Annotated in this window: 56 protein-coding genes and 2 pseudogenes (2 of these 58 running past the window's edge); 22 read left to right on the forward strand and 36 right to left on the reverse strand. The window is 74.1% G+C overall.

Annotation, left to right across the window (positions count from 1 at the left end; all coding sequences use genetic code 11):
• A protein-coding gene (locus ACZ66Z_RS20655) for a M4 family metallopeptidase (protein ID WP_469935903.1) crosses the window boundary here: on the forward strand, positions 1-51 show its end. 2,025 nt of this gene lie to the left of the window's left edge; 51 of the gene's 2,076 nt are visible here — the last part of the coding sequence; its start codon lies beyond the left edge, outside the window; it ends in the stop codon at positions 49-51.
• 144 nt (positions 52-195) lie between these two features.
• On the opposite strand, the gene ACZ66Z_RS20660 is transcribed toward ACZ66Z_RS20655, so the two are convergent.
• From ACZ66Z_RS20660 to ACZ66Z_RS20695, 8 genes are all read right to left on the reverse strand, one after another.
• Complete coding sequence (locus ACZ66Z_RS20660) at positions 196-699, reverse strand: hypothetical protein (protein ID WP_469935905.1); 504 nt, start codon at positions 697-699, stop codon at positions 196-198.
• 179 nt (positions 700-878) lie between these two features.
• A complete protein-coding gene (locus ACZ66Z_RS20665; RefSeq protein WP_469935907.1) occupies positions 879-1,145 on the reverse strand; it encodes a DUF4235 domain-containing protein in 267 nt (88 codons plus the stop codon).
• Positions 1,142-1,540, reverse strand: a complete 399-nt coding sequence (locus ACZ66Z_RS20670; protein WP_469935909.1) for a DUF3618 domain-containing protein — start codon at positions 1,538-1,540, stop codon at positions 1,142-1,144. The genes ACZ66Z_RS20665 and ACZ66Z_RS20670 overlap by 4 nt, the downstream gene beginning before the upstream one ends.
• Before the next feature lie 154 nt (positions 1,541-1,694).
• Positions 1,695-2,735, reverse strand: coding sequence for a YihY/virulence factor BrkB family protein (locus ACZ66Z_RS20675; protein ID WP_469935911.1), 1,041 nt, complete (start codon positions 2,733-2,735; stop codon positions 1,695-1,697).
• Positions 2,736-2,794: 59 nt separating this feature from the next.
• Positions 2,795-3,601 carry a phosphatase PAP2 family protein gene (locus ACZ66Z_RS20680; protein ID WP_469935913.1) on the reverse strand — a complete coding sequence of 269 codons (807 nt, stop codon included), beginning with the start codon at positions 3,599-3,601 and terminating at the stop codon, positions 2,795-2,797.
• 47 nt (positions 3,602-3,648) lie between these two features.
• Positions 3,649-4,626: a YihY/virulence factor BrkB family protein gene (locus tag ACZ66Z_RS20685; RefSeq protein WP_469935915.1), complete on the reverse strand. Its 978-nt coding sequence runs from the start codon at positions 4,624-4,626 to the stop codon at positions 3,649-3,651.
• Positions 4,592-6,538, reverse strand: a complete 1,947-nt coding sequence (locus tag ACZ66Z_RS20690; RefSeq protein ID WP_469935917.1) for a bifunctional phosphatase PAP2/diacylglycerol kinase family protein — start codon at positions 6,536-6,538, stop codon at positions 4,592-4,594. The genes ACZ66Z_RS20685 and ACZ66Z_RS20690 overlap by 35 nt, the downstream gene beginning before the upstream one ends.
• A gap of 131 nt (positions 6,539-6,669) precedes the next feature.
• Positions 6,670-6,906 carry a hypothetical protein gene (locus tag ACZ66Z_RS20695; protein ID WP_469935919.1) on the reverse strand — a complete coding sequence of 79 codons (237 nt, stop codon included), beginning with the start codon at positions 6,904-6,906 and terminating at the stop codon, positions 6,670-6,672.
• A 189-nt stretch (positions 6,907-7,095) separates the two neighbouring features.
• On the opposite strand from ACZ66Z_RS20695, the gene ACZ66Z_RS20700 reads away from it, so the two are divergent.
• A complete protein-coding gene (locus ACZ66Z_RS20700) occupies positions 7,096-8,022 on the forward strand; it encodes a YihY/virulence factor BrkB family protein (RefSeq protein WP_469935921.1) in 927 nt (308 codons plus the stop codon).
• Between the two features lie 30 nt (positions 8,023-8,052).
• Here the strand turns inward: ACZ66Z_RS20700 and ACZ66Z_RS20705 are convergent, their stop codons facing one another.
• Together ACZ66Z_RS20705 and ACZ66Z_RS20710 are read right to left on the reverse strand one after the other, a co-directional pair.
• Entirely contained in the window at positions 8,053-9,270 is a 1,218-nt protein-coding gene (locus ACZ66Z_RS20705; RefSeq protein WP_469935923.1) for a phospholipase D-like domain-containing protein, read from the reverse strand.
• Positions 9,271-9,656: 386 nt separating this feature from the next.
• Positions 9,657-9,845, reverse strand: a pseudogene (locus ACZ66Z_RS20710) (dihydrofolate reductase family protein); the annotation flags it as partial.
• A 328-nt stretch (positions 9,846-10,173) separates the two neighbouring features.
• Between ACZ66Z_RS20710 and ACZ66Z_RS20715 the strand changes: the two are divergent.
• From ACZ66Z_RS20715 to ACZ66Z_RS20725, 3 genes and pseudogenes are all read left to right on the forward strand, one after another.
• Positions 10,174-10,647: pseudogene (locus ACZ66Z_RS20715) on the forward strand (SigE family RNA polymerase sigma factor); the annotation flags it as partial.
• Between the two features lie 142 nt (positions 10,648-10,789).
• The gene (locus tag ACZ66Z_RS20720; RefSeq protein WP_469935925.1) at positions 10,790-11,203 is read left to right on the forward strand and encodes a hypothetical protein; all 414 of its coding nucleotides are present in this window, start codon (positions 10,790-10,792) and stop codon (positions 11,201-11,203) included.
• Positions 11,204-11,289: 86 nt separating this feature from the next.
• Positions 11,290-12,522: a mannosyltransferase family protein gene (locus ACZ66Z_RS20725; protein WP_469935927.1), complete on the forward strand. Its 1,233-nt coding sequence runs from the start codon at positions 11,290-11,292 to the stop codon at positions 12,520-12,522.
• 270 nt (positions 12,523-12,792) lie between these two features.
• On the opposite strand, the gene ACZ66Z_RS20730 is transcribed toward ACZ66Z_RS20725, so the two are convergent.
• Positions 12,793-13,137, reverse strand: a complete 345-nt coding sequence (locus ACZ66Z_RS20730; protein ID WP_469935929.1) for a hypothetical protein — start codon at positions 13,135-13,137, stop codon at positions 12,793-12,795.
• A 102-nt stretch (positions 13,138-13,239) separates the two neighbouring features.
• Here ACZ66Z_RS20730 and ACZ66Z_RS20735 point away from each other — a divergent pair, with 102 nt between their 5' ends.
• The gene (locus ACZ66Z_RS20735) at positions 13,240-13,620 is read left to right on the forward strand and encodes a thiol-disulfide oxidoreductase DCC family protein (RefSeq protein ID WP_469935931.1); all 381 of its coding nucleotides are present in this window, start codon (positions 13,240-13,242) and stop codon (positions 13,618-13,620) included.
• A 62-nt stretch (positions 13,621-13,682) separates the two neighbouring features.
• Here the strand turns inward: ACZ66Z_RS20735 and ACZ66Z_RS20740 are convergent, their stop codons facing one another.
• On the reverse strand, positions 13,683-14,312 hold the full coding sequence (locus tag ACZ66Z_RS20740; RefSeq protein ID WP_469935933.1) for an SMI1/KNR4 family protein: 630 nt from the start codon (positions 14,310-14,312) through the stop codon (positions 13,683-13,685).
• A gap of 234 nt (positions 14,313-14,546) precedes the next feature.
• On the opposite strand from ACZ66Z_RS20740, the gene ACZ66Z_RS20745 reads away from it, so the two are divergent.
• On the forward strand, positions 14,547-15,722 hold the full coding sequence (locus ACZ66Z_RS20745; protein WP_469935935.1) for a lycopene cyclase family protein: 1,176 nt from the start codon (positions 14,547-14,549) through the stop codon (positions 15,720-15,722).
• 23 nt (positions 15,723-15,745) lie between these two features.
• On the forward strand, positions 15,746-17,305 hold the full coding sequence (locus ACZ66Z_RS20750) for an FAD-dependent oxidoreductase (RefSeq protein WP_469935937.1): 1,560 nt from the start codon (positions 15,746-15,748) through the stop codon (positions 17,303-17,305).
• 215 nt (positions 17,306-17,520) lie between these two features.
• On the opposite strand, the gene ACZ66Z_RS20755 is transcribed toward ACZ66Z_RS20750, so the two are convergent.
• From ACZ66Z_RS20755 to ACZ66Z_RS20770, 4 genes are all read right to left on the reverse strand, one after another.
• Complete coding sequence (locus tag ACZ66Z_RS20755; RefSeq protein WP_469936246.1) at positions 17,521-18,495, reverse strand: DUF5914 domain-containing protein; 975 nt, start codon at positions 18,493-18,495, stop codon at positions 17,521-17,523.
• 326 nt (positions 18,496-18,821) lie between these two features.
• Complete coding sequence (locus ACZ66Z_RS20760; protein ID WP_469935939.1) at positions 18,822-19,895, reverse strand: phytoene/squalene synthase family protein; 1,074 nt, start codon at positions 19,893-19,895, stop codon at positions 18,822-18,824.
• Positions 19,892-21,382: a phytoene desaturase family protein gene (crtI, locus tag ACZ66Z_RS20765; protein ID WP_469935941.1), complete on the reverse strand. Its 1,491-nt coding sequence runs from the start codon at positions 21,380-21,382 to the stop codon at positions 19,892-19,894. The genes ACZ66Z_RS20760 and crtI overlap by 4 nt, the downstream gene beginning before the upstream one ends.
• A complete protein-coding gene (locus ACZ66Z_RS20770) occupies positions 21,379-22,689 on the reverse strand; it encodes a polyprenyl synthetase family protein (RefSeq protein ID WP_469935943.1) in 1,311 nt (436 codons plus the stop codon). The genes crtI and ACZ66Z_RS20770 overlap by 4 nt, the downstream gene beginning before the upstream one ends.
• A 206-nt stretch (positions 22,690-22,895) precedes the next feature.
• Here ACZ66Z_RS20770 and ACZ66Z_RS20775 point away from each other — a divergent pair, with 206 nt between their 5' ends.
• On the forward strand, positions 22,896-23,603 hold the full coding sequence (locus tag ACZ66Z_RS20775; protein WP_469935945.1) for a methyltransferase domain-containing protein: 708 nt from the start codon (positions 22,896-22,898) through the stop codon (positions 23,601-23,603).
• A gap of 13 nt (positions 23,604-23,616) precedes the next feature.
• Here the strand turns inward: ACZ66Z_RS20775 and ACZ66Z_RS20780 are convergent, their stop codons facing one another.
• The gene (locus tag ACZ66Z_RS20780) at positions 23,617-23,964 is read right to left on the reverse strand and encodes a DUF3140 domain-containing protein (protein WP_469935947.1); all 348 of its coding nucleotides are present in this window, start codon (positions 23,962-23,964) and stop codon (positions 23,617-23,619) included.
• Positions 23,961-24,212, reverse strand: a complete 252-nt coding sequence (locus tag ACZ66Z_RS20785) for a hypervirulence associated TUDOR domain-containing protein (RefSeq protein ID WP_469935949.1) — start codon at positions 24,210-24,212, stop codon at positions 23,961-23,963. Before ACZ66Z_RS20785 ends, ACZ66Z_RS20780 begins: the two co-directional genes overlap by 4 nt.
• A 184-nt stretch (positions 24,213-24,396) precedes the next feature.
• Here ACZ66Z_RS20785 and ACZ66Z_RS20790 point away from each other — a divergent pair, with 184 nt between their 5' ends.
• The gene (locus tag ACZ66Z_RS20790) at positions 24,397-24,828 is read left to right on the forward strand and encodes a hypothetical protein (protein ID WP_469935951.1); all 432 of its coding nucleotides are present in this window, start codon (positions 24,397-24,399) and stop codon (positions 24,826-24,828) included.
• 113 nt (positions 24,829-24,941) lie between these two features.
• Here the strand turns inward: ACZ66Z_RS20790 and ACZ66Z_RS20795 are convergent, their stop codons facing one another.
• Complete coding sequence (locus ACZ66Z_RS20795) at positions 24,942-25,760, reverse strand: SDR family NAD(P)-dependent oxidoreductase (protein ID WP_469935953.1); 819 nt, start codon at positions 25,758-25,760, stop codon at positions 24,942-24,944.
• Positions 25,761-26,112: 352 nt separating this feature from the next.
• Here ACZ66Z_RS20795 and ACZ66Z_RS20800 point away from each other — a divergent pair, with 352 nt between their 5' ends.
• The gene (locus ACZ66Z_RS20800) at positions 26,113-27,171 is read left to right on the forward strand and encodes a LacI family DNA-binding transcriptional regulator (protein ID WP_469935955.1); all 1,059 of its coding nucleotides are present in this window, start codon (positions 26,113-26,115) and stop codon (positions 27,169-27,171) included.
• A gap of 61 nt (positions 27,172-27,232) precedes the next feature.
• Here ACZ66Z_RS20800 and ACZ66Z_RS20805 read toward each other — a convergent pair whose 3' ends face one another.
• From ACZ66Z_RS20805 to ACZ66Z_RS20815, 3 genes are read right to left on the reverse strand one after another with little or no spacing between them, the layout of a single operon-like run.
• The gene (locus ACZ66Z_RS20805) at positions 27,233-27,943 is read right to left on the reverse strand and encodes a sulfite exporter TauE/SafE family protein (RefSeq protein WP_469935957.1); all 711 of its coding nucleotides are present in this window, start codon (positions 27,941-27,943) and stop codon (positions 27,233-27,235) included.
• Complete coding sequence (locus ACZ66Z_RS20810; RefSeq protein WP_469935959.1) at positions 27,940-29,361, reverse strand: amidohydrolase family protein; 1,422 nt, start codon at positions 29,359-29,361, stop codon at positions 27,940-27,942. Before ACZ66Z_RS20810 ends, ACZ66Z_RS20805 begins: the two co-directional genes overlap by 4 nt.
• Entirely contained in the window at positions 29,358-30,686 is a 1,329-nt protein-coding gene (locus ACZ66Z_RS20815) for a uracil-xanthine permease family protein (RefSeq protein WP_469936247.1), read from the reverse strand. Before ACZ66Z_RS20815 ends, ACZ66Z_RS20810 begins: the two co-directional genes overlap by 4 nt.
• A 397-nt stretch (positions 30,687-31,083) precedes the next feature.
• Here ACZ66Z_RS20815 and ACZ66Z_RS20820 point away from each other — a divergent pair, with 397 nt between their 5' ends.
• Positions 31,084-32,214, forward strand: a complete 1,131-nt coding sequence (locus ACZ66Z_RS20820; protein ID WP_469935961.1) for a glutamate--cysteine ligase — start codon at positions 31,084-31,086, stop codon at positions 32,212-32,214.
• Positions 32,215-32,833: 619 nt separating this feature from the next.
• On the opposite strand, the gene ACZ66Z_RS20825 is transcribed toward ACZ66Z_RS20820, so the two are convergent.
• The 3 genes from ACZ66Z_RS20825 to ACZ66Z_RS20835 form a co-directional block, all read right to left on the reverse strand.
• The gene (locus ACZ66Z_RS20825) at positions 32,834-33,019 is read right to left on the reverse strand and encodes a hypothetical protein (RefSeq protein WP_469935963.1); all 186 of its coding nucleotides are present in this window, start codon (positions 33,017-33,019) and stop codon (positions 32,834-32,836) included.
• A 199-nt stretch (positions 33,020-33,218) separates the two neighbouring features.
• Positions 33,219-33,527, reverse strand: coding sequence for a hypothetical protein (locus tag ACZ66Z_RS20830; protein ID WP_469935965.1), 309 nt, complete (start codon positions 33,525-33,527; stop codon positions 33,219-33,221).
• A gap of 199 nt (positions 33,528-33,726) precedes the next feature.
• The gene (locus tag ACZ66Z_RS20835) at positions 33,727-34,014 is read right to left on the reverse strand and encodes a hypothetical protein (RefSeq protein ID WP_469935967.1); all 288 of its coding nucleotides are present in this window, start codon (positions 34,012-34,014) and stop codon (positions 33,727-33,729) included.
• 504 nt (positions 34,015-34,518) lie between these two features.
• On the opposite strand from ACZ66Z_RS20835, the gene ACZ66Z_RS20840 reads away from it, so the two are divergent.
• Both ACZ66Z_RS20840 and ACZ66Z_RS20845 read left to right on the forward strand, forming a co-directional pair.
• Positions 34,519-35,046 (forward strand): HAD domain-containing protein, encoded by a 528-nt coding sequence (locus ACZ66Z_RS20840; protein WP_469935969.1) that lies wholly within the window; start codon positions 34,519-34,521, stop codon positions 35,044-35,046.
• 200 nt (positions 35,047-35,246) lie between these two features.
• Positions 35,247-35,420 (forward strand): CsbD family protein, encoded by a 174-nt coding sequence (locus tag ACZ66Z_RS20845; protein ID WP_469935970.1) that lies wholly within the window; start codon positions 35,247-35,249, stop codon positions 35,418-35,420.
• A gap of 187 nt (positions 35,421-35,607) precedes the next feature.
• On the opposite strand, the gene ACZ66Z_RS20850 is transcribed toward ACZ66Z_RS20845, so the two are convergent.
• The 4 genes from ACZ66Z_RS20850 to ACZ66Z_RS20865 all read right to left on the reverse strand — a co-directional run bounded on the left by ACZ66Z_RS20850 (position 35,608) and on the right by ACZ66Z_RS20865 (position 39,932).
• A complete protein-coding gene (locus ACZ66Z_RS20850) occupies positions 35,608-36,066 on the reverse strand; it encodes a group II truncated hemoglobin (protein WP_469935971.1) in 459 nt (152 codons plus the stop codon).
• Between the two features lie 301 nt (positions 36,067-36,367).
• On the reverse strand, positions 36,368-36,622 hold the full coding sequence (locus ACZ66Z_RS20855; RefSeq protein WP_469935972.1) for a hypothetical protein: 255 nt from the start codon (positions 36,620-36,622) through the stop codon (positions 36,368-36,370).
• A gap of 90 nt (positions 36,623-36,712) precedes the next feature.
• Positions 36,713-37,114: a VOC family protein gene (locus ACZ66Z_RS20860; protein ID WP_469935973.1), complete on the reverse strand. Its 402-nt coding sequence runs from the start codon at positions 37,112-37,114 to the stop codon at positions 36,713-36,715.
• 346 nt (positions 37,115-37,460) lie between these two features.
• Positions 37,461-39,932 carry a tetratricopeptide repeat protein gene (locus ACZ66Z_RS20865; RefSeq protein WP_469935974.1) on the reverse strand — a complete coding sequence of 824 codons (2,472 nt, stop codon included), beginning with the start codon at positions 39,930-39,932 and terminating at the stop codon, positions 37,461-37,463.
• A 212-nt stretch (positions 39,933-40,144) separates the two neighbouring features.
• Between ACZ66Z_RS20865 and ACZ66Z_RS20870 the strand changes: the two genes are divergently transcribed.
• Both ACZ66Z_RS20870 and ACZ66Z_RS20875 read left to right on the forward strand, forming a co-directional pair.
• Complete coding sequence (locus tag ACZ66Z_RS20870) at positions 40,145-40,474, forward strand: hypothetical protein (protein ID WP_469935975.1); 330 nt, start codon at positions 40,145-40,147, stop codon at positions 40,472-40,474.
• A gap of 212 nt (positions 40,475-40,686) precedes the next feature.
• Positions 40,687-40,884: a hypothetical protein gene (locus tag ACZ66Z_RS20875; protein ID WP_469935976.1), complete on the forward strand. Its 198-nt coding sequence runs from the start codon at positions 40,687-40,689 to the stop codon at positions 40,882-40,884.
• 135 nt (positions 40,885-41,019) lie between these two features.
• On the opposite strand, the gene ACZ66Z_RS20880 is transcribed toward ACZ66Z_RS20875, so the two are convergent.
• The gene (locus tag ACZ66Z_RS20880; protein ID WP_469935978.1) at positions 41,020-41,244 is read right to left on the reverse strand and encodes a DUF6458 family protein; all 225 of its coding nucleotides are present in this window, start codon (positions 41,242-41,244) and stop codon (positions 41,020-41,022) included.
• 183 nt (positions 41,245-41,427) lie between these two features.
• Here ACZ66Z_RS20880 and ACZ66Z_RS20885 point away from each other — a divergent pair, with 183 nt between their 5' ends.
• Together ACZ66Z_RS20885 and ACZ66Z_RS20890 are read left to right on the forward strand one after the other, a co-directional pair.
• On the forward strand, positions 41,428-42,477 hold the full coding sequence (locus ACZ66Z_RS20885) for a mechanosensitive ion channel family protein (RefSeq protein WP_469935980.1): 1,050 nt from the start codon (positions 41,428-41,430) through the stop codon (positions 42,475-42,477).
• Positions 42,478-42,606: 129 nt separating this feature from the next.
• Positions 42,607-42,987 carry a nuclear transport factor 2 family protein gene (locus ACZ66Z_RS20890; RefSeq protein WP_469935982.1) on the forward strand — a complete coding sequence of 127 codons (381 nt, stop codon included), beginning with the start codon at positions 42,607-42,609 and terminating at the stop codon, positions 42,985-42,987.
• A 91-nt stretch (positions 42,988-43,078) separates the two neighbouring features.
• Here the strand turns inward: ACZ66Z_RS20890 and ACZ66Z_RS20895 are convergent, their stop codons facing one another.
• Together ACZ66Z_RS20895 and ACZ66Z_RS20900 are read right to left on the reverse strand one after the other, a co-directional pair.
• Positions 43,079-43,456: a fic family toxin-antitoxin system, toxin component gene (locus ACZ66Z_RS20895; protein WP_469935984.1), complete on the reverse strand. Its 378-nt coding sequence runs from the start codon at positions 43,454-43,456 to the stop codon at positions 43,079-43,081.
• Positions 43,456-43,695, reverse strand: coding sequence for a hypothetical protein (locus ACZ66Z_RS20900; protein WP_469935986.1), 240 nt, complete (start codon positions 43,693-43,695; stop codon positions 43,456-43,458). Before ACZ66Z_RS20900 ends, ACZ66Z_RS20895 begins: the two co-directional genes overlap by 1 nt.
• A 516-nt stretch (positions 43,696-44,211) precedes the next feature.
• Between ACZ66Z_RS20900 and ACZ66Z_RS20905 the strand changes: the two genes are divergently transcribed.
• On the forward strand, positions 44,212-44,979 hold the full coding sequence (locus tag ACZ66Z_RS20905; RefSeq protein ID WP_469935988.1) for an SDR family NAD(P)-dependent oxidoreductase: 768 nt from the start codon (positions 44,212-44,214) through the stop codon (positions 44,977-44,979).
• Between the two features lie 80 nt (positions 44,980-45,059).
• On the opposite strand, the gene ACZ66Z_RS20910 is transcribed toward ACZ66Z_RS20905, so the two are convergent.
• Positions 45,060-46,712 (reverse strand): PP2C family protein-serine/threonine phosphatase, encoded by a 1,653-nt coding sequence (locus ACZ66Z_RS20910; protein WP_469935990.1) that lies wholly within the window; start codon positions 46,710-46,712, stop codon positions 45,060-45,062.
• 487 nt (positions 46,713-47,199) lie between these two features.
• Here ACZ66Z_RS20910 and ACZ66Z_RS20915 point away from each other — a divergent pair, with 487 nt between their 5' ends.
• A complete protein-coding gene (locus tag ACZ66Z_RS20915; protein ID WP_469935992.1) occupies positions 47,200-48,849 on the forward strand; it encodes an amidase family protein in 1,650 nt (549 codons plus the stop codon).
• 120 nt (positions 48,850-48,969) lie between these two features.
• Here the strand turns inward: ACZ66Z_RS20915 and ACZ66Z_RS20920 are convergent, their stop codons facing one another.
• On the reverse strand, positions 48,970-49,500 hold the full coding sequence (locus tag ACZ66Z_RS20920; RefSeq protein ID WP_469935994.1) for a hypothetical protein: 531 nt from the start codon (positions 49,498-49,500) through the stop codon (positions 48,970-48,972).
• Positions 49,501-49,544: 44 nt separating this feature from the next.
• Here ACZ66Z_RS20920 and ACZ66Z_RS20925 point away from each other — a divergent pair, with 44 nt between their 5' ends.
• Positions 49,545-49,910: a hypothetical protein gene (locus tag ACZ66Z_RS20925; RefSeq protein WP_469935996.1), complete on the forward strand. Its 366-nt coding sequence runs from the start codon at positions 49,545-49,547 to the stop codon at positions 49,908-49,910.
• 90 nt (positions 49,911-50,000) lie between these two features.
• The gene (locus ACZ66Z_RS20930; protein ID WP_469935998.1) at positions 50,001-50,339 is read left to right on the forward strand and encodes a thioredoxin family protein; all 339 of its coding nucleotides are present in this window, start codon (positions 50,001-50,003) and stop codon (positions 50,337-50,339) included.
• 91 nt (positions 50,340-50,430) lie between these two features.
• On the opposite strand, the gene ACZ66Z_RS20935 is transcribed toward ACZ66Z_RS20930, so the two are convergent.
• Both ACZ66Z_RS20935 and ACZ66Z_RS20940 read right to left on the reverse strand, forming a co-directional pair.
• On the reverse strand, positions 50,431-50,976 hold the full coding sequence (locus ACZ66Z_RS20935) for an EF-hand domain-containing protein (RefSeq protein WP_469936000.1): 546 nt from the start codon (positions 50,974-50,976) through the stop codon (positions 50,431-50,433).
• A 314-nt stretch (positions 50,977-51,290) separates the two neighbouring features.
• Positions 51,291-52,713, reverse strand: partial view of a glutamate-cysteine ligase family protein gene (locus ACZ66Z_RS20940; protein ID WP_469936002.1) — the 3' portion only. 56 nt of this gene lie beyond the right edge of the window; only the last 1,423 of its 1,479 coding nucleotides appear in the window; its start codon lies beyond the right edge, outside the window; it ends in the stop codon at positions 51,291-51,293.

The raw sequence follows: 52,713 nt of genomic DNA on the forward strand, positions 1-52,713 counted from the left end.
TCCCTGGCCACCGGCTTCCTGATCGACGACACCGCGGTCACCACCGGCTGAGCCTCCCCACGGGCTTCGCGGGTGCGTCGGTGGGCCCGGCCGGTGAGAACCGGTCGGGCCCGCCGTGCGTTTCGCCGCGGCGGACGCGTCCGGTTCGACGCGCGACGGGTCTGCCCGGGAGCGGTGCCCGCCGGGGGGCCGTTCTCAGCCGTCGGTGGGGGTCGGGTCGGGCAGGGGGCGGTCCGTGTGGGGGCAGCGCGTGTCGGGCGTGAGCGTGGGGACGCGCATCCGGCGCAGGAGGTCGCGTGTGGTGCGCCCGCCCAGCGTGCTGCGCCACGCGACACCGGGATGGCGGGAACGCAGGTGGGAGAGCGCCCGGGTCCCCAGCCCGCTGCCGAGGAAGCGTTCGTCGATGGTGAGGGCGGTGATGACGCCCTGGGCGCAGTCGGTGCAGATCCGGTAGTGGACCTGGCCGACGACCTGGCGGACGTGGACGAGCAACAGGCGTTCCTCACCCGGTCCGGAGTGGTCCGGGAGGTAGGTCGACAGGAATTCGATCGCCCGGTACGCGAGGATCCGGCGGTGCAGGCGGCCGGTGGCACGGCCGCGGCGCGAGTGCTTGGCACCGCCTCGGACGGGGGTCGATGCCCCGGACGTGGGGGCCGGGCCGAACAGGGTGCTCGTGGGGCGCGCGTGTTGTCCGTGCATGGGGTCCGTGTGCCCGGGGCGGTCGGCGATATCCGTTCGGAGACGTCGGCACGCTGCCGTTCGGCCCGTTTCCTGGCGGGGTCGGGGCGCTGCCGGTCGACGCGGCTCCACGTCGGACCGCGGGGTCCGGTTCCTGGCCGTGGCCGCGTTCGCCGGGGCCCGGTGCCGCCCTGGACGGTTCAGCCGGGCCAGGTCCCGGTCAGGCGACGGACGCCGGTGGCTCCCGCCCGGTCGACGGCCGCCTTGACGACCGCGAAGATCACGCCTTGCAGGGCGGCGGAGACGAGGACCTCCCGCCAGGTGCGGTTCTCGTCGGTGGCGTCCGGGGCGTCGTCTTCGTGGCCGATCACCTTCCAGGTCTGCTTGAAGGCCGCGCCGGCGATGGCGCCGCTCGCGGCGCCGAGTGCCAGGCCGACCGGCTTGTAGGCGATCTTGGACGGTTTCACCGTCGCCTCCGGTTGCGACGCAGGAGCAGGAGGACGGCCGACGCGGCGGCCGCGGCGAGCAGGGGGGTGCGTTTGTCCTTGGCCGTGGTCGCGGCGGATCCGGCCTTCTCACGGACCGCCTTCGGGGTCCTGGCCTTGACCGACCGTGCGGAGTGCGCGGTCCTCTCCCGGATCCGGTCGGTGACGGCGGCGGCCCTCTGGGCGGCCCGCTCCTTGTGCTCGGTCGCCTTTTCCTCGTACTCGGCCGTCTTTTCCTCGGCCTGCGCCTTGACGTCGGCCTTGGCCGCCAGTGCCTCCACGGTCATGCCGAGCTCGTCCCGGGTGCGTTCGACCCGCTCGCGCAGTTCTTCGGGGGTGGGTGCGGCTTCCTCGCCGCCCTCGGCGGAAGTGCTCATCGGTGTGTCGTCTCCTCGGTCTCGGTCGTGTCGGTGTTGATGCGGTCGATGGTCCGGTCCGGCAGGGGGGCCGGCCTCGGCGGTCCGCTCCTCGCCCGTGGTGGCCGCCCGCCCGGCCGAGGTGTCGCCCGCCCGTGGGCGTCCCGCGCGCTGCTCACTCCAGGCGGCGGCGGTCCTCCTCGCTCCAGGCCCGGGTGTCCCGCGGTTCGACGTACGGCTCCTCGTCCTCCGGATGGCCGCCGGCGACCGCCCGCTGGCGGGACATCTCGGCGTCGAACTCGAGGCCGAGGAGGATGGCCAGGTTGGTGATCCACAGCCAGATCAGGAAGATGATCACGCCGGCGAGGGTGCCGTACGTCTTGTTGTAGGAGCCGAAGTTCGCGACGTAGAACGCGAAGCCGGCCGAGGCGACCATCCAGATCAGCAGTGCCAGGACGCTTCCGGGGGTGACCCACTTGAAGCCGCGGCCCTTCGCGTTGGGAGCCGCCCAGTACAGGATCGCGATCATGATCGTCACGAGCAGGACCAGGACCGGCCACTTCGCGATCGACCACACCGTCAGCGCGCTGTCACCGATGCCGAGGGCGGCACCCGCCTGGCGGGCCAGGCCGCCGGTGAAGACGACGATCAGGGCGCTGGCGACGGCCAGGACCATCAAGGTGACGGTCAGTGCCAGTCGCAGCGGCAGGACCTTCCACACCGGGCGGCCCTCGGGCACGTCGTAGACGGCGTTCGAGGTGCGGATGAACGCCGCGACGTATCCGGAGGCCGACCAGATCGCGACGACCAGACCCACGACCGCCAGCAGCGAGCCGACGCCCGCGTTGCCCTGGAGTTGTCGGACCGCGTTGCCGATCACGTCGCGGGCCGAGCCGGGGGTGAGCTTCTGGAGGTTGTCCAGGACCTGCTGGGTCGCCGACTCGCCCGCGACGCCGAGGAGCGACACGAGCACCAGGAGGGCCGGGAAGAGGGCCAGCACGCCGTAGTACGTCAGCGCGGCGGCCCGGTCGGTGAGCTCGTCGTCCTTGAACTCCTTCAGCGTGCCGCGCAGGACCGCCTTCCACGACTGCTTCGGCATCTCCGAGAGCCGGTCCGGGGCCCGCTCCTCGACCTGCTCGTCGGGACCCACGCCCGCGGGCCCGCTCGTGGTGGGCCCGCGGTCGTCACCGTGCTCTGGTTTCGGCGTACGTGTCATGACCGGCTGCTTTCCACTCGCGCCCTTCCCATGCGTCCGTCCGGTGGGCCGGTCCCGTGTCATCGGGGGCCGGGTCCGCTCACCGGCTCCGGGGAGTCCGTCACGATCTCGGGCTCCAGGCCCTCGGCGGGGGTGGTGCGGGAGCGGCCGATGTCGCCGCGCCACGCCTCGAAGGCGAGCGTGGTCGCGGTCACCACCGCCAGTCCCAGCAGCCAGCCCCCGACCACGTCGCTCACCCAGTGCACCCCGAGCGCGACCCGTGTGTAGCTCACGCCGAGCACCGTCACCACCGCCAGGACCCACGGCAGCGGCCTCCAGGCGCGCGGGACCAGGGGGAGCAGGACCAGCAGCAGGACGGCGCAGGAGGTGGTGGCCGTCATGGCGTGCCCGGAGGGGAAGGAGAAGCCGGGCGCGTGGGCGACGGGGTCCGGCAGGTGCGGCCGGGCGCGCTCCACCACGTTCTTGACCAGGAGCCCCACGAGTCCGCCGGTCGTCGCGGTGACGGCCGCCCAGGCGGCGAGGCGGAACGCCCGCCGTCGCAGGAGCCACACCACGACGCCGGTCACCAGGAGCCGCATGGTCAGCGGCCCCCACGCGACGTGCGTGAGGAAGTCGAGCACCCGCACCCAGGCCGGGCTGCCGAGTGCGGAACGGTGCAGCCGCTCGGCCACGTCCTGGTCGAGACGGTGCAGCGGAACCCAGTGCGACTCCACCAGCACCAGGGTGAGGGAGAACGGGACGGCCGCCAGGGCGGTGAGGGCCGCGCCCGCCACCAACCGCGCGCCGAACCGCGTGTCGGGCCCGCCGTGGCCGGTGGCGAGCCGTCCGAGACGGTGCCGCAGGGTCCGGGGGGAACGCTCGGTCATGGTCGGTACGGTTCCTTTCCGTCGGGGAGGTCGGGGTGTCGGTCGGTTCAGACTCCGGGGTCCTCGGTGATCGGCGTCGCCACCCCCGCCCGTACGGCCTCCAGCTGGGCGGCGAAGGAAAGGCCCAGGAACAGCGCGAGCGAGGTGAGGTACGACCACAGCAGCAGCGCCACGAACGCGCTCAGCGGTCCGTACACGGTGGTGAAGGAGCCTTCGGAGCCGACGTACAGGCTCAGGGCCCATGTCGCGCCCAGCCACAGCAGCAGATGGACGGTTGCCCCGAAGGCGAGCCAGGTGTAGCCCGGTTGGGCGCGCCGGGGCGAGCGGCGGAAGACGGCGCTGGTGGCGATCACCGCCAGCAGGATCCCCACGGGCCAGCGCAGGACGTCCCACGCGCGGGACGTGGCCGGCTCCAGGTGGTAGACCTCGATCAGGGCCCGGTTCAGGTCGGATCCGAGGACGGTGACGCAGAAGCTCAGTCCGAGGGGTATCCCGGCCAGCACCGCCATCACCAGTCCGCGGGCGTACTTGTGGAGGAACGGCCGGTCGCGTTCCACGCCGTAGATGCGGTTCGCGCCGCGCTCCACCTGGCACATGCCCGTGGTGACGTTCGCTATGGAGAACAGCAGGCCGAGCCAGAGGGCCGCCGCGCCGCCCTCTCCGGCGTGGCGTCGGCTCTCCCGCAGGGCGTCGTCCACGACGTCCTGGCTCGGGCCGCTGATCCGGCGGATCGTCAGTTCGGCGATCCGTCCGATGTCCTCGGTGTGCAGCACTCCGGACAGTCCGATGACGGCGATGCCCAGGGGAAGGATCGCCAGGACGGTCTGCAGGGCGAGGGCCCGGGAGTGGCTGAACCCGTCGGCGTAGCGGAACCGCACGAAGGAGTCGCGTACGAGGTCCCAGCCTCCGTAGTGGCGGAGCGCGGCCCATGCCTCCTCGCCCGACAGGGTGTCCCCCCGCAGGCGCAGTTCGGCCTCCACGGCCTCGACCTCACTGCGCTGCGGTACGCGCGTCGCGGTGCCCATGGGCTCCTCCTTCCTCTTCGGCCGGTGCCGGGACGTCCGACCCCGTCGGGGTGCCCGTCCGTGTCGGGGTGCCTGCCCGGACCGGGGTGTACGTCCGTGTCGGAGCGACCGTCCGGCCCGGGGTGTCCGCCCGCGCCGGGGTGTCTGCTCCTGCCGGGGTGTCTGCTCCTGCCGGGGTGTCTGCTCCTGCCGGGGTGTCTGCTCCTGCCGGGGGGCTCGCTTGTGCCGGGACGCCGGCCCGTGTCGGGACGCCGGCCCGTGCCGGGGCGTCCGCCCGCGTCGGGGCCGGCAGGCACATCCTCAGTGCTCCCGGCTCGACCTCCGCGGTCAGCCAGGTGCCCGCGGGGAAGACGTCGCCGTCGAGCTCGCGCGGCTGGGGTCGGGTGAAGCGGAGGTCGATCCGAGTCGCTCCGAAGTACTCCAGTGCGCCGTGCGCGAGGGGCCGTTCCCCCGTGCCGGAAGCGCGCTGCCGCCGTCCGCCCGGTACGCGCGAGGCGAGGTACCCGGCGGCGGCGAGCCAGCCGGTCACCCCGCGCGGGTCGAGCAGGACGACCTCCAGTCTGCCGCTGTCGGGCCGGGCCTCCGGCAGCAGCGGCAGCCCGCCCTGGAGGGTTCCGACGTTGCCGATGACGACCATGCGGGCCCGCCGCTCCAACGGGGCGCCCCCGTCCAGCCGGATCGACAGCCGCATCCGGTCGTCCCCCAGATGCCGTACGGCCGAGATCACGTACGCGGCCCAGCCCAGGCGCTCCTTGAGCCGTGCCGGGGCGTCCCGGACCATGGCGGCGTCGAACCCGGCGCCCGCCATGACCGCGAACCGGGTCGGCGCGATCCCGTCGCCCCGTATCCGCCCCACGTCGAGTCCGACGGCCTGTCCGCGGACGGCCTCCCGCAGAGCGGCCACGGGATCGGTCGGCAGCCCCAGGTTGCGGGCGAGGAGGTTCCCGGTGCCGCAGGGCACGACGGCCAGGGGGACCCCGGTCCCGGCCACCACGTCCGCGCAGGCCCGGACGGTGCCGTCCCCGCCGCAGACGACGACCAGGTCGGTGTCCTTCCCGTCGAGGCACGGGGCGAGGGCGCCGGACGGGTCCCCGGCCGTCGTCTCCGTCCACTGCTGCTCCGCGTAACCGTGGTCGCGCAGCAGGGCCCGTACCCGGGCGGCGGTCCCGTCGCCGCACGCGCGCGGGTGGCGCACCACCACGGCCCGCCGCGCGCCGTGGGCGGCCGGGGCCGGGGCGGGCGGTGCCTCCTCCTCCCGGGGGCGCGGCAGCAGGGCGGCCGCCACGAGGGCCAGGGTGCAGGCGCCGTTCAGCAGCCCCACCACCACGTCGGAGGTGTGGTGCATGCCGCGGTACACCCGGGAGACCGCCACCAGCAGCGGGATCACGAGGAGCAGCCCCACCGCGAGGTGTCGCCGAACGCCGTGCAGACGCCGGGACGCGAGGACGGCCAGTCCCCCGAAGAGGGCGACGGAGGCCCCGACGTGGCCGGAGGGGAAGCTGGACGTCGGCGGTGCCGGGTCCAGGTGGGGCACGTCGGGGCGTTCGCGGTTCACGACGAGGGTGACGAGCAGGAAGACGGTGGACTGCGCTGCCACCGCCACGGCGAGGAACGCCGCTTCCCGCCACCGGGGTGCGTGGGGCACCAGGAGCAGGGCGATCGTGCACAGGAAGGTGAGGGTGATCACGCTCCCGGTGCTGGCCAGCAGGGACGCCCCGTCGGTGAGCGCGGTGGCGAAAGAGGTGCGGTGGGCGGCGAGGACACGGTTGACGCCGTCCTCCGCCGACAGCGGCCAGCGGTGCGCGAGGGGCCCGGTCACCAGCAGCCCCAGCACGGCGATCACGGCCGTCTGCACGGGCAGCAACAGGAGCGGGCGGCCCGGCCCGCCTCCCGCCTCGTGTGAGTTCGTCATTGGGGCCGTGTTACCTGCCGGGCGCGGGTCATGCGCCCGGCGGGCCGTTCCGACCGTGACCAGGGCTCCACGCCGTCGTGGAGCCCTGGTCACGGTCGCGGCCGTCCTCCCTCCGTCCGGCCGGTCGGGTCCTAGTCGGTCTGTTCCTGGGGGGCCGGAGTGCCCGGGCCGGCGGCCGGGCGGTCCCCGCCCTGTTCGGTGGTGTCCTGCCGCTCGCCGTCCTCGTCGGCCTCGTCGGTCCGGGGGCGTTCGCCTCCGACGCTGCGGATGTCCGGTGCGCCCGGTCCCGGCGCGGGCAGGTCCGGCGTGACGGCGTCGCGCGTCGCCGGGACGGGGTCGGGAAGCTCCGGCTCGGGGGTGCTCTGCATCGGGTTCTCCTCGTTCGGTTCCACAGGGGTTCTGCATGTCGGCTGCCCCTCCCCGCGGTCCTGATTCATCCCCGGTGCCCCGGCGTCGGCCGGGTGGGCTCGGCCGGGTGGGGCGAACGCCGCCGACGGCGGTCGAAGGGAGGGGGAGAGTGCGGGGGTGAGAGCGGGGACGCCGGGCAGGAGGGCACCGTGACCTCGAACACTCTCCGCACGCACCGGAGCACTCCGGAGAACCGGGCCGCCGAGTTGGTGAGACGCGCCCGCGCGAACCTGCGGAACACCGCCGTACGCCTCTGGGACGACAACATCGCCGATTACGCGGCGGCCCTCACCTACTACGCGGTGCTGGCGCTCGTGCCCGCCCTGCTCGTCTCGGTCTCCCTGGTGGGTCTGGCCGGGGCCGGCATCCGCGAGCGCCTGATCCGCGACCTCACCTCGTACGCCCCTCCCCAGTCGGCCCAGGTGCTCCGAGAGGCCCTGGAGGGCCTCACCTCGGCGCCCTCCTCCCTGTGGGCGCTGCTCGTCAGCGGCGTCCTGAGCGCACTGTGGTCGGCCTCCAGCTACCTGGCGGTCTTCCGTCGCGCCCTGCACACGATGCACCGGCTGCCCGACACCCGGCCGCCGCTGCGTGCGGCGCACGTCCTCGTCCTCACCGCGGGCGTCCTGCTGGCCCTGCTCGTCACGGGCGCCGCGAGCCTCGTCGCGACCGGCCCCGTGGCCCGTCGGCTCGCGGCGGCCCTCGGCCACTCGGGCACGGGCGCCATGGCCGCCCTGCGGTGGCCGGTGCTCCTGGTGATCGTCACGGCACTGATCCTGATCCTCTACCGGACCGGGCCCGCCCAAGCCCGCGGCGCGCGGCGCGGGTTCCCGGGCGGCGTCCTGGCGGCGTTGCTGTGGCTCGGCGCTTCGGCGCTCTTCACCCTCTACACGCAGTTCGGGACCTACAGCCGCCTCTACGGTTCGCTGGCGGGGGTCGTCGTCTTCCTGGTGTGGCTGTGGTTCAGCAACCTGGCCCTGCTCGCCGGCGCGCAGTTCAACGCGGTGCTCGCAGGGACCGGTGAACGAACCGGCGAGGCGCCGGCGGACGCCGGGACCGCCGCCTCCTCCTCCAGGTAGCGGAGGACTCCCCCGGGCGGTGGCGGGCTCCTACAGGTAGCGGCGGATGGGGAGCACCGCGGTCTCCCGGGCGCGCTGCAGCAGTGAGCGCCGCTTCCAGCGGTCCGGGTGGATCAGTTCGCTGACCTCCAGGTCCTCGTCGTAGTGCGCGTCGAGGGCGGCGGTGAACTCGGCGTCCATGACGGCGAGCATGACCTCCTCGTCGTGGTCGAGGGAGCGGCGGTTGAAGTTCGTGGAACCGATGAGGGACACGACGCCGTCCATGGTGATGACCTTCGCGTGCATCATGGTCGGCTGGTACTGGTGGATGCGCACGCCGCAGGCGGTCAGCGCCTCGTAGCGGTGCTGTCCCGCCAGCTGGCACACCCGTTTGTCCGTGTAGGGGCCGGGCAGCAGGATCTCGACCTCCACGCCGCGGCGGGCCGTGGCGCAGAGCAGGTCGATGAAGTAGTCGTCGGGGGCGAAGTAGGCGGTCGCCAGACGGACCCGTTCCTCGGCCGATTCGAGGATCACGCGCATCAGGGTCTGCATGTCCTGCCAGCCGAAGCTGGCCGAGCCGCGGACCACCTGCACGATGGCGTTCCCGCTCGGGCGGTGGCTCACGAACCGGTCGCGTTCGTCGAAGAGTTCCTCGTGGCACTCGGCCCAGTTCTGGGCGAAGGCGGCGGCGATGCCGTCCACGGCGGGGCCCTGGACCTCGACGTGCGTGTCCCGCCACTCGTCGGGGTTGCGCGCGTCGCCGCACCACTCCTCGGCGATCCCGACGCCTCCGGTGAAAGCGGTCTGTTCGTCGACCACGAGGACCTTGCGGTGGCAGCGGTGGTTCTGCTTGAGCGGCGAGAGGTAGAGGGGCCTGCGGAACCAGGCGATCTCGACTCCGGCCCCGCTCATCCGGTCCAGCAGGTCCCGCTCTATCAGGCGGCTGCCGAAGCCGTCCAGCAGCAGCCTCACCCGTACGCCCGCACGCGCCCGGTCGGCCAGGGCCACGGCGAAACGCCGCGCGATGTCGCCCCGCCAGTAGACGAAGGTCATCATGTCGACGGTGTGACGGGCGCCGTCGATCGCGTCCAGCATCGCGGCGAAGATCTCGTCCCCGTTGCGCAGGGGACGTAGGGAGTTTCCCTCGGTCGCCGCGACGCCGATGAGTCTCTCCAGGCGCCGGCGTATGCGGTGGATCCGTTCGTCCGCCAGGGCGCTGTCGGCGATCGCGGTCGTTTCACCGCCGAGCGGCGGTTCTCTGTCAGACATACCGGTACTCCTCGGTCGGCTCATCGGCGATCAGGACCATATCCGACGGCGTCCGGGGTTCCGGAGCCGGATTCCGAGGTCGCGCGGGAGGGGCCGTGCCCCGCCCGGAGGGGCGCGTGCTTCGGTGCGGTCCTGAGCCGAGTCTTGCTTCCCGCCGCACCCGTGGTGTCCGTTCCGGGCGTCCGTGAAGGCGTTCCGGTACGCGCTCGCGCGGATGTCCACCGTCAGGGGCCGTGGCCGCGGGCGATCTACGACCGGGGACGCCGGTCCGTCAGAGGTTCTGCGGATCCGGGCCCGGGCCCGGGCCCGGATGTCGGGCTCGGCGTGGAGGGCCGTGTCACGGGCCGGATCGCGACTGGAACCAGGAGACCCCCTTCGCGCTCCGCGTCGTCGAGCGAGGGATCCCGGTCGGCGGTCTCCCAGTACGTCATCGTCTCGTACAGCCGTCGTCCCAGCAGGTGGACGCCGACCTCCCGGATCTCGTCGATCCAGAAGCGGAAGACCTCCCCTTCGGGCACCGCCCAGTCGAAGCCGCCGTTCGGCCCGACGGCGTAGCCGTCGAGCGAGCCGCTCATCGAACAGGTCACCTTGCGCCTCAGCGATCCTCCTCGGTACCGGTTCCGACGGTACGACCGCCGGACGCCGCAGGACTCGTCGCGGCGCGCGGGACCCCCCGGGCCACGCCGTTTCCTTCCGGGCGGGTCGGCGCGGTCCGCCGGAGCGCGCCGAATCCCGCGGGCCGCGGCACTCGCCTGACGGTCGAGCGCGCGTCCCCGCGCGGACGCGTGTCGTCGTCGCGCGGTTGCGTGATCACGATCACCTTGGTTCGCGGGATCCCGTGTCAACCGGGAGACCTGCGGCAGGCGTATGCGGGGTGTAGTCGGAGATCCGGGAGTGTGTTCGTTGACCGTCGACGAGTTCGAAGAGTTCTACGCCCATGCGGTGGCGCGGCTCACGGGCCAGCTGTACGTCATGCTCGGCGACCTGCACGAGGCGCAGGACGTCGTGCAGGAAGCCTTCGTCAAGGGCTGGAACCGACGGCGGCAGCTGGACCGCGACGGGCAGCCGGAGGCGTGGATCCGTACCGTCGCCTGGCGGCTCGCCGTGAGCCGGTGGCGGTTTCGCCGGCGCACCTCCGAGGCGTGGCGGCGTGGCGGGGCGCCCCCGGTGGTCGAAGGACCGGAGCCGGACCACCTCGTGCTCGTCGAGGCGCTGCGCGGACTCCCGCCGCAGCAGCGGCGCACCCTCGCCCTCCACTACCTGTGCGATCTGAGCGTCGACCAGGTCGCCGCCGAGACCGGTCTCTCGACCGGCACGGTCAAGACCCACCTCTCCCGGGGCCGCTCGGCCCTCGCCCACCGCATCGAGGACCCTCGCGCGCCCGGCGCGGAGACGGACCGGGATGCGGACCCGCCCGCTCCACGCCCCCGCCCCGGGGGCCCGCGCGCAGGCCGGCCCCCTGCGCGCGGTCGCGCCGACCGGCCCCGTACCGACCGTCAGACCGGCGAGGAGGCACCCGGTGAATGAGTTCCACGACCCGCTGAAGCCGCTCTTCGAGGAGGCCGCCGCAGCGGCCCGCGCCCGCGCGCGCTACGCGTCGGCCGCCGAGATCGGCGCGCGCGGCCGACGTCTGCACCGGCGGCGCCTCGCCGTGCTCGCCGCGAGCGCCTGCCTCGTCGTGGGCGGCGCGGGCGCCGCGCTCGCCACCCTGCTGCCCGGCCCGTCACAGCCCGTCATGCCCGCCACCTCCCCCTCGATGAGCGGACCCGCACCGATGCGTACGCGCACCACCCTGCCGCCCACGTCCGAGGCGCCCCCCGTCGGCACCCGGACCTCTCCGCCCGCCGGCACCCGTACCTCTTCCGTACCGCCGTCGGGAACGGCCACCAGCACGTCGGTGACGACGTCGCCGCCGGGCGGCTCCGCCCGCTGAACCGCCGCCCTCCGCACCCGGGACCGCCACCCCACCACCGGCCGCCCCGCGCTCCGCCACGCCCTGAACGAGAACTCGGACGCCCGATGACCTTGACCGACCCCGCCTCCGCCTCCGCCTCCATACGTCCCGCTGCGCCGGACGACCCCTCCGGCGGCTCTGCGCCTCCGCCCCTCCGGCGCCGTCTCCCGCGCCTCGACGCGGTCGACCGCGACGTCCTGGCGCTGTACCTGCTCACCCGCGTCGCGCTCGCGCTCGTCGCGTACTGCACGGCGTGGCTCTTCCCCCGCGACCCCGAGGCCCACTCCCCCGGTCCGCTCGCGGACGTGGTCGGGCAGTGGGACTGGAACCACTACCTGCACATCGCCCGTGACGGTTACTTCCCCGACGATCCCGCCGCCCGGCCCGAGGAGTGGGACAACCGGGAGGCCTTCTTCCCCGGTTTCCCGCTCGTCCTGCGGGCGGTGCACCTCGTCGTACCGGAGTGGACCGCAGCGGGCCTCCTCGTCTCGCTCGTCGCCGGTGCCGTCGCCGTCCTGGCGCTCGCCCGCACAGCCCGCCTCCATCTGCCCCGCGCCGCCGATGCCCGGCGCGCCGTCCTCCTGCTGCTCGTCTCGCCCTGCGCCGTCTTCCTCGCCGTCGGCTACACCGAGTCGCTCTTCCTCGCCCTCGCCCTCCCCGCCTGGCTCGCCGCCGGGCGCCACGACTGGCGGTCCGCCGCGCTCCTCTCGGCCGGTGCCGCCACCGTGCGTGTCAGCGGCCTCTTCCTCGTCGCCGCGCTCCTCGTCCACTTCGCCCTGACGGCCCGCGCTCACGGCGCGCTGCGCCGCCTGCCGTGGCTGGCCGTGCCCGTGCTCCCACCGCTGCTCTACTCCTGCTACCTGTACGCGCGCACCGGCGACTGGATGGCCTGGAAGCACGCCCAGGAACGCGGCTGGTACCGCGCGTTCCATCCGCCGTGGGAGGCCTGGGGCACCACGTGGGACGCCGCGTTCGGGCACGGCTACACCACGCCGTACGCCCTCGTGTGGCAGGCGGAGCTGGTCGCCATGGCCGTCGGCCTCGTGACGGTGTTCCTCCTGGCCCGCGCCCGGCGCTGGCCGGAGACCTGCTACGTCGCGCTCAACCTGTGGGCCCTCGGCACCTCGTACTGGTACACGTCCGTTCCCCGCGCCACCCTCCTGTGGTGGCCCCTGTGGATCGGGATCGCCTGCTGGACGCTGCACAGGCCCCGGTGGCTCGTCGCCTGGCTCTGCGTCTCGGGACCCCTCTCCGTCGTTCTCGCCGTCACCTTCTTCTCCGGACGCTGGGCGGGCTGAGCCACCACCCCACGGGCGCACGGCCGTTCGCGCGCTCCTGGCGAACCGCGCCGCCCCGGGCGCCGGGACCGCGTGGAAACTCGCCCGAAGGCCGTGGAAGACGGCCGGGTGCAGGGCGGGAAGCCGCATGGCGGTGCGGTGCGTCGGCTCCTTCACCTCCCAGCGCACGGGTCCCGAACGCTCCGGAACCCGGCAGGCTCTGCGGAGCGGGGGCTCCGAGCGCTCGGTCACCGCTTCGAGCACCCCCGCACGCCGGCCGGAGGGTTCGGCTCATCCTCCGGCGGCGTCCTCCGCGCCGGTGCCCTCGTCGAGGGCCGCCAGCCCCTCGCTCCAGCGGGCTCGGCGCTCCGTCTCCTGCTGGTCCCACCACGGTGTGCCGCGCTCCCCGAGGGCGACCTTCGCCGTGTGCACCCGGGTCCGGGCGACGCGTTCGGCCTCCGCGTCCCGGGCGCGCCGGGCCGCGGCCACGGCGCGGCGTGCGGCCATGAGGTGGGAACGCAGCCGTGCGGCGACGTCCGGGGGCAGATCGGGGTCCATGGCCCGCCAGCGTCTGCCGTCGACGATCACGTACCGTCCGTCGGGGGTGCGGGCGGGCCTCCGCGCATCAGCCGTCATCTGTCCAAGCCTGGCAGACGGGCGGCGGCACGCGACTTCGGCCGACGGTGCCGGGGGGGGTGGGCGGTCGCTCCGGCGCCGCGGTGCAGCATGATGGGGGGTATGCGTTCTCGGCCTGTGCTCGTCTACGACGGAGACTGCGGCTTCTGCACGACGTCGGCGCGTTTCGCCGAACGACGTGTACGGCCCCGCTGCGACATCGTCCCGTGGCAGTTCGCGGACCTCGACGCCCTCGGCGTCACCCGGGAGCGTGCCCAGTACGAGGTGCTGTGGGTGACACCGGCCGGAGCGGTGGAGGGAGGGGCCCGCGCCGTCGCGAAGGCACTCCTGAGCGCGGGCGGGGTCTGGGCGCCGCTGGGGGCGGTGCTCCTGCTGCCCGGCGTGCGGTGGGCCGCCCGGCGCGTCTACCGGCTCGTCGCGGCCCACCGCCACCGGCTGCCGGGAGGAACACCGGCCTGCGCTCTGCCCCGCCCTCCCCGGTGACCCCGGCCGGACGCCTTCGAGCCGTCCGCCCGCCCTCCGCTGCGGGTCGACGGGGCTGACGGTCAGCGCAGTCCGATGGGTGCCGCCCTCAGCGGTCGGCCGTCGAGTTCCTCGCAGCCGTCTCCGTCCCACCCCAGCCGACCCCGGGTGGTGAGGTGGGGATGCAGCCCGCGTACGCCACCGCCTTCGTGGAGCGCATGCGCGACGGCGTGCAGAAGACTCGCGAGATCGGGCCAGGAATCGGTGAAGTCGCCGCCGCCGTGGCCTGCCCAGCCGAGGCGGCCCGTGCCCGGGCCGGGACGTCGGTCGATCACCTGTGCCCCGCCGTCGGCGCTCTCGGCCCAGGGGACCCAGAGGGGGTGCCACCAGGGCTCGTCGTCCCCCGGGCGACGGGTCAGGCCGTCGTTCTCCGCCGCGACGTCCATGCGGATCCGCCAGTGGTCCACGACGCCGCCCACCGTGAGCGGTGACCGTTCCGGCAGGAAGGTCGCCCAGGCGCCCACCCCGTCGTGGCACCGCAGGGACTCGGCGAGATCACCGGGCAGGGGGATGCCGAGAAGCCGCTCCGCCCGCTCGATGTCGTCCCGTGTCGCAGGTGGGTTGAGCAGGGCGAGATCGGACGTCGCGTGGGTCGCCGGCCAGGCGTCGATCCGGCTCCAGGCGTCCGACGGGGTCAAGACCTGCTGTGGCATGGCGCCATCCTGCCCCACGCCCGTGACGAGGCGGATCGGGTTCCTGGCCTTCGGACGCGGTCGGCGTGGGCGGCGCCGGGCGGGGAAATCGGCGCGGCGTCACGGCGCGGCTGCATCCGCGGAGGGCGGGGTGGGGGAAGCCTGGTCCGGACGGTCCTCCCCGGGCGGGCGGGCCGTCCGGGCCTCCCAAGCAGTCGGGGCGTCCGACGTCGAGAACGGAGCGGGCCGGGGACCATGACCCACAGCGGCGACATCGTCATCGTCGGCGCGGGAGCCGCCGGCCTCTCGCTGGCCTGGCGGCTCCTCGACCCGCCGCCCGGTGTCCGGGCCCCGGACGTCGTCCTCGTCGACGCGCCCCCCGGCCCGCTCCGGCCCCCCGAACGCACCTGGTGCTACTGGGAGGCCGGACCGGGCGACTACGAGCCGCTGCTCACCGCGAGCTGGCGCCGCCTCCGCGTCCGCGCCCCCGACGGCAGCGGCCCAACCCGGGATCTCGGCGGGCTGCGCTACAAGATGCTGCGCTCCGCCGCCTTCGAGCGGGGGCTGGAGCCGCGCCTGGCCGGGCTGCGCAGGATCGAGGCCGTCGTCGAGCGCGTCATCGACCGGCCGTACGGCGCCGAGCTGGTCTGCCGCACCCCCGACGGCGCCGTACGCGTCCTGCACGCCCGCTGGGTGTACGACTCACGCCCTCCCGCCGCGCCGCCGCCCGCGCGGGTGGCGCTCCTCCAGCACTTCCGCGGTTGGTTCGTCCGCTGCGAGCGCCCCGTGTTCGATCCCGACACCGTCGAACTGATGGACTTCCGCACGCCCCAGCCCCGGCACGGGCTCTCCTTCGGGTACGTCCTGCCCCTCAGCCGCCGTGAAGCGCTCGTGGAGTACACCGAGTTCAGCCGGACGCCCCTCGCCCGGGCCGCCTACGACGAGGCGCTGCGCCACTACACGGAGCGGGTGCTGGGAATCGGGCCGTACCGGGTGGCGGCCACGGAGCAGGGGGTCATTCCCATGACCGACGGCAGGCACGACCGCCGACCCGGTCGGCACGTCTTCCGCATCGGCGCGGCCGGCGGGGCCGTACGGCCCTCCACCGGATACGCCTTCGCCGCCATCCAGCGGCAGTCCCGCGCGGTGGCGGACGCCGTGCACGCGGGCGGCACGCCCGTTCCGCCGCCCGCCCACCCGGCCAGGGCCCTCGCCATGGACGCCGTTCTGCTGCGTGGGCTCGACGCCGGTCGCATCGACGGGCCCGCCTTCTTCACCCGGCTCTTCGACCACGTGCCCGCCGCCCGCCTGCTGCGGTTCCTCGACGGCACGACCCGCCCGGCCGAGGAGTTCGCCATCGGCCTGCGCACCCCCGTGCTCGCCATGCTCCGCACCGTCGCCGAACTGCCCCTGCTCGCCCGCCGAACCTGACCGAGACCTCCGAGGAGAGCCCTATGAGCGCCCACGACCGCGCTCCGTCCGTCCGTCGCGGCCGCGACCGCAAGGCCGTCGTCCTTCCCGCCCACCCGGGGCGGCCCGTCGCCGACGGCCCACGGCCCCGGTGCGCGGTCGTCGGCGGCGGCATCGCGGGGATCGCCGCCGCCACGGCGCTGGCCGAGCGGGGCGTCCGCGTCACCCTCTACGAGCGGGAGACGGCGCTCGGCGGCCGTCTGGCCGGCTGGCCCACCGAGCTCGCGGACGGCTCCGCCGTCACCATGAGCCGCGGGTTCCACGCGTTCTTCCGCCAGTACTACAACCTGCGGGGACTCCTGCGGCGGACCGACCCCGGGCTCGACCGGCTCCGCCCGCTGCCCGACTACCCGTTGCGGCACGCCTCGGGGCTGCACGACAGTTTCGCCCGGGTGCCGAGGACACCGCCCTGGAGCGCCGTCGGCTTCACCGTCCTCAGTCCCAGCTTCGGTGTGCGGGACCTGGCCCGGATGAACCCCCGCGCCGCGCTCCCCCTGCTCGACGTGCGCGCGTCCGAGATCCACCGGCGTTACGACGGCGTCAGCGCGCTCGAACTGCTCGACCGCATCCGTTTCCCGGAGGCCGCCCGGCACCTCGCCTTCGAGGTCTTCTCCCGGAGCTTCTTCGCCGACCCGGCCGAGCTGTCCGCCGCCGAACTCGCCCTCATGTTCCACGTCTACTTCCTCGGCTCGTCGGAGGGGCTCCTCTTCGACGTGCCGGACGAGCCCTACCCGCAGGCGCTGTGGGACCCCCTCGGCCGCTATCTCGAAGGCCACGGCGTCGACATCCGTACGGGCACCGCCGTGACCGGCCTTCGACCCGCTCCGCACGGCGGCCACCTGGTCCGCGCCGCCGGGGCCACCGAGCACGCGGACGCGGTCGTCCTGGCCCTGGACACCGCGGGGCTGCGGGCCCTCACGGCCGCCTCTCCCCATTTGGGCGACGAGACGTGGCGCGCCCGGGTCGGCAGGCTCCGCACCGCACCGCCCTTCCTCGTCTCCCGGCTCTGGCTCGACCGGCCCGTCGCCGCCCACCGCCCCGGCTTCCTCGGCACCAGTGGCTACGGGCCCCTGGACAACATCAGCGTGCTCGACGCCTGGGAGGGCGAGGCCGCGCGCTGGGCCGCGAAGACCGGTGGGGCCGTTCTCGAACTCCACGCGTACGCCGCGGATCCGGCCGCGGCCCCGGAGACCCTCGCCCGCGCCCTGACCGAACAACTGCACCGCGTGTATCCGGAGACGTCCGCGGCGCGCATCGTCGACCGGCGGGACGAGTGGCGACAGGACTGCCCGCTCTTCGCCGTGGGCGGCGACGCGGACCGGCCCACCGTCGAGACGCCCGATCCGACCGTCACCGTCGCCGGGGACCTGGTCCGCACGGGCCTTCCGGTGGCGCTCATGGAACGGGCCGCGACCACCGGCTTCCTCGCGGCCAACGCCCATCTGCGGCGCTGGGGCCTGCGCGGGCAGACGTTGTGGACCGTGCCCGACCGGGGCCGGTCCGCGCCCCTGCGGGTCCTGGCCCGCCGTTTCGGCGAGCGCTGACGGACGGACGCCCCGCGCACGCCGACCGCCCGACGCCGGCACGACGGAACCGGCACGACGGAGCCGGGTGGGCGGGTGCCTCCTCGTCGACGGAGGAGGTGCCCGCCCGCCGCGCCCCGGCGCCCGGCCGACCGTGCCGACCCGGCCGTCGAGCCGCTCGACCCACTCGGCCCGCGCGGCCCACTCGGCCCCGAGCCGTTCGACTGCGCGGCCGCTCAGCCGGGGAAACGGCCGTCCCTGCGCAGGGTGAAGCGCCGTTCGGCGTAGGCGAGGTCGTCCCGCCACAACCGGCGTGCCGTGGCCCGCATCGCGGGTCGCAGCAGCGGAGCCAGCGCGCGGGCCAGCGCGAACCCGCGCCGGTCCGATCCGGCCACGACCGCCTCCACCACGGCGGTCCTCGGGTGCCGGGCGCCGGGGGACGTCAGCGGCGTCGCGTGCGTCTCCACCACCGAACCGGTTCCCTCGCCGGCCACGATGCGCATGACGACCGTGCGCGCGTCCGGTGCGTCGAACGTCGCGCGCACCGGGACCACCGCCCGGCCGGCCACCTTGAACGACACGTCCACCAACAGGACGTCGTCCGTCTCGGCGTCGCCTGCGGGACCGTCCAGCACGGTCAGGTCCACGAACGAGTACGGGTGCAGCCAGGCGCCGTGCCAGGGATCGAGGCGGTTCGCGACGACGTCCTCCGGTTCGCACCGGCCGACCCCGGTGTACACCGCGGCGACCGTCCCGTCCCCGGGCGGCCGGGTCGGTACGGCGGGGCGTTCGGTCGGCGCTTCACCGCCGGCCCGGTCGAGCCGTACCCACAGCAGGACCCCGTCGTCGTGCACCGGCCACGGCGACCACCCGGCGAAGGGCGCTCCGTCGAGGGCGAGGCCGTGCCAGTGGCAGATCAGCCGGCCGCACCGCACCGCGCTGTCCTTGAGCGGAGCGCCGAGGTGCGGGCAGGCCCCGGGCCCGGCGTGGGGTGCGCCGTTCTCGTCGCGCCACAGCACGATCTCGGTGCCGGCGACCGTCCGGCCGAGCGGCCGACGGGCCGTCAGGTCCGAGGCGGCGCCGACGACGAACCAGTTCCCCGAGGGACGTGCCCGAGCCCGGTCGAGGGCCTCCGCGATCCGCGCGGGTTTGGCGTCCCGCCACGTGGGGCGCTGGCGCTCCCAGGCGACGGCGTTCCGGCGCAGCCGCAGCGGCAGCGGCGCCCGGCGTTCCGTCCGTCGGTCGGTCCCCGTGTCCGTCTGCCGGTCGGTCCCCGTGTCCGTCCGTCGGTCAGTTCCCGTGTCCGTCTGCCGGTCAGTTCCCGTGTCCGTCTGTCGGTCAGTTCCCGTGTCCGTCTGCCGGTCGGATCCCGTATCTGTCCCGCGGTCGGATCCAGTGCCCTTCCGGCGGGCGGGTCCCACATCCGTCCGCCGCTCGGATCCGGTGTCCCCCCGCCGGTCAGTTCCCGTGTCCGTCCCCCCGGCCGGTCCACCGTCCGTTCGCCCGATCCGTCCGCCGTCCGTCCCGTTCTCCGCGCTCACGGCCTGTCCTCTCCCCGACGCTCCGTCACCGCTCCCCCGCTCGCCGCCGCGACGGCTGCCCCGTCGTGCGCCCTCCCGACACCGCTCTCGCTCCCGCCCTCCGCTCCCGGGCCGGAGTCCGGCCGGGTCGGCGCGGGGCGGGCGACGGTACGCGCGGCGAGGGCGCCGGCCAGACCGCGCAGCGCCACGGCCGCCCTCCGCCGCCGGCCCACCACGGCCCTGCGGTGCACCACCGCGTACCCGTCCTTCTCGATCGCCCCCAGGATGTCGCGGTACAGCACGAAGGCCGTGCGCACGCACGGCGCCGACACGGGGTCCAGGCGCTCGATCCCCGGCTCGGCCTCGCGGTAGGCGTCCCGGGTGAGGGCCGCGGCCGCGCGCAGCGCCGAGGTGATCCGTGCGTCCCGGCGCCCGGTGCGCCTGCTCCACGTCAGCAGCCGGCGGTCCACGCCGTGGGCCGCCAGCAGGTCCAGGGGCAGGTAGATCCGTCCCCGGTCGAGGTCCTCGCCCACGTCCCGGAGGAAGTTCGTCAGTTGGAAGGCCACCCCGAGCGCAGCGGCGTACGGCTCCGCCTCCGCACGGGGGACGACCGTGCCGAGCACCGGGGTCATCTGCAGCCCGATGACGGCGGCCGACCCGTGCATGTAGGACCTCAGGTCGGCGTAGGTGGGGTACTCCTCGACCGACAGGTCGCTGCGCATCGACGCGAGGAAGTCGGTGAAGTGGCGGGCCGGGATGCCGTACCGGACCCTCGTGTCGGCCGCCGCCCGCACCACCGGTTCGTCGGCCTCCCCGCCCCGGACGGCCCGCAGCCACTGTCGTTCCAGTGCGTCGAGGGCGCGGCGCCGTTCGTCGGTGGAGGCTCCCGCGCCCAGGTCGTCGACGATGTCGTCGGCGTACCGCGCGAAGCCGTAGAGGGCGTGCACGGCGGCGCGGCGGTCCACCGGGAGCAGGCGGGTGGCGAGGAAGTACGTCTTGCCGTGCCGGGCGTTGAGCAGGCGGCAGGCGGCGTAGGCCGCCCGCAGCGACGGATCGGTGATGCCCGCGGCGTCCAGCTCACGCGCCGTCATCCGGTCTGCCCCTTTCCGGTCACGCGGGCCGCGGCGAGCTTCCCGGAGATCAGCACCGTGGGCACCCCGACGCCCGGGGTCGTGCCGCACCCGGCCAGGACGGCGTTCTCCGTGCCGGCCACGAGGTTCCTCGGCCGGAAGGGGCCGGTCTGCGCGAGGGTGTGGGCCACGGAGAAGGGGGTTCCGGCCGCGTGCCCCAGCGCCGTCCAGTCCGCCGGCGTGACGAGGCTCTCCTCGTCGACGGACTCCCCCAGGCCGGCCAGCCCCCGGCGCTCCAGCTCCCGCACCAGTTCGTCCCGGTAGCGCGGCCCGAGTTCGCCCCAGTGGGTGGCCCCGAAGCCGGTCTCCGTGTTGGGACAGGGTGCCAGGACGTAGTGCAGATGACGCCCGGGCGGCGCCAGCGACGGGTCGGTCGCGGTGGGTCGGGTGATCAGCAGCGAGGGGTCGCTCATCAGCTGTCCGGAACCGATCAGCTCGCCGAACACGGTGTCCCAGGCGTGCCCGAACGACAGCGTGTGGTGGGCGAGTTGGGGCCAGGTCCGGTCCGTCCCGACGTGCAGGACCACCGCACTCGGGGCGTGCCGCAGCCGGACGGGACGCCTCGGGACCCGTCCCAGGAGCCGGTAGGAGACCGGCAGGTCCGGTGTCAGGACGACCGCGTCGCAGGGGATCCGGTCGTGCTCGGTGACCACGGCGGTGACGCGCCGGCCGGTGCGCTCGAGGCGGGCGACCCGCTCTCCGAACCGGAACGCGACACCCGCCCGGGCCGCCGCCTCGGCCATGGCCACCGGCACGGTGTGCATGCCTCCGCGCGGGAAGTAGACGCCTGCGACGGTGTCCATGTAGGCGATCACGGCGTAGGCGGCCAGCGCACGGGACGGGGCGACCCCGGCGTACAGGGCCTGGAAGGAGAACACGCGGCGCAGCCGCTCGTCCGACAGGAAGCGGCCGACGGCCCGGTCGAGGCGCCCGAAGCCGCCGAGCGCCGCGAGCCGTGCCAGGTCCGGATGGAGCAGCCGCACGGGGGAGTCGAAGTTGGCGTCGATGAAGCGCCGCATCTGCACGGCGTAGAGCTTTTCGAGCCATCGGCGCAGCCTGCGGTAGCCCAGGGCCTCCCGTGCACCGGCGAAGGCGGCGATCCCGGCCTCCATGGCCTCGGCGTCGGTGTGCACGTCGAGGCGGGTGCCGTCGGCGAAGAGCGCCCGGTACGCGGGGTGCAGGGGGACGAGGTCGACGTGGTCGCGCAGCGAGTCGCCCACGGCGTGGAAGGCCTCGTCGAGGACGTCCGGCATGGTGAGGACGGTCGGGCCCGTGTCCATCCGGTAGCCGCCGAGGTGGAGGCGTCCGGCCCGACCGCCGGGTCCTTCGTCCCGTTCCACCACGGTCACCCGGCGGCCCGCGCCCGACAGGTGCAGCGCGGCGGCCAGGCCGGCCAGGCCCGCTCCCACGACGACGACATGGTCCGTCGGACCGGGCAGGGTCTTCAACGGGCTTCTCCGATCAGAACGGTGTCGACGCCGTCGACGGTGGCGGCGATGACGGCGGGGTCCACGGTGGCGGCGATGACGGTGGGGCTCGTGATGTCGGTGGTGGCGGAGGCCATGGCGTCGGCTGTGTCGGCGGCATCGCGTACGGCTCCGGGCCGGGCCGGTCGTCCGGAGGCGGGGCCCCGTCCGCAGGCGTCGCGCAGCAGGTCGCCGAGCCGGTCCGCCGCCTCCCGTGACAGGCCGGCGTCGGCGACCGCCTCGACCCCGCGGGCGCACAGCTCCTCGACGCGCCGGGTGACCAGGTCGCGCGCCCCGCACGTCTCGAGGAGTTCCAGCACGCGGTCGACGTCCACCGGCCGGGCCGCGGGAGCCCTGCCGTCGGCGTCCCCCGCCCCGGCGGCGGGAGCCCCCGCCGCCTCGTCCAGGAGCCGCAGTCCGACGTGGTCCCCGTCGCGCAGGCACAGCTCCCGCGCGACGGCCAGCAGATAGGTCGCCCTGCCCTCGCGGATGTCCTCGCCGGTCGGCTTCCCGGTCGTCGCCGGGTCTCCGAAGGCCCCCTGCACGTCGTCGTGGAGCTGGAACGCCAGCCCGGCCGACCATCCGGCCGCGCGCAGTCGCCCCACCGTGTGCTCGGGCGCGCCCGCGAGCACCGCGCCCAGCGCCAGGGGATGCCCCACCGTGTACAGCGCCGTCTTGAGCACGGCGGTGCGCACCGCCCGGTTCGCCGACGTGGCGCGCGTGACCTGGCCGTGCAGGTCGAGGTACTGACCGGCCACCATCTGCGTGCGCATCACCCGCCACGCGGCTGCCGCCCGTTCCTCCGCCGGTGCTCCCCGAAGGGCCTCGGCGAAGGCGTCGTCGGCCCAGGCGAGGGCCAGGTCCCCGGCGAGCACCGCGGCCGCCCCGCCGAACGTGCCGCACGGCGACGCGCGCCCGGCGGTCCCGTACTGCCCGTCCACGGCGACGTGCACGGTGGGGCGTCCGCGCCGCACCGCGGAACCGTCCATGACGTCGTCGTGGATCAGCGCGCAGGTCTGGATCAGTTCGAGCGCCGCGGCGGCCCCCAGGGCCCGAGGGGCCTCGCGGGCGCCTCCCCCGCAGCCGCGCATCGCCCACCACAGGAACGCGGAGCGCAGCCGCCTGCCGCCGTCCAGCGCGAAACGCGCCACGCGGTCGGCGATGTCGGCCGCGAAGACCGGATCCGCGGCCTCGGCCTCCTCCAGGCGCCGCTCCAGCATTACCCCGAGGCGCTCCCTCACGGCCTCGGGCACGTTCTGGTCGACGTCGGACGGATCGAGCACGCGCATCGCAACTCCCCTGGGCGGCGGCCTGGCCTGTGTGGCTCACTGGTCTCACTGGCTCACCGGTGTTTCCGTACCGCTTCCGCGAGCGGATGCACCGTTCCTTGGGCCATGCGGACCACACCCGGCCACGAACGGCGTGCCGTACGGGCTCCGCCGGTGCGCCGACCGTGACACTGGAGGGGTCCCGCACGTTCCCCGGAGGCACCGCCATGGCCCTGCTGAGAGACACCGAGCTCGCGGGTGCCTTCGACCGCGCGGCCGGCACCTACGACCGCATGACCTCCGCCAGCCCCGGCTACCACCGGCACCTGCGCCGCTCGGCGCGCCGCCTCGCCCTGCCGGGCCTCGGCGCGGGCTGGTCCGTGCTCGACCTCGGCTGCGGCACCGGTGCCTCGACAGCCGCCCTCCTGCGCGCCGCGCCGCTCGCTTCCGTCACCGGGGTCGACGCCTCGGCCGGCATGCTGGCCGAGGCCCGGGGCAAGGCCTGGCCCGGCCGGGTGACGTTCGTCCACGCTCCCGTCGAGGGCATGGCCGGGGCGGGCGTCACCGGCCCGTACGACGCGGTCTTCGCCGCCTACCTCTTCCGCAACGTCGTGGATCCCGACGCCGTCCTGGGACGGGTCCGGGACGTGCTGCGTCCCGGCGGACGGCTCGCCGTCCACGAGTACGCCCTGAGCGGTCGGGCCGTCGACCGCGCGCTGTGGTCGGCGGTCATGGCCGCCGTGGTGCTGCCCTGGGGACGGAGCCACGGCGACGGGGCGCTCTACCGCCATCTGTGGCGCAGCGTGCTCGGCTTCGACACGGCCGACGCGTTCGCCCGTCGGCTCCGCCGCGCCGGGTTCACCGGTGTCCGCGTACTGCCCCAGCCGGGCTGGCAGACCGGCATCACGCACACCTTCGTGGCCACCCGGGCCTGAGGGCGCGGGACGTTCAGTCCGAGCCGTCGGCCAGGGGGTCGTGCCCCCAGTTCATGAGCGAGTGGCGCCACCGGGTGTCGCTGACGTCGCCGGCGGGCCGCTGGGTCACGTGGCGGCGGATGTAGCCGTTCACCTTCGCCATGTGCCGGTAGTCCGCGTCGGTCAGTTCGTCCTTCTTCTTGCGCAGGATCCGGACGATCGCGCGGCCCGACGCGTGCCCGGTCGACTCACCGCCGTCCCTGTGCTCGCCCGCCTGCTTCGAGGTGTCGGTGGCGAGCCACTCCTCCAGGGTCGACGGCCGCATGTTCACCAGTTCGCGAAAGGTCTCCCAGGTGTCGCGCCGGTCGTCCCCGCCCGTCACGAACGCCCTCCCCGGCGCTTCTTCTTCAGCGCGCCGGGCTTGTGCACGGCCGTCCGCCCCGACCTGTCGCTGCGCACCTCGTACTGGGGGTCGTCCGGCGAGGCGTCGACCGTGCGTCCGGCCGCGCGGGTCCGTTCGGTGATCTTCCGCTCCACCGTGCCCTCGGTCTCGCTGCCGTGGCTGCGCCACGTGACCTCGTCGCCCCTGGACGGCTCCCGCTCCCCCGAGGGCTTCTTCCCCTTCGCCATGGTCCGCTCCTTTCCGGCCCGCACGGCCTTCGTACGGGACCGGTCTCCACCATGCGGGGGGACTCCGTGGCCCGCACCCTCACCGTCCCCGTCGCCCATCGGTGCATCCGGAGGACGGCCGAGCGGCGAAAGGGGCTCGGGGGGCACAGGATGGTGCCCGACCCCGCGGAAGGAGAGGTGTTCCATGTGCCCCAGTGACGAGTCCGCCCACCGGCCGGCCCCGGACGTCAGTGACGCCACGGTCGAGGCGCTGGGGTCCCTGTCCAAGGCGCTGGAGACGGTCGAGCGGGCCCGCGGCGCCCTCTACGGCTTCCATCAGCTGACGGGCACCGCCGACTTCGAGCTCGACCGCGCGGTGCGCCTGCTGCGGGACGCCGGCCACGGCGACTGGGCCGACCGGGTGGAGACCGAGGTCCTCGGGCGCAACGTCATTCCCGGGCACTGGACGTTCCAGATCGTCGATTCCTACGACCGGACGTACTACGAGCCGTTCAAGGCCCTGGAACGGCTCGCCGTCTCCCGGCTCGCCGGGGGGCGGAACCATCTGTACGAAGCACGGCTCAAGGAGGCACGGCGCACCCCGGGCCATCCGGACCACATGCCCGGTCCCGGCTGAGGACGTACGAACGGCGCACACGGCACACGAACGGCGTGCACGCACGACGTGTGCCCCGCGGACCGGGCCCGTGTGCCGCGGTCGGCGGGGGCTGCCCCGGCCGTGACCGTCGGTCAGGTCCGCGGGGCGCGTGGTTCCAGTCGGAACTCGAAGCCGAGGGTGCCCGGGTCGAGCGCGGTCGCGCCGCCGTCGACGGTGAGCACCGCACCGTTCACGAAGGAGGCGGCGGGCGACAGCAGCCAGGCGACCGCCTCCGCGACCTCCTGCGGCTCACCGGGACGCCCGGCGGGCAGGACCCGGGTCACCTCCTCGTACGCCGCCTCCAGACCGTCCCCACCCAGGTCCGCCTCCTGGGCGAACCGGTTCATCCGGCGGTCCGCCATGTCGGTGCGCACCCAGCTCGGGCACACGGTGTTGGCGCGCAGCCCCGCGCCCCCGTAGTCGACCGCGAGCGAGCGGCACAGCTGGAGCAGCGCCGCCTTGGAGGTGGCGTAGGCGGCGTTCCCGACGCCGTTGCGCAGGGCGGACACCGAGGCCACCGCGACCACCGCGCCGCGGGCGTCGAGCAGGTGCGGGAGCGCGGCGCGCAGCAGCAGGAACGGGCCGGTGAGGTTGGTCCGCATGACCTCGTCCCAGTCCTCCGGGGTCACCTCGCCCACTCCGCCGCCCCGTCCGATGCCGGCGTTGAGCACCAGGCCGTCGAGCCGTCCGTACGTGCCGACCACCGTCTCGACGAGCGAGGCCACCGCGGCGGGGTCGCCGATGTCCGACGGCACGGGCAGGGCGCCGGTCTCCTCGGCGACCAGCCGCAGCGGCTCGGGGCGGCGCCCGGACACCGCCACCTTGTGTCCGGCCCGGGTCAACGACCGTGCGGTCGCGGCCCCGATCCCCGTCCCGCCTCCGGTCACCAGGTACACGCGCTCGTCCGTCATGTCCGCCGCCTCTCCCGTGTCTCGTCCGCCGTCCCCCGTCCCGATGATCTCAGGCGCGCGCCGTCCCGGGGCCCGGCCGGCGAGCACACGGCGGGACGCACCGGTCGGGAGCGGGGCCGGGAGCGGTCCGGCGCCGGGCGGGCCGTACGCCGGATCATGAGGGTGATCACGGACGGGGGTCGGGACGAGTGACCGTACGGACGGCAGGGCGCGGGGGCGGGCGGGGCGGGCACGGCAGGCGCGGCCCGGTCGGCCTGCACGTCCTGTACCGCCGGCTCCGGACGTCGGCGAAGATAGGACGTCCCACCAGCCCACCCCGTGCCGTGCGGCACGACCAGAGGAGCGACGGCAGATGCCCCCTTCCGGGTCCGGAGCGAGCCCGCGACCGCCGACGATCGCCGACGTGGCCCGTACGGCGGGGGTGTCGCGGACCACCGTCTCGCACGCCCTCAACGGGCTCGGCAAGGTCGACCCCCGGACCCGTGAACGCATCAAGCAGGTGGCGGCCGAGTTGGGTTACCGCCCCAACCTGCGGGCCCAGCGGCTGCGGCGCGGCGAGGCCCGGGCGATCGCGCTCGCCTCGTCGATGCCCTTCGCGGTGGCGGGCGGCCCGTCCCGGCTCGGCTTCTACATGGAGGTCGCCGCCGCGGCCGCCGAGAGCGCGCTCCTGCACGACTACGCGCTCGTGCTCGTACCGCCCGTGCAGTCGGGCGCCGCCCTGGACTCGGTCGACATCGACGGCGCCATCGTCGTGGAACCCGACGTGGACGACGCCGCCGCGGCCCGGCTGCGGCAGCGCGGACTGCCGTACGTGGCGCTCGGCCGGCCCGTCTCGCCGGACGAGGCCGTCCCGTACGTCGACCTGCACGGGGCGGCCGTCGCCGAGGCGCTCCTGACCCATCTGCACGAGCAGGGCGCGAGGCGGCCCGCCCTGATCGTCGGTTCCGGGGACCGGCACTCGTCGGTGGACGCGCGCGCGGCCTACGAGCGGCTGGCCGCCGAGCACGGCTGGCAGCCGGTCGTGGCGAGCGCCCCGGAGGCCGGTGGTGAGCAGGCCGGTTACGAGCGGTGCGCCGCCCTGCTCGCCGAGCACCCCGACCTCGACGCGGTGTGCGCCCTGGTCGACGCCTTCGCCGTGGGCGCGCTGCGGGCCGTCCGGGACAGCGGACGCACCGTCCCCGACGACGTCATGGTCGTCACCCGTTACGACGGTCTGCGCGCCCGCACCGCGCAGCCGCCGCTGACCGCCGTCGACCTGCACCTGGACCGGGCGGCGGCGGCCGCCGTGGACCTGTTGCTCGGACGGTTGCGGGGGGACACCCCGGCCGGGGCCGTGGTGACGGTGCCGCCTCCGACGGTGATCCCGCGCGGGTCGTCGTTGCGGACGCCCCCGCCGGCGACGGGCCGCTGAGCCGCCGTAGCGCCCGCCGCCCCCGGCTGTCGGCCGGCAGCCGACAGCCGGGCGGGCCGGATCAGACGCCCACCATGAGCACCACGCCCGACACCAGCGCGAAGACCAGCACGAACAGGCGCATCCTGCGGGCGTCGATCCGGTGGTGCACCAGCCGGCTCAGCCACGCGCCCACGGCGATCGCGGGTGCCAGCGCCAGGGCGAGGCCGAGGTCCGCCGTGTCGCCCCGGCCGGTCGCGAACAGCAGTGCCAGCGAGGCGACTTCGCCGACGAGGAAGCAGGACGCCACGGTCGAGCGCAGTTCGGCCGGTGGCCGGTGCTGGTAGACCAGGGCCAGCGGCGGGCCGCCGACGCCCGTCGCCGTCTCCGTCAGGCCGGTCACCGCGCCCGCGCCGACATAGGCCGCCCTGCCCGGTGTGAAGGCCGGTGCCGCCAGGCTCACCACGGCCGCCAGGACGGTCGCGAGGCCCACGTACAGACCGAGTCGGCGGTCCGGGATCACCCACAGCAGCGCCAGGCCGGCGGGGGTCGCCGCGAGCCGCGCGGCGGTGATCCAGCCCGCGCCGCGCAGATCGAGCGAGGCCCGCTCGCGCCAGGCGACGTACAGGTTGAGCGGCAGCATCGACGCCAGGACGAACACCGGAAGCAGTCCGGGGTCGATGATCCCGGCCACCGGGGCGACGATCAGCGCGAAGCCCAGGCCGCTGCTGCCCTGGACGAAGGCGGCGGCGGTCACGGTCAGCGCGAGCACCGTCAGGGTCTCACCGGTCATCGCGCCGTGCTCCGTTCCCGGTCGGCCACGACCGCGCGGGCCCGGGTGGACGTCGGGTGCACGCGGGTGACCGCCGCCCGGGCCACGGTCGCCTCGGCCAGTGCGGCGGCGCGCCGGACCAGTGCCGGCCCGTCCCAGCCGACCGGTCCGCCGCACCACATTCTGAGGCGTCCCGCGACGAAGACGGCCGTGATCTGGTCCCTGTTGCCGCGCCGGACCAGCTCCCAGGGCAGGTCGTGGGAGAGCGCGAGTTCGGGGGTGGTGACGTCGACGAGGAGGAAGTCGGCCGCCAGGCCCGGGGCGATCGTGCCGGTGCGCACGCCCAGGCCCACGGCGTCGGCGCCGCCGCGGGTGGCGTGCTCCAGCCAGGTCCAGCCCGCGCCGCACGAGGAGTCCCCGCCGGCGAGCCCGTAGGCGATCCGTTGGGCGAACTCGGCCGCCTCGGCGAGCCGGAAGCCGTCCCCGCGGGTGCCGTCGGTGCCGAGGCCGAACCGGATGCCGCGTTCGGCCATGGCGGTGGCGGGCGCGACGGCGTTGCCCTTCCAGGCGCTGGCCACGGGGTTGTAGCTCACGGCGGTTCCGGTGGTGGCGAGCAGGGTGAGTTCGCGCGGGGTGAGCAGGGTGGCGTGCGCGGCGAGCAGCTGGGGTCCGAGCGCGCCGATGGCGTGCAGGTGCTCCAGCGGCCGCAGGCCGTGGGTCAGGAGGGACCGCTCGACGGCGGCCAGGTGTTCGTTGACGTGGATCTGGACGACGGCCCCGGCCGCCGCGGCGAGCGCGGCGGTCCGGCGCAGCGTCTCCTCGGTGGCCGCCTCGGGGATGGAGACGGCGAGGGAGGCGTGGACCAGGGGATCGCCCTCGTACCGTGCGAGGTGCTTCTCGGCGCGCTCCAGGACGCCGGGGCCGGTGGGGGCGGCGCCGTCCCGGTCGTTGCAGACGAGGCCCAGGACGCAGCGGAGGCCGGCGTCACGGGTGGCGGTCGCGATCACGTCCACGTCGACGTCCGCGCGGGTCCCGGCGTCCGTGACGGTGGTGAAGCCGCCGCGCAGTGCTTCGAGCGCGGCCAACTTGGCGGCCACGTAGGCCGATTCCTCGTCCAGTGCGCCTTCCAGCGGCACCCACACCCGGCGGAAGATCTCCGAGGGCTCGCCGAAGGCGAGGGCGGCGCCGAAGCTCTGGGTGAGGTGGTGGTGGGCGTCGACGAAGCCGGGCATGAGGAGGTGGCCCGGGAGGCGTACGGGGGTGGTGTCCGGGTGGCGGCCGACCAGCTCCCCGGTCGGTCCCACCGCGGTGAAGACGCCGCCGGTGACGACCACGGCGTGGCCGGTGGCGGGGCCTTCGGGCAGGAGGACGGCGTCCGGGACGAGGAGGAGCGGGTCGGGCGGGTCGAGCAGGTCTCGCAGGGGGGTGTGCTGGTTCATCGGTCGCTTTCCGTGCGGGGGCCGGCCAGCCGGGCGACGACGCCGGGCCGGACGTGGTGGAAGAGGATGTTGAGGACGGCGGCGACGAACGCGCCGACGGCGACGCCGCTTTCGAGGAGGATGCGGAGGTTGGGCGGGAAGCCGCCGTACACGCCGGGGACGAGGATCGGCAGCAGGCCGAGGGCGAGGGCGACGGCGCAGACGAAGGTGCTGGTGTGCCGGTCGAGGTCGGAGCGGCCGAGCATCTGGACGCCGAGCACGGTGATCACGGCGAACACGACCATCGCGGTGCCGCCGACGACGGCGGACGGGATGACGCTGATCGCCCGGGTGACCGGGGCGAGGAAGCCGATGACGACGAGGGCGACGCCGGCGGTCGCGGTGACGAAGCGGCTGCGGACGCCGGTGACCCGGACGATGCCGATGTTCTCGCCGCTGGTCACCATGAGCGGCAGTCCGAAGAAGCCGCCGAACAGGGAGGTGAGGGCGTCGCCGCGGACGGTCCTGGGCACGTGGAGGCGCGGGTCGATCTCCTTGCCGACGGCCTGTGCGTTGATGACGGTCTGGCCGGTGGCCTCGGCCATCGAGGCGAGGCTGTAGAGCATCAGGGGCAGTGCGGCGAGCAGGTCGAAGCGCGGGGTGCCGAAGGGCATCAGGTGCGGCAGGCCGAGCAGCCCGCCGTCGGCGGCGTGGCCGAGGGGGACGCGGCCGAGCGCGGCGGCGAGCGCGGTGCCGGCCAGCAGGCCGAGCATGACGGCGAGTTGACGCACGATGCCGGAGAACAGCAGGTAGAACGCGACGGTGAAGCCGATCGTCGCGATGCCGAGCAGGAGGTTCTGCGGCTGGGCGAAGCCCGGTTCGCCGGGGCGGCCGGTGACCAGGACGGCGCCCACCTTCACCAGGTTCACGCCGACGATGACGATCATCGTGCCGATCACCAGGCCGGGGAAGAACGCGAGCAGCCGGGAGAAGAGGGGCAGCACGACGAAGGAGAACAGCGCGGTGAGGATGACCGCGCCGCACGCCGTCGGCAGGCCGTGCTGGCCGGCGATGGCCAGGAAGAGCACGAGCGGGGCGCCGCCCGGCAGCATCACGAACGGCAGCCGGGGCCCGAACTTCCAGGGGCCGAGCGACTGGACGAGCGAACCGATGCCGGACAGCACGAAGGCCGCGGACAGCAGGTCGACGGTCAACCCGGCGTCGAGCCGCAGGGTGGCGCTCATCAGGAAGATCGCGGAGATCGGCGTGGCCGCCATCACGAGCACGTGCTGGATCCCGAACAGCAGGATCCGGCCGAGCGGACGGCGCTCGTCGACGGGGTGCACCGCCGGCGGCACCGGAGGGCCGTCGGCGAGGGGGGTGTCCGGCGCCCCGTCCGGCGACGCGGCCGGGGTCGGGAGCGGAGGGGAGGACGAGGACGGGACTGAGGACGAGGACGGGGGCAGCGACGGGCGGGGGCGGGGACTGGACACGTTCGAGCTCCGTTCGGCGTTCGATACGTCGTGGTTCAGCCGCGATCCGGCCCCGGACGGGGAGCCAAATCGATTTGGCCAAATCGATTTGGCCGCCAGTATGTGAGGACGCGCCGGGGCCGTCAAGAGATCCGGCGGACGAGCGGGCGCGAGGAGCGTCCGTGTCCGCTCGGCTGATCCGCCCGATCCGGGGTAAGCGCCTGAGGCGCACCGAAGATCAGCGATGCTCCACCCCGGAAGGAAGAACCGCGTGACCCAGACCCCGACGCAGCACAGGACCCGCACGGTAGGCGTGGAGGAGGAGCTGCTGCTCGTCAGCGCCCGGACCGGCGAACCGCTCGCCCTGTCGTCCGCCGTACTCGCCGCGGCCGCCGGGGAAGAGGCGGGGGACGTCTTCGAGAAGGAGCTGCACCAGGAGCAGCTGGAATTCGCCACCCGTCCCGTCAGCGACATGGGCGCGCTGCGCGAGGAGATCGTCCGGTGGCGCGGCGAGGCCGGGCGCCACGCCGAAGGCGTCGGCGCCCAGGTCGCCGCGCTGGCGACCTCGCCGCTCGCCGTGCAGCCCTCCCGGAACCTCGGGAGGCGGTACCGCTGGATGGCCGACCAGTTCGCCCTGACCACGGAGGAGCAGCTCACCGGCGGATGTCACGTGCACGTCTCCGTCGAGTCGGACGAGGAGGGCGTCGCGGTCCTCGACCGGATCCGTACGTGGCTGCCGCTCCTGACCGCGATCAGCGCCAATTCGCCCTACTGGCAGGGGAAGGACACGGGATACGCCAGCTACCGCAGCCGGGTCTGGTACCGCCTCCCCTCCGCGGGCCCGTACGAGCCGTTCGGCAGCGCGGCCGGCTACCACGCCCGCGTGCGCGACATGCTGGGCACCGGGGTCCTGCGCGACCAGGGCATGATCTACTTCGACGCCCGCCTCTCCCACAACTTCCCCACCGTCGAGATCCGCGTCGCCGACGTCTGTCTCGAACCCGACACCACGGTGCTGGTGGCCACCCTCGCCCGGGCCCTGGTCGAGACCGAGGCGCGGGCCTGGCGGTCGGGAGAGCCCGTGCCCCGCGTCCCGATCGAACTGCTCCGGCTCGCGGCCTGGCAGGCCGCCCGGTCGGGACCGGAGGGCCCCCTGCTCGACCCCCAGACGCTGCGGCCGATCCCGCCGGAGGCGGCCTTCGACGCCTTCATCGCGCACACCGAGGACGCCCTGCGGGAGACCGGTGACCTCGACCGGGCGCGCGCCGCCCTCAAGGACCTCCTGGTACGCGGCGGAGGGGCCCGGCGCCAGCGCGACCTCCTCGCCGGTGGGATGGAACTCGGCGAGGTCGTCCGCGCCTGCGCCCGGATCACCACGGAGGACGGTACTCAGGAGGGGTAGCTTCCGAAGGCGGTCCCCCACCTTCCTCCCGGCCCCCCGGACCGCTCAGGCGGACGTTTTCGTCAGCAGGAGCGGAGTCGTGGGGGCCGAAGGGCCCTTCGGCCGGTGCGGAGAACGATGCCGGGGGCGGGGGCGGTGCCGCCGGCCCCGGCGTCGGCCGGCGGTTCCACGTGGGCGTACGGGAACCTCGGACGTACGGGAAGCCCGGTAAGCCCGGTCGTACGGGAAGCCCGGTAAGCCCGGTCGTACGGGAAGCCCGGTCGGCGAGGCCTTACGCCCCAGATCCGCCCTCCCAGCAGGCGTTCCCTCCCGGCCTCCTCATGCCGAACGGCCCGCACCCCTGCCTGGTGCGGGCCGTTCAGAGCCGCCCGTGCACCTGCCGGAAGGGGGAGACAACAGGTGCACGGGCGGCGAGAGCGGTCCTATGCGCTCGGCGATCGCCTGCCCCCGATTCTCCGTCTCACTCCAGGCCCGTCCAAAGCGGTCGACGGCGGAGCGGACACAGGGCTGGACGCAGAGGGCTCGCCGCCGCGCACCGCCAGGACGATCCGGACGAGGCCGGCCGTTCCTGGACGCTCACTTCCTCGGCCGCTTCATGGCCACGGGAGGCGGCGGGGCCTCACGAACGGGACCAGGGCCGCCGTCTGGCGCCGCGGTTGGCACCGATGCCCGCCACCTGGAGGGCGAGGGCGGTCAGCCCGAGCAGCATCAGGTTCGTCGAGGTGAACACATCGTTGGTGGCGATGTCCGCCGCGTTGATCAGGAACGCGAAGAAGAACAGCACCGCCGCGACTATGCCGAGCATGAGAGAGCTCCTTTCGAAGGTTGCTGCTCGTATGCCCTCGCATCGTCGTCACAAGCCGGCGGGACGGCCCTCGACCTTCCCCGGCTCGTCAGGCCGGACTCGGTGGTTCGGCGCCCGCGCCGGGCGGAACTCGATGCCGCTCGAGGCTCGTTGAGGATCTCGGGGGCCTTGCGCCGCGGCTGTTGCACGGTGCGCAGGGCTAGAGATCGCTGTTGAGACCGGTGACGGCCGGGGGGCCGAGCGGGGCGTCGGACTTCGCGATTCCCGCCTTTTCCAGCGCGGCCGAAACGAGCCTCGTGGCGTCCAGTTTGGCCTCGTACGGGTCTGCGGCATCGACTTCCAGCCGGACGGAGAAGGTGTTGTCCTCGTTCAGGGTGAGGAGGTTCAGGCCTTCGCTCTCGCTGACGTCCGTGTGCTGGGGGGCCAGCCTGCGTTCGAAAGTCGATCGGGCGGAGTCGGTGATGTCGGAGGTGAAGGTGCCGGGAACGGTGATGACGAAGGTGCTCATGGCGTCTCCTCGCATGAGTCGGGGGTGAGTGTCGTGTCGTCCCGCGTGGTGAACCCGTCCTGAACGGCCTCGGACCCGGCGTCCGCCGCCGCGGGGCGGCGCCGTTTTCGCCCCGGTCCGCGCCACTGCCGCCTCCGGGCGGGGAAGGACGCGGCCACCCCTGCGCGCTCCGGAGTTCCAGGTCCGTGCGGGGTCGGGTTCACACGCTCGCATGGTGGGAGGCGAGGGCCCGTCGAGGTGCGGCGTGATGCGCGGGCCGGTGCCCCGGGGCCGCCTGGAGCCGCCGCAGCCACACACAGGCCGTGCACAGCAGACCGGCGAAAACCACCAGGAGGAGCAGGGAGACCCACATCTGCGGGCTCCCCGGACGGGACCCGCCCGTCCAGGCCGCGGCAGCCGCCCACAACAGGACGCCTGACGCGTAGAGGGCACGGACCCGGCGCAGCTGCCGCACGGCCCGCAGGAACTGTTCGGTCTTCGGTGCCATGCCCGCCCGTGTACCCCGATCCGCGCCGTTCACCGGTGGACGCGGTCCCGTTGGAAGGGACTTCCGCATCGTCGGGCCGGAAAACGGGGGCAGGGCCGTTCGGCCGCCGGCTCGTCCGCGGGGGCGGACCTCCGGCGGCTCCTGCACGGCGTCGCCGTCCTGGTCGGCGCGCTCCGCGCCGACCAGGGACAACAGCGGCTCCCGCCTGATCCTCGACGGAGGTGTTCGCCTGTTCCGCTGATGGGCTTCCCCCGTGCGGTCGGACGGCCACGTCCGGCGGTGCGGAGCGCCCCTCGCGCGGGGGTGCTTGGTGCGCCGGCTGGAGGACGGCCCCCGCGCGCCTTCGCGGGAAAGGTGCCGTAGGGCCGTCAGGTCCTCCCGTGCTCCCGGCACCGGTGGCGCCGGGAGCACGGGATCGGTCGCTACGCCGCCGCGAGTGCCAGGGTCGGTGACTGGCGGGCGGCGCGGTACAGGAAGGCATGTACTCGTCGATCGGCTGCTGTTGTGACTGGCTCCGTGCGGCTTCCCCTGCTGTTCCTCGACGTCGACGGACCGCTCATCCCGTTCGGGGCGGAGCCGCAGGAGTACGCGACCCACGCGCTCGGACCCGATCTGCGTGAAGCTGCCTCGAACCCGCTCCTGACCAGGGTCGATCCCCGGCACGGGGCCAGGCTGGTCGCACTTGGCCGTGAGCTGGTCTGGGCCACGACGTGGGGGGACGAGGCGAACGAGTGCATCGCCCCGCTGCTCGGTCTCCGGCATCTCGCCGCGGTCGTCTGGCCGGAGCCGTCAGACGTCGACGATCAGGACGAACGCGACGGGTTGCACTGGAAGACCCGTCCCCTTGTCGACTGGGCGGCGGGGCGGCCGTTCGTATGGGTCGACGACGAGGTCACCGACACGGATCGGGCCTGGATCGCAGCCCGTCACGAGGGACACGCCCTGGTCCACCGGGTCGATGCCCGCCTCGGTCTCACCGACGGCGACTACGCGGCCCTCGCCTCATGGTTGCGACAGCCGTTCGGGGCATAGGTCCGCCCGGAAACGGCCCGGCACGCCGCTGGCGGGTACCCCGGCGGCCTCCTCGCTGCCGAAGAAGCCGCCGCCCCCTCGGCGATCGACGTCCGGCCGCCGGTTCAGATCGGATTCCGCGTGCGGTGGGAAGCATCACGCGACTCGGGCGCCTCTTTTTCTTTCCGTACACGGGTAGGGGAAGGGAGGGAGGAAGAGACATGAGTGCCAGCGAGAAGATCAAAGCCAAGGCCGAGCAGGTGGTCGGCAAGGCCGTGAGGAAGACCGCACGCGCGGTGGGCAACCAGAGTCTCAGGGTGAAGGGCGCGGCCCTGGAGACCCGTGGCAAGGCGCGCGAAGCGAAGGAGCGGGGCAAGGACGCCTTCAAACACTGAGCCGGAGTCGACACCGGATCACCTGCGGGAGGCCGGGCACGAGCGAGCGCCGGTTGCAGCACGTCGAGGTCTCGCCACGCCTTGCTCCGGGATGTCGTCCTGAGGGAGCTTCCTGAAGGCCACGGAGCCCGGAGGCGGGCCCCCGGGCTCCCGGTCCGGCGGCCTCGGTCCTGGCGTGGCGGCGGGGTCAGGCGAGGCCGTCCCAGCCCCAGCGCGGGGTGGGGCCGGGGGCGCCGAGGTCGGTGCCCGGGGCGGAGGCCGAGACGTCCTTGGCGATCCGCGTGCCCCAGTCGAAGTACTCCACCACCCGGCGACGCAGCAGGGCGTCGTCCGGCAGTTCCTTCTCCACGGCCTCCGTCATCAACTCCATCCAGCGCAACCGCTGCTCCTCCGTGATGCCGAGTCCGAGGTGGGCGCGGAGCAGGGCCTGGTGCCCTCCGTGCTCCGCCGTGAACGCGGCCGGTCCCGAGAAGACCTCCGCCAGCCACACAGCCACGTGCTCCACGTGGGCGGCGGTGAAGTCGGCGAAGACGGGGGCCAGGAGCGGGTCGGCCAGGACCTCCTCGTAGAACGTCTCGGAGAGCCGGCGCAGCGCGTCGGCGCCGCCCACGGCCTCGTACAGGGTGTTCGTGTGCTCGGCGCTCATGGAGGCCCTCCGGGATCGGGTTGCTTCCTCCCACCCTTCACCCAACACCACCCGGATCCAAGGATGTTCGCTCTCGGCGAGGCGAGACGCCGCAGGAGCCCGGGCGAAGAGGCGTCGGTCCGGGAACCGTCGGTCGGGGGCCGGTGCGGCCCTGGCGTCCGCGCCGCTGTCACCCGCCAGGACGGAAGCGGCTGCGCCCGCCTCGGCAGCGCAACCGCCGCGGCCCTCGTCAGCCGGCTCCCACCCGACCGACAGGCCCGACCGGCAGGCCCGACCGGCAGGCCCGACCGACAGGCGGGTCTCAGTTCCCCTCGGCGTCGCCCCTCCGGCCGAGCGGACGGCGCTGCTCCTCGCGGCCCAGGCCCGGGGCCTGACGCTTGGCGCTCATGCCGCCCTCGTCGCGCTCGCCGTCCGTGGCCTCGCCCCGCCGGCTCCGCTCCGCCTCCTCGGCCTCCCGTCGCGCTTCGACGTCGCCGCTCTCGCCGACGGCCTCGGAGGGGGTGGTCCGTGGCGGCGTGTCCGCGGGCAGTGTGCGTCGGCGCTCGTGATGTCCCATGGTCTCCTCCTGTCTCGCGGGAATGTCCCCGTGCCGGCCGCCTTGTGCGGGCGGGCCGGCACGGGGAGCGGCTGCCCCCCGGTCCCACGGTCAAACACCGAGCGCGGGGGCCAGCACGAAGGTGTGCCCGGCCGGGTCCATGAAGCGGCGCACATCGGTGCGCCGGTCCGTCCGGGTCCCGTTCTGCTCGGCGGTCACCGGGCGCGCGCCCAGGGAGACCGCTTCGCGCTCGGCCTCGTCGAGCGCCTCGGGGGCCACGATGATCCACAGGTGGGACTGCTGGGAGTCGTCCGGCCGCGGCCAGCTCGGCGGCGCGTGGCCGGGATCGCGATGGATGCCCAGGGCGACCCCGGAGGCGCCGGAGATCAACAGCAGGTCGTGGTCGCCACCGCTCGGCTCGACGGTGCCGTCGAGCAGCTCGGCGTAGAAGCGGGCGAGGGGTTCGGGATCGGTGCTGTCGAGGACGAGGACGCTGGTCTTGGAAACGGTCATGGACCCCGTATGCCCGCTCAGCTCCCTTGCAGACGGGGCGAGTTGTCGTCCTCCCGGCCGCGCCGGGGGCGCGAGTCCGACAGGATCCGGAAAGCGGGGTCCGACGGCCACCCGAACGGACGTCGGTGGACGTTCCGCGTCGTCGACCGGCGTCGTGGTGAGGGACGGCTCGTCGCGACCGGAGCCGTGTCGCGAACGGTCGCTTCGGGTCCGGCCGTACGCGTCACGGAAGCCGGGTCGCAAGGGGCCCGTGCGCAGGGGCAGGGGCAGGGGCAGGAGCAGCGGCCGCTGCCGGGATGACGGTCAGAGTGTCCGGCCGGTTTCCTCGGGGATCGCGAGCGTCTGATCAGGTCCCGGGGCGCGGCCCCGTGCCCGCGGCCGAGCGGGCGCCGGGCGGGGCGGGCCCGTCCTGCCCGGCGCCCGCCGCCACGATCTCGGCCCGCCGCGCCCTGGCCCAGGCGTACTCCGGGTCCATGGCGAGCGCCCGGTCCAGGTCCGCGAGCGCCAGATCGCTCCGGCCCAGGGCGTGCTGCGCGAGGGCGCGGCTGCCGAGCGCCCAGGCGTAGTCGGGGTCGAGCTCCAGGGCCCGGTCGTACTGGGCGACGGCCTCCGCGTGCCGCCCCCGCTCCCGCAGCGTCTCGCCCCGCTCGCCCACCAGCCACGGGTCGTTCGGGGACAGGTCCTGCGCCCGGTCCAGGTCCACGAGCCCGCCGGCGACGTCGCCCAGCGCGCGCCTGAGCCGTGAGCGCCGTACCAGAGCCCACACGTAGTCCGGCTCCAGGACCAGTGCCCGGTCGAGGTCGGTCAGTGCCTCCCGCGGGCGGCCGAGCCGGCGCAGCACGTCCGCGCGGCTCGCCAGGGCCCAGGTCGTCGCGGGGGCGATGGCGAGGGCCCGGTCGAAGTCCGCCAGGGCCTCGTCCAGCCGGCCCGCCAGCCTGTACGTCTCTCCGCGGTGCCCCAGGGCCCGCTCTCCGTCGGGTGCCAGGTCACAAGCCCGGTCGTGGTCCTCGAGGGCCCTGTCGAAGGCCCCCAGGTCGCGGTGGGCCACCGCCCGCTCCGTGTACGGCCGGGGGGCGCCGGGCGTCAGAGCGATCGCCCGGTCGAAGTCGGCGAAGGCCTCCGCGTACTCTCTGCCCCGGCGGTGCGCCTGCCCCCGGACCGACAGCGCCCTGGTCCGCTCGGAGTCGGTGAGTCCGGCCCGGCCGAGGAGCATGCCGAGCACCGCGATCGTGCCGCGCTCCTCGTCCCGCAGCGCGCCGAGCAGCCCGGTCCCCCACTCGCGCAGCACCGGCACGTCGCCGTCCTCTCCCGCCTCCGCGACGGTGCCCGCCCAGCGGCGGGCCACCTCGGGCCCCTCTTCGCAGGCGTCGATGCCGTCGCACAGGACGGCGGGCAGCGCCTCGCGCGGGCGGGCGCACAACAGGTGGTACGCCTCCTCGAGACGCGCCGCCCGCCAGCCTTCCTCGGCCCAGCGCAGGTGCGGGACGAGGCCCCGCTCCTCGGCCTCCCGGCGGCCCGCGCAGCACTCCGCGAGCCGCTCGTGCGCGGCCCGCCAGCGGTCGGCGGACGTGGTCCGCTGCAGCCGCAGCATCGGAGCCCGTACGACGTCGTGGTACCGCACCCGGCCGCCGAGGACGTCCACGAACGGCAGGGCCCGCAGCCAGCCGAAGAGGTCCGCGCCGGGCCCGTCGGCCGCCGCCCGGAAGACGTCCTCGTCCAGGCGGCGCGGCAGCGCCCCGGCGAGGGCCGCCGCCCGACGCACCGGATCGGCCTCCCACTTCAGGAACCGCTCGACCGCCGTCGTGCTCGGGTCGTCGACGGCGCCGGCCTGCGCGGCGGTCTCCGCCAGGGTGGACACCAGGACGGGCAGGCCGTGGGAGAGCCTCAGCACGTCCTGCACCACGGACTCGGACAGCACCCCCCGACCGCTCAGGAGGCTGCGGGTCTCCGACTCGGAGAACGGGGCCAGCGGGAGGTCGACGACGAGGTCGGCCCAGTCCGCCCAGTACACCGGATCGAGGGAGCGCTGGCCGGCGAGGGTCACGACGACGTTGCCGGGCAGCGCCCCGTGCCGTTCGCCGGCCAGCAGGTCGCACAGCCAGCGGTCCAGGAACGGCGCGGTCCGTTCGTACGTGTCGAGGAACAGCGCCACCCAGGGGACCTCCGCCGCGATCCGGCCGACCTCCGCCACGAACACCGGGGTGAGGACCGACAGCGGGTCGAGCACGAGCTGGACGTCGTCGTGGCTGCGCAGCCGGGTGCTGAGCACGGTCCGCAGCCGGTCGGCGCCCTCCGCGATCCGGCCGGGATCGAGCGCGCCGGCGAGCGTCCCGACGACCGGCAGCATGCCCAGACCGGTGAGCGCCGCCTGTGCGGTGACGCGCGCGGCCGGGGACGGCGCGCTCGGGCCTGCCGGGTCGCCGCCGGGGGCGCCGAGGGCGGACTCGGCCTCGTGCCGACGCTGCCGGTAGGTGTGGAGCAGCCGGTCGACCGCCTTCAACGGGTGCCCGAGCTCGCCGGCCCGGACGCTGACCGCCGCCATGACCTCCACGGCGCCGCCCACCGAGTCGTCGATGCGCGCGGTCACCGCCCCGTGCTCGCCGGCGATCCGCTCCAGCTCGCGGACCAGGGACGACTTGCCGATGCCGGCGTTGCCCCGGACGTGGAAGAGGAAGCGGTACGCCGGGTCCTCGATGCCCAGGGCGAAGTTCCTGCGGTAGGCGTCGAGTTCGGCCCCCCGCCCCAGGAATTCGGCGCGCCTGCGCCGCTGGATCAGCTCGCGCATCGACGGTCTCGGGGCGTTCGGGGCAGCGGCCATGCGGCTCAGTCTGGCAGCAGCGACGGGGACTTCGGCAGGTGGCCGTCCGAGGTGCGGGGCGCCCGTACGGCTCCTGCGGGGGCCGGGAGCGGGTGTCGTTGCGGTTGGCGATTCTTCGCCAAGTCCTCCGCATCCCGAATGATCCGCCGCCCGCTCGCCATAGATTCTTCCTGAGTGACCGTCAGTGCTCACCTCACAAGGTAGGAGTGCTCATGCATGTTCGTCAGCGCGTCGCGGGGACCGTCGCCGCTCTCGCCCTCGCGGCGAGTGGCCTGCTGGCCGCCGCGCCCACGGCATCCGCGTCCGCGTCCGCCCCGGCCGCCCTCAGCTGTTCCTCCCGTCTGATCACCGGCAGCGGTGGTCACCGGGGAGCCGAGATCAGGTGCACCGGGTCTTCCTTCACCGGTGTCATCGACTGCAAGCGCACCGACAACGGCTACGTGTACCGGCACTTCGGCAACCGCGTCCCGTCGGGCGGCACGTCGACCGTCTGGTGCGACCTGAACGCCACCGTCATCCAGGCCTACGGAACGCCCAGCTGACCCGGGCGGCCCGAGCACGGGGCCGTCGACCGGAGTTGCCGGCCGATGACTGAGGTCCGGTGGCTGAGGTCCGATGGCGGACGAGCCCCCGGGGCGTCGACGACGTCCCGGGGGCTCGTCCGACGATGTCGGAGCCAGGTCGGTGGGTCCCACGTGTTCGTACGATCGCCGGGTGGGCGCAGGGGCGGCCACGGGGCGGCGGAGGAGGAGCGATGTCCCAGGAGGAACGTGACGCCAGGCTGGGCCTCACAGGCTTGACCGGAGCGGAACGGGAAGCTCGCATACGCCTGCTGACCGAGCGGCTCGAACGGGAAACCGCCGCGGCGAGGGCCGCGCTGCGGGCGGGACGGGCGGGGCATCGACCGCCGCACGACGCCGCGTCCGGCGTCGACGCCTCGGAAAACGGCTGAAGCACACCGCCCCGGCCGGCGCCTTCGATGCGGTCGCGTGGTCGCGGCGGGGGTGCGCCGATGCCTCGGCCCGTACGACGGCGGTCCGCACGGGCCGACGCGGCGGCCCCGCGGACCGTTCGTACCGCCGCCACCTCAGAGAAGGTCCCGGCGGTCGTCCTCGGTCACCGTCGGGGCGACCGGCGGAACGACCATCCGGCGACGGCGCAGGATGCTCGTGTACACGGCCGTGCCGATGATGCCGACGGCCATGAAGATCAGACCCACCAGGTCGAGATTGACCCCGTCGGCTTGCCAGTCGGTCGCGAACGTGAGGATGGCTCCCACGGCGATCAGGATGATGCAGACTCCCAGACCCACTGTTCCTCCCTTGTCGGATCGGACGGGTCCCGGGTACCCCGCCCCGCCCGTCTCATCCCCCGAATCGCGACGGCGGTCGCGCCCCGGGGCATCGGCGCCGCGGCGAGGGGGTGTGTTTGCCGAGCGGACCGGCGGTGAGGCGAGAAGGACGACCGGATTCCATTCGTCGACTACTGGGGAGCCATGGAAAGCGTTGTTCGACTGGCGATCGTCCTCAGCGGCTCGGTACTGGCGGCTCTGGCCGTCGGTCGGGCGGCGGACCTTCTTGCGCGGTACGCGGACGCACACCGTCCCGACACCCCCCTCTGGGGGTTGCTGAGGCGCTGCCGCACACCGTTGTACGTCGTCCTGCTGTGCGCCGTCTTCCGGTGGTCGTACCGAGTGACGGAATGGCCCCCGTTGCTGAAGCGCTCCGGAGACCTGGACCACGTTCTCCTGCTGTGCCTGATCGGCGGCGGCGCCTGGCTGACGGTCCGCTTCGTCTCGGCCGTCGTCGAGTCCTCGTACGCGCGCTACGCCGGACGTACGCGTGACGCGGCACGGCTGCGCCGCGTCCGTACGCAGGTCACGCTGATCACCCGGGTGGTGTCGGTGGCCATCGGCGTGATCGCCGCCGCCTTCGCGCTCGTCACGTTCCCCTCGTTCCGGGGCCTCGGCGCCTCGCTGCTCGCCTCGGCCGGGATCATAGGCATCGTCGCCGGCGTCGCCGCGCAGTCGACGCTCGGGAACCTCTTCGCGGGCTTCCAGATCGCCTTCGGCGACATGGTGCGCATCGGCGACACGGTGGTCGTCGACGGGGAGTGGGGCACCGTGGAGGAAGTGACCCTCACCTTCCTCACCGTCCGGACCTGGGACGAACGCCGGGTCACCCTGCCCGTCTCGTACTTCACCTCCCGCCCCTTCGAGAACTGGTCGCGCGGCGGCAACGAACTGACCGGGACGATCTTCCTCTACTGCGACCACTCCACACCTGTCGCGCTGATGCGCGCCCATCTGCGGGAGTTCCTCAAGCTCTGTCCCGGCTGGGACGGCCGGGCCTGGGACCTCGCCGTCACCGACACCTCCCCGACCGGCATCACCGTGCGCGCCCTCGTGACCGCCAAGGACGCCGACGACCTGTGGACGACCCGCTGCGCCGTCCGGGAGGAGCTCGTCCGCTGGCTCACGCGGAACCATCCGGCGGCCCTCCCCCGCATCGTCACCGCCCCGGCGGCCGACGTGTCGCGGCTCTGACGCCCGTACGTACGGGGTGGAGGCGTTCCCGGACGCCCGGCACCACACCGTGCGTACGGCGTCCCGGTGTTCGTCGCCCGCTCGACGCGCTTACCGCGCGCGTCCGGGCGGCGGACCTACGGTGGCGTCATGAGCGACCCGGAGAAGAACAAGGCCACGGCCAAAGCGTTCTACGAGCTGATGTTCAACCAGTGCCGACCCGCCGAGGCCGTCGACCGGTACGTCGGCGCCACCTACACCCAGCACAACCCGCACGTCGGCGACGGCAAGCAGGCGTTCGTCGACTACTTCGAGCGCATGGCCGCCGAGTACCCGGGCAAACGCGTCGCGTTCAAACGCGCCTTCGCGGAAGGCGACCACGTCGTCCTGCACTGCCACCAGATCTGGCCCGACGAGGAGTACGCCGGCATCGACATCTTCCGCTTCGACGCCGACGGCAGGATCGTCGAGCACTGGGACGTCCTCCAGGTCCTCCCGCCCACCTCCAGGAACGACAACACCATGTTCTGAGCCGGACTCCGGGCCCGACGGCTCCTGTCGGGGCGGGTCACGGCCGTCGCGGCGGCGGCCGGCGTGCCCGGCCCGGTCGGGCGCACGCGCGTCAGGTGGCCGTGGGCCACGTCTTCAGGAGGGCGGCGATCCTTCCGGCGGTGCAGGTGGGATCGAGGAGCAGGTCCTTCAGGGCGATGGCGTCCCGGCGGACCGGCCTGACGGGGACCCCGGCGGCTTCGAGGTACATGACGCCGGTCGCGGCGGCGACGGCCAGGTTGGAGCGCTCCAGCCAGCGGCACCGGCCCAGGGTGTGGATCAGGGCGGCGGCTTTGGCGTAGGGGCCGTCGTACACCGGCTGTTCGAGCACCTCGGCCCGGTGGCGGGCGACGGCCGACACCGGGACGCCGTAGTCGTCGGGGGACGGGTCGTCCGCTCCGGCGGCCTCGGCGACCTGCAGGATCCAGGGGACGTCGATGTGCAGTTCCATCAGGCCGCGTGCGCTCCCCGGGACGTCTGCTGGGCTTGCTCGGCCTCGTCGAAGAGCGCCTGGTGTTCGGCCAGGAAGCGGGTGGCCGCCTCCACCGCTCGGGCGCGCAGGCCGCTGGCGTCGTCCTGCACGAGCCGGGCGAGGTAGTCCCCCACGCTCAGCCCCAGGTCGGCGGCGCGCTTCTTCGCGAGTTCCGCCACGTCCTCGTCCACACGCGCACCCAGCTGTGTCTTCGCCATGCCAGCATGGTAACGGCTGTTACCGCATCGGCCAAGGCCGCATCGGCCGGTTCGCCGGGAGCGGGCGCAACAGCAGGTGCGGGGCCGTCTCGCCGGCACGGTTCGCCCCGGGACCACCAGGACGCCGCTGGTCCCGGCGCCGGCGTCCTCGAGCAGCCCGCTGACGACCGATCGCCCGGCATCACTCGTTCCGGTGATGTGCACGACGCCGCCGGGTGGTGGGCGAGGAGCCGGCCGTCACGTCGGTCGCCGGTCCGCTCCGCGCTCTCGGGGCCGTCCCTCTGTGCGCGGGGAGCGGTGCGACGGGGAACAGCGCGTCGCCGTCGCCCCGGGCGCCGCCTTCGGCACCGACGGCGACGGGCACGACCGACGGATCTCCTACGCTTTGGGGGACCGACGACCTCCGTGCCCGACCGGGCTGCACCGCTGCCGCCCTACGGAAGGTCTGACCGAGCACCCAGGGGGCGACAGGGGAGCCACGGCCTCCTCCTTCGTCGCGGTTCGAAAGGAATCCTCATGAATCTGCCTGCATCGGGCAGGCGCGTCCTCGTCAGTGGCGCGTCGCGCGGCCTCGGGCGCGCGGTGGCCCAGGCGTTCGCGGCCAACGGCGACCGGGTCGCCGTCCATTTCGGCTCACGCGCCGAGGACGCGCGCGTGAGCCTGGAGTCCCTCGCCGGCACGGGGCACGTGCTGGTCGGCGGAGACCTCGCGAATCCGGTGCAGGCGGCCGCCGTGATGGACATGGCCGCGGAGGGGCTCGGCGGGATCGACGTGCTGGTCAACAACGCGGCGGTGAACGTCCGCCACCCGCTGGCGGAGACCTCGTACGAGGAGTGGGTGGCGGTGTGGCAGCGACACGTGGCGGTCAACCTGCTCGCCACCGCGAACCTGAGTCATCTCGCCGCCCGGCTCATGATCGAGCAGGGCACGGGAGGACGGATCGTGAACATCGGCTCCCGGGGCGCCTTCCGGGGCGAGCCCGATCATCCGGCGTACGGGGCGACGAAGGCCGCCGTGCACGCGCTGGGCCAGTCGCTCGCGGTCTCGCTCGCCCCCTACGGGATCGCCGTCGCCTCGGTCGCCCCCGGCTTCTTCGCGACCGAGCGCGTCGCGCCGCGCCTGGAAGGCCCCGAGGGGGAGTCGATCCGGCGGCAGAGCCCGTTCGGCCGGGTGGGATCGGCCGAGGAGATCGCGGCGGCGGTGTTCTGGCTCGCCTCCCCCGCCGCCGAATGGTCCTCCGGCACGATCCTCGACCTCAACGGCGCCTCTCACCTGCGGAGTTGACGTCCAGGGACGAGAGCGCGCCCGCGGACCGGGAGGGCGGTGCGCGTCGCGCCGCTTCCCGCTCCGTGCCCACGCGCCGGTCAGGTGCCTGCCGTGTGGCGGACGGCCAGGAGGGCGACGTCGTCGTCGTTGTCCGGGGGGCGTACGCGGGCGAGGACCTGGTCCGTGAAGGACTCCAGGGAGCGGTGGGCCAGGGAGGCGGCGTGACGGCGGAGGCGGTCCAGGCCGTCGGTGAGGCTGCGGGCCGGGGATTCGATCAGGCCGTCGGTGTAGAGCAGCAGGGTCGCGCCGGGCGGGAGTTCGGTCGTCGCGTCGGGGCGGTTCTGGTCGGGGGCGACGCCGAGGAGGACCCCGTGGCCCTCGGTCAGGTAACGGGTGACGCCCTCGTGGGTGACCAGGAGCGGCGGGGGGTGGCCGGCGTTGGTCCAGGACAGCTCCCAGCGGCCTTCCCGCTGTGCCATGCGGGCGAAGACCATGGTCGCCAGGGAGACTTCGGCGACGTCCACGGTGGCCCGGTCGAGCCATTCGACGATCTTGCTCGGCGGCTTCTCCTGGGACAGGGCGTAGGCGCGCAGCATGTTGCGCAGCTGGGCCATGCCGGCCGCTGCGTCCAGGTCGTGGCCGACGACGTCGCCGATGGCGAGGGCGGTCGCGCCGTCCGCCAGGGTGAACGCGTCGTACCAGTCGCCGCCCACCTGGGAGGCGTCCGGCGCGGGCAGGTAGCGGGCGGTCATGGTGTGGTCCGGGGTGTACGGCAGTTTCGGCAGCAGGTGGCGCTGCATGGTCTCGGCGACCTTGCGCTGCCGCTGGTAGAGGCGGGCGTTCTCCAGGGCGAAGCCGGCGCGACGGGCGATGTCCTCCAGGAGGACGGTGTCGGTCGCGGTGAACCGCTGCGGTTCGTCGGCGCGGCCGAGGGTGAGGGCGCCCAGCACGTCGTGCAGGCTGCGGAGCGGGACCATGATCGCCGAGTGCATGCCGGTCGCCTCGAACAGGCGTCGCTGCTCGACGGCGATGCCGGAGTCGGGCGGTCCCTGGTAGGTCTCGGGGCCGGCGAAGGAGGAGGCCACGCCGCGCAGGGCACGGGACAGGGGCATCGAGGACTCCTGCGGCACCGGTGGCATCGGCCCCTGGAGGTCCTCCCGGAACGTCACGCCGCCGTCCTCGGCGTGGGCGACGGCGAAGCGCCACACCTCGTCCCGCTCGCCGATCAGGTCGATGACCGCCCAGTCGGCGAGACGGGGCACGACGAGGTCGATCAGGTGGCGCAGCGCTTCGTGGACGTCGAGGGTGGAGGTGAGCAGGGTGGTCGTCTCGGCGAGCAGGGCGAGCCGTTCCAGTTCGGAGAGCTGCGCGCCGGCGAGGGGCCGTCGCCCGGCCCGGCCCACGGGCCGGGCGGAGTGGAAGAGGACGAGCGTGGCGGCAGGCCGGGCGCCGATCCGGCACGGGGTGGCCAGCCACGACACCGGCAGCAGGGTGCCGTCGCCGCGCTCGAGCCACTCGCCCTCGCCCTGCTCCGTGCGCCCGTCGAGGCTGCTCTCCCGCATCCGGCACCGGGACCGCGGCACGCTCTCCCCCGACCCGGTGCGGTGCAGCAGGTCATGGGCGTCCCGGCCGAGCAGATCGGCGGCGGGGCGGCCGAGCAGGTCCTCCGCGTGCCTGTTCACGGCGATGATCAGGCCCCGCTCGTCCGCCAGGTAGGCGCCCGAGCCGAGACTGTCCAGGGTCGTGGTCATGGCGTCCCGCGGACCGCCCGAGCCCGTCATGGCGTGCGCCTCCCGTCGTCGGACCTCCCCCGTCCCCGCAGGTGCCCCCTGAGCGTCAGGTGATGCCCGACCGCGGCCCCCGGCTCATCGGTCCGGCTGTCCACCGGCCCGGCTGTCCGGCCGTCGTCCCTCGTCGGCTCTCCCTGTCCTCGCTTCGCGGCCCGCCCGCGCCGGACCCTCCTGCCCCATCGCCGGTGCACCGCCCGGCACCGGTCCAGCCGAACCGCTCGTGCACGTCCTGAATGCCGTCGGACACGAAGGCGACGTCCCCCCTGTCCGCCAGGAAGGCGACGCCCCCTGTCCGTCGTGCCGGCCGGCGCCTGGCGGAGGAGCCCGCCCGTGTGTCCCTGACGCCGGAACCCGGGCGGTGTCTCCATTCCGCCCGCGCCCGTCGCGGAAACGGCCACGGCGCAGAAGTCGCTTGTGCCCGGTGCTGCCCTGCAGTGGGCTGTCCCCCGTGAAGAAGAGAAGCGTCGCGTCACTGACCGCCGCCCTGACCGCGGCGGCCCTTCTGTCGGCGGGTGCGCCGGAGCAGCACGCGGTGGCCGCCGAGCCCGGTGCCGGTCGTTCCCCGTCCCGCGTCGAGGCGGTGTTCTCGCGCGGGGTGGACCTGGATACGGTGACGATCCCCGAGCTGCAGGCGCGCATGAGGCGCGGACACCTGACCCCGTCGGAGCTGACCCGGGCGTACCTCCGCCGGATCGAGACCGTCGACCCGAAGGTCAACGCGGTGCTGCGCACCAGTCCGACGGCCCTGAGCCAGGCGGCCGCCAGTGATGCCAGGCATCGCGCCGGAAAGGTCCGCGGCCCGCTCGACGGCATTCCCGTCCTGTTGAAGGACAACGTGAACACCCGGGACATGCCGACGACGGCCGGGTCGCTGGCCCTGGCCGGAAGTCCGCCCGCCACGGACGCGGAGCTGGTCCGGAAACTGCGTGCGGCGGGGGCGGTGGTCCTCGGCAAGACCAACCTGTCCGAATGGGCCAACTTCCGTGCGGCGAAACCGACATCGGGCTGGTCGGCGGTCGGCGGGCAGACGCACAACCCCTACGTCCTGGACCGCAATCCGTGCGGGTCGTCCTCCGGTTCGGCCGTCGCCGTCGCCGCCTCGTTGGCGCAGGTGGCCGTCGGCACCGAGACGGACGGCTCCATCGTGTGTCCGGCCGGGATGAACGGGGTCGTCGGCCACAAGCCCAGCCTCGGGCTGGTCAGCCGGTCGGGCGTCGTCCCGATCTCCGCCGAGCAGGACACGGCTGGCCCCCTGGCCCGCAACGTCGTCGACGCGGCGATCGCCTTCTCGGTGCTCAGCGGTCATGACGCCGCCGGTGTCACCGGCACGCGCACCAGTACCGGCACCGCCACCACCACCGATGGTTCCCTCGGGCTCGCCGGGGCGTTTCCGCGTCCCGACTCCCTGCGCGGCAAGCGGATCGGCCTGTGGCGGCTCCCCTCGCTCGGCGCCGACGTGGACGCCTTGATGACCCGGACCGCGGTACGGCTCCGCGCCGCCGGGGCCCGGGTCGTCGAGGTGACACCGCCGTACCAGGACAGGCTCGCCGCACTCGAGTTCCCTGCCCTGCTGAGCGAGTTCCACCGGGACGTCGACGCCTACCTCGCCTCCCGCAACGGGCCTCGCGATCTGGCCGGCCTCGTCGAGTTCAACCGCGCGCACCCGGCCGAACGGACCTGTTTCGCCGGTCAGGAACTGTTCGAGCAGGCCCTCGTCGCGCCGTCGACCACGGACCCGCGCCACCGGGCCGTGCGCGCGGAGCTGAAGGACCTCTCCCGGCGTTCCATCGACGAGACCATGGCCGCCCACCACCTGGACGCCATCGCCTCTCCGACGAACCCGCCCGCCTGGACGACCGACTGCGCGCGGGGCGACAACGACGTGATCCCGTCCTCCACCCCGGCCGCTGTCGCCGGTTACCCCTCGCTGTCCGTACCCGCCGGGTTCGTCGGCGCGTTGCCGGTCGGCCTGCTCCTGATGGCGGGTGACCACCAGGACGACGCGCTCCTGGCGCTGGGGGCCTCGGTCGAGCGGCGGCTCGACGCCTGGCGTGCGCCGCGGTACCTGCCTTCGGTGACGTCCCCCGCCAGGGACTGAGGGGGGTCTCGTCGATCTGGCCGTGATCGGGGCGTCGGGCCGGTCGACCTGCCGGGACCGTCGCCGCGAGGGGGGGACGCGGGGTGCGGGGGCGGGACGCAGGAGCGGTCCCCGCGCGGCTCAGGGGTGGACCGCGCGGACCCGGTCGGCGGAGAGATGGAGTTCGTACGGCAGACAGCAGTCGGAGCTGGGGGTCGCGACGAGGGTGCCGCAGGCGCACAGCTGGTTCATTCCGCCGTCCGGGGACGCTCCGCAGCAGGCGGCGGTCGCGTGCCGCAGCTCCAGGCCGTGCGCATCGTCCGGGTTGACGACGATGTCGCCTCGCGGGCCCCGTGACGCCAACGGCTTCCCCTCCGAGTTCCGGCGCTCCCCCTGACGGGGCATCACGGGCCCGGGCGTGTCCGTGACGACCAGGGGTGCGCCGTACGGCTCCGTCTCGATCGCGTAGCAGCCCGACGGCACGGTCGCCGGCGACGGACCCGGCTCGTCGGCATCCCACCACGCGTAGGGGGGAGCGTCCGGAACGGCGGGCAGCCGTGTGAGCGGTCCGGTCAGGGCGACTCCGCATGCCGCGCACACGAACACCCTCGGCCCGGCGTCTGCGGCGGCCCCGGCCGGGCCGCTCTCGTCGCGGTCTCGCTGATCGCGCATGCGCTGACGGTACGCGGCGCTCTTCCGGGTCCTCCACGCCGCCCGTGCTCCACTGCCCCGAGGGTCCCCTCCACCGGGTCGAGGGGACCCTCGGGGCAGCACCCGGGACGAGGGGGTTCAGCCGGGCCCACCGCGCCACGCGCGACGGGGACCTCTTCCTGCACGTCATCGAGCCCGGCTGCGGCGATCTCGTCCTCATCGGCGTGACGGGTCCCCTCGCCGGGCGCGTGCTCACCGGCAACGCCGACGGCTTCTGGAGCCCGAACGTCTCCTCGGCCCGGGACTTCCCCGCCCGGTACGAGCAGTGGCTCGATCACATGGCCGCCGGGCGGGACACCCGTGTCCTGCAGCTCACCTCGCCGCGGTTCCCCGCCCGTACGCGTCACTACCGTCTCGCTCCGCGGGCCTGACCCGCGCGGGGGCGTGCGCTCCGTGACCGGGCGCCGCCCCGCGCGGGAGATGATGGGGTGGAAGGACACAGCGCGAGATCGGGAGCTTCCATGGCGCATCGGGTTCACCGCCCCCGCGAGGACGCGGAGGTCGACTTCGTCCTCAGGATGAGTGAGGTTCCGGTCCTCGCGTACTTCGTCGGGACCTGGCCCAAGGCGGTCGAGCCCAGCCGGGCGATGGACCTCGTCGTCGGTGCCGTCGCCGACGAGTACGCGGGGCGCCTGACGACCGTCCGCATCGACATCACGCGCTGTCCGGCCGCGACCGAGCGGTACGGGATCACCGGAGCCCCGTCCTACGTCCTGCTGGCGGAGGGGGAGGTGGTGGCGCACGGCACGGGACCTGCGAGCAGCGTCGAGGTCCGCGGGGTCCTGGAGGGCCACCTCTGAGAGCCGGCTCCTCCCGTACGGACGAGGGCCCCTGCGCCTTCGCGGGGCGACGGGCGCCCGCCCGGCGCCGGGACCTCCGGTCGGTGTCGTCTCAGGAGCGGGGCGGTACGGGGCCGCACAGCTGGTTGCCGGGTTCGGTCGGGTCGTCGCTGATCCAGAACTGGATCCACAGATCGATGAACTCGGTGCGGCCGAGACAGCCGTCCCCGTCCCGGTCGAGGCGGTCGAAGACGTCGCCGACGTCGACGCTCTCGCCGTGCCACGTGTCGACCAGCCGCCGGTGCTCGGCGGGGGAGATACGGCCGTCGCCGTTCTCGTCGACGGCGTCGAAGACGGTCTCGGTGGTCGCGGCGACGACCTCACCCATCGTGGGCAGCCGGTCCACCATCGCGAGGATCTCGTCCAGGTCGACCCTGCCGTCCCCGTTCGTGTCCACGTGCGCCGCGAGCAGGTCCCACCAGCCCAGCATGACCGTGTCCACGCGCGCGGCCAGTTCGGGCCCCTGCCGCACGCGGGGCAGGCGCTTCCAGCGCTCCGCGAGGGCCTGGAAGTCGCTCCGGTCGAGACGGCCGTTGTCGTCGGCGTCGAACGCGCGGAACATGTTGACCAGTTTGTCGCGCTGGAACTCACTTGCCACGGTCGGCCCTTCCGTCGGGAGGTTCCCGACGATCCTGCCCGCGAGCAGCCGCGCCCCAACGGCGCCCGGTGACACGGAAGGGCGCGCGCCGAAGGCCGCCCGCGCCCGCCCTTCCTCGCGCGCCCCGCCCCGAGCGGCCGTCACCGGTGGTGTGCGCGCAGGGTGGTGCGGAGCCGTGCCGCCCAGGCCCTCGGGTGCGTGGTGTTGCCGTTGTGCCCGCCGGGGAACGCGAGGACCGGCCGTTCGAGCAGCGCTCCCAGGCGGTGCGCGGCCCGGTGGTCGAAGACCGTGGGCGGAGTGGTGCGCCCGGCCGGTCACTCCACCGGCCAGGTGTGGGCCGGGGCGTTGAGGTGCATGAAGTCGATGTACTGGCTGGTCATGCGGCGCAGGGCAGCGGGCCGGTCGAGGTGGACGACGTCGTGGAGGTGGTGGAACATCTCCGTCTGCCACACCGCTCCGTTGCGGGCGGAGACGCAGCGCTGCTCGACGATGCCGAGCAGCGGTTCACGCCACCGCGCGTCCAGTCCCAGGGCCTCCAGGCCCCGGTGGGCGAGCGGGAGGAGTCGGCGCAGGACCAGTTCGGTCGCGGGCACCTGGCCCGTGCCGGGCCAGAAGAGTTCCGCGTCGATGCCGCGCCGTGCCGCCGTGTGCAGGTTCTCCTCGGCGGCCGCGAACGACATCCGGGTCCACACCGGACGGTCCTCGTCGACCAGGGCGCGGACGAGGCCGTAGTAGAAGGCGCCGTTCGACATCACGTCGGCCACGGACGGTCCGGCGGGCAGCACCCGGTTCTCGACGCGGAGGTGCGGAATCCCGTCGACGACCGCGTAGACGGGGCGGTTCCAGCGGTAGACCGTGCCGTTGTGGAGGGTGAGTTCGGCCAGGTGGGGCGTCTCGCCGCGGTCGAGGGTCTCCTCGGGGTCCTCGTCGTCGCAGAGCGGCAGGAGTGCCGGGAAGTACCGGGTGTTCTCCTCGAAGAGGTCGAAGACGCTGGTGATCCAGCGTTCGCCGAACCACACGCGGGGCCGCACCCCCTGGACCTTGATCTCGTCCGGCCGGGTGTCCGTGGTCTGCTCGAACAGCGGGACGCGGGTCTCGCTCCACAGTTCCTTGCCGAAGAGGAAGGGCGAGTTCGCGGCCAGCGCGACCTGGACGCCGGCGATGGCCTGGGCGGCGTTCCAGTACGCGGCGAACAGCTCGGGTGCGACCTGGAGGTGGAACTGGGTGCTGGTACAGGCCGCTTCGGGCGTGATCGTGTCCGCGTAGGTCCGCAGCCGTTCCACCCCGTCGATCTCGATGAGGAGGTCCTCGCCGCGTGCCGCAAAGATCTGGTCGTTGAGGAGGTGGTAGCGCGGGTTCTCGGACAGCGCGCCGCGGTTCACGTCCTCGCGTTCGAGGGTCGGGAGGGTGCCGATCATGACCAGGTGCGCGCCGATGGCGGCGGCCTTCTCCTCGGCGTGGTTCAGGGCGCCGCGGATCTCCTCCTCCCATGTGTCGGGGCCGCCCTCGGCGAGGCGGCGGGGCGGGATGTTGATCTCCAGGTTGAACCGGCCCAGCTCGCTCGACCAGGCGGGGTCGGCGATGGCCCCCAGGACCTCCGAGCCGCGCATGGCGGGTCTGGCGTTCTCGTCGACGAGGTTCAGCTCGATCTCGAGGCCGACCCGCGGCCAGTCCGCGTCGAAGCGCGCCTCGCGCAGCATCCGGGCGAGGACGTCGAGGGAGGCGTGCGTCCTGTCA

The sequence above is a fragment of the Streptomyces sp. NPDC107498 genome (assembly GCF_055582805.1).

What these genes read in the sequence shown, in the direction of transcription:
- ACZ66Z_RS20790 (WP_469935951.1), top strand. Translation starts at nt 24,397, where the DNA reads ATGTGCCCCAGTGACGAGTCCGCCCACCGGCCGGCCCCGGACGTCAGT.
- ACZ66Z_RS20685 (WP_469935915.1), bottom strand. Translation starts at nt 4,626, where the DNA reads ATGGGCACCGCGACGCGCGTACCGCAGCGCAGTGAGGTCGAGGCCGTG.
- ACZ66Z_RS20745 (WP_469935935.1), top strand. Translation starts at nt 14,547, where the DNA reads ATGACCCACAGCGGCGACATCGTCATCGTCGGCGCGGGAGCCGCCGGC.
- ACZ66Z_RS20870 (WP_469935975.1), top strand. Translation starts at nt 40,145, where the DNA reads ATGCATGTTCGTCAGCGCGTCGCGGGGACCGTCGCCGCTCTCGCCCTC.
- ACZ66Z_RS20695 (WP_469935919.1), bottom strand. Translation starts at nt 6,906, where the DNA reads ATGCAGAGCACCCCCGAGCCGGAGCTTCCCGACCCCGTCCCGGCGACG.
- ACZ66Z_RS20865 (WP_469935974.1), bottom strand. Translation starts at nt 39,932, where the DNA reads ATGGCCGCTGCCCCGAACGCCCCGAGACCGTCGATGCGCGAGCTGATC.
- ACZ66Z_RS20705 (WP_469935923.1), bottom strand. Translation starts at nt 9,270, where the DNA reads ATGTCTGACAGAGAACCGCCGCTCGGCGGTGAAACGACCGCGATCGCC.
- ACZ66Z_RS20895 (WP_469935984.1), bottom strand. Translation starts at nt 43,456, where the DNA reads ATGGAACTGCACATCGACGTCCCCTGGATCCTGCAGGTCGCCGAGGCC.
- ACZ66Z_RS20770 (WP_469935943.1), bottom strand. Translation starts at nt 22,689, where the DNA reads ATGCGCGTGCTCGATCCGTCCGACGTCGACCAGAACGTGCCCGAGGCC.
- ACZ66Z_RS20810 (WP_469935959.1), bottom strand. Translation starts at nt 29,361, where the DNA reads ATGAACCAGCACACCCCCCTGCGAGACCTGCTCGACCCGCCCGACCCG.
- ACZ66Z_RS20875 (WP_469935976.1), top strand. Translation starts at nt 40,687, where the DNA reads ATGTCCCAGGAGGAACGTGACGCCAGGCTGGGCCTCACAGGCTTGACC.
- ACZ66Z_RS20735 (WP_469935931.1), top strand. Translation starts at nt 13,240, where the DNA reads ATGCGTTCTCGGCCTGTGCTCGTCTACGACGGAGACTGCGGCTTCTGC.
- ACZ66Z_RS20675 (WP_469935911.1), bottom strand. Translation starts at nt 2,735, where the DNA reads ATGACACGTACGCCGAAACCAGAGCACGGTGACGACCGCGGGCCCACC.
- ACZ66Z_RS20775 (WP_469935945.1), top strand. Translation starts at nt 22,896, where the DNA reads ATGGCCCTGCTGAGAGACACCGAGCTCGCGGGTGCCTTCGACCGCGCG.
- ACZ66Z_RS20680 (WP_469935913.1), bottom strand. Translation starts at nt 3,601, where the DNA reads ATGACCGAGCGTTCCCCCCGGACCCTGCGGCACCGTCTCGGACGGCTC.
- ACZ66Z_RS20660 (WP_469935905.1), bottom strand. Translation starts at nt 699, where the DNA reads ATGCACGGACAACACGCGCGCCCCACGAGCACCCTGTTCGGCCCGGCC.
- ACZ66Z_RS20805 (WP_469935957.1), bottom strand. Translation starts at nt 27,943, where the DNA reads ATGACCGGTGAGACCCTGACGGTGCTCGCGCTGACCGTGACCGCCGCC.
- ACZ66Z_RS20825 (WP_469935963.1), bottom strand. Translation starts at nt 33,019, where the DNA reads ATGCTCGGCATAGTCGCGGCGGTGCTGTTCTTCTTCGCGTTCCTGATC.
- ACZ66Z_RS20740 (WP_469935933.1), bottom strand. Translation starts at nt 14,312, where the DNA reads ATGCCACAGCAGGTCTTGACCCCGTCGGACGCCTGGAGCCGGATCGAC.
- ACZ66Z_RS20860 (WP_469935973.1), bottom strand. Translation starts at nt 37,114, where the DNA reads ATGACCGTTTCCAAGACCAGCGTCCTCGTCCTCGACAGCACCGATCCC.
- ACZ66Z_RS20785 (WP_469935949.1), bottom strand. Translation starts at nt 24,212, where the DNA reads ATGGCGAAGGGGAAGAAGCCCTCGGGGGAGCGGGAGCCGTCCAGGGGC.
- ACZ66Z_RS20900 (WP_469935986.1), bottom strand. Translation starts at nt 43,695, where the DNA reads ATGGCGAAGACACAGCTGGGTGCGCGTGTGGACGAGGACGTGGCGGAA.
- ACZ66Z_RS20905 (WP_469935988.1), top strand. Translation starts at nt 44,212, where the DNA reads ATGAATCTGCCTGCATCGGGCAGGCGCGTCCTCGTCAGTGGCGCGTCG.
- ACZ66Z_RS20800 (WP_469935955.1), top strand. Translation starts at nt 26,113, where the DNA reads ATGCCCCCTTCCGGGTCCGGAGCGAGCCCGCGACCGCCGACGATCGCC.
- ACZ66Z_RS20730 (WP_469935929.1), bottom strand. Translation starts at nt 13,137, where the DNA reads ATGACGGCTGATGCGCGGAGGCCCGCCCGCACCCCCGACGGACGGTAC.
- ACZ66Z_RS20830 (WP_469935965.1), bottom strand. Translation starts at nt 33,527, where the DNA reads ATGAGCACCTTCGTCATCACCGTTCCCGGCACCTTCACCTCCGACATC.
- ACZ66Z_RS20885 (WP_469935980.1), top strand. Translation starts at nt 41,428, where the DNA reads ATGGAAAGCGTTGTTCGACTGGCGATCGTCCTCAGCGGCTCGGTACTG.
- ACZ66Z_RS20920 (WP_469935994.1), bottom strand. Translation starts at nt 49,500, where the DNA reads ATGCGCGATCAGCGAGACCGCGACGAGAGCGGCCCGGCCGGGGCCGCC.
- ACZ66Z_RS20890 (WP_469935982.1), top strand. Translation starts at nt 42,607, where the DNA reads ATGAGCGACCCGGAGAAGAACAAGGCCACGGCCAAAGCGTTCTACGAG.
- ACZ66Z_RS20850 (WP_469935971.1), bottom strand. Translation starts at nt 36,066, where the DNA reads ATGAGCGCCGAGCACACGAACACCCTGTACGAGGCCGTGGGCGGCGCC.
- ACZ66Z_RS20750 (WP_469935937.1), top strand. Translation starts at nt 15,746, where the DNA reads ATGAGCGCCCACGACCGCGCTCCGTCCGTCCGTCGCGGCCGCGACCGC.
- ACZ66Z_RS20760 (WP_469935939.1), bottom strand. Translation starts at nt 19,895, where the DNA reads ATGACGGCGCGTGAGCTGGACGCCGCGGGCATCACCGATCCGTCGCTG.
- ACZ66Z_RS20855 (WP_469935972.1), bottom strand. Translation starts at nt 36,622, where the DNA reads ATGGGACATCACGAGCGCCGACGCACACTGCCCGCGGACACGCCGCCA.
- ACZ66Z_RS20670 (WP_469935909.1), bottom strand. Translation starts at nt 1,540, where the DNA reads ATGAGCACTTCCGCCGAGGGCGGCGAGGAAGCCGCACCCACCCCCGAA.
- ACZ66Z_RS20845 (WP_469935970.1), top strand. Translation starts at nt 35,247, where the DNA reads ATGAGTGCCAGCGAGAAGATCAAAGCCAAGGCCGAGCAGGTGGTCGGC.
- ACZ66Z_RS20725 (WP_469935927.1), top strand. Translation starts at nt 11,290, where the DNA reads ATGACCTTGACCGACCCCGCCTCCGCCTCCGCCTCCATACGTCCCGCT.
- ACZ66Z_RS20930 (WP_469935998.1), top strand. Translation starts at nt 50,001, where the DNA reads ATGGCGCATCGGGTTCACCGCCCCCGCGAGGACGCGGAGGTCGACTTC.
- ACZ66Z_RS20690 (WP_469935917.1), bottom strand. Translation starts at nt 6,538, where the DNA reads ATGACGAACTCACACGAGGCGGGAGGCGGGCCGGGCCGCCCGCTCCTG.
- ACZ66Z_RS20835 (WP_469935967.1), bottom strand. Translation starts at nt 34,014, where the DNA reads ATGGCACCGAAGACCGAACAGTTCCTGCGGGCCGTGCGGCAGCTGCGC.
- ACZ66Z_RS20795 (WP_469935953.1), bottom strand. Translation starts at nt 25,760, where the DNA reads ATGACGGACGAGCGCGTGTACCTGGTGACCGGAGGCGGGACGGGGATC.
- ACZ66Z_RS20910 (WP_469935990.1), bottom strand. Translation starts at nt 46,712, where the DNA reads ATGACCACGACCCTGGACAGTCTCGGCTCGGGCGCCTACCTGGCGGAC.